Source organism: Sphaerisporangium perillae (assembly GCF_023276435.1).
In the GTDB taxonomy this organism is placed as follows: Bacteria; Actinomycetota; Actinomycetes; order Streptosporangiales; family Streptosporangiaceae; genus Sphaerisporangium; species Sphaerisporangium perillae.
In genome coordinates this window covers 56,154-113,824 of the sequence record NZ_JALLPO010000013.1, presented here as the reverse complement: position 1 = coordinate 113,824, position 57,671 = coordinate 56,154, and the positions used below count along the sequence as shown (strand labels likewise).

General features: G+C 66.1%; 40 protein-coding genes and 2 pseudogenes (2 of these 42 cut by a window edge). 23 read left to right on the top strand and 19 right to left on the bottom strand.

Annotation, left to right across the window (positions count from 1 at the left end; all coding sequences use genetic code 11):
* The 8 genes from MYF83_RS14890 to MYF83_RS14855 form a co-directional block, all read left to right on the top strand.
* Positions 1 to 1,925, top strand: the 3' portion of a protein-coding gene (locus MYF83_RS14890) for a DEAD/DEAH box helicase family protein (protein WP_248960909.1). It extends 136 nt beyond the left edge of the window; 1,925 of the gene's 2,061 nt are visible here — the last part of the coding sequence; the start codon falls outside the window, past its left edge; it ends in the stop codon at positions 1,923 to 1,925.
* Between the two features lie 234 nt (positions 1,926 to 2,159).
* On the top strand, positions 2,160 to 4,361 hold the full coding sequence (locus MYF83_RS14885; RefSeq protein WP_248960908.1) for an AAA family ATPase: 2,202 nt from the start codon (positions 2,160 to 2,162) through the stop codon (positions 4,359 to 4,361).
* 230 nt (positions 4,362 to 4,591) lie between these two features.
* A complete protein-coding gene (locus MYF83_RS14880) occupies positions 4,592 to 4,879 on the top strand; it encodes a hypothetical protein (RefSeq protein WP_248960907.1) in 288 nt (95 codons plus the stop codon).
* 1,302 nt (positions 4,880 to 6,181) lie between these two features.
* Positions 6,182 to 7,480: a DNA sulfur modification protein DndB gene (locus MYF83_RS14875; RefSeq protein WP_248960906.1), complete on the top strand. Its 1,299-nt coding sequence runs from the start codon at positions 6,182 to 6,184 to the stop codon at positions 7,478 to 7,480.
* A gap of 559 nt (positions 7,481 to 8,039) precedes the next feature.
* A complete protein-coding gene (locus MYF83_RS14870; protein WP_248960905.1) occupies positions 8,040 to 9,170 on the top strand; it encodes a hypothetical protein in 1,131 nt (376 codons plus the stop codon).
* Entirely contained in the window at positions 9,167 to 10,396 is a 1,230-nt protein-coding gene (locus MYF83_RS14865; protein WP_248960903.1) for a hypothetical protein, read from the top strand. The genes MYF83_RS14870 and MYF83_RS14865 overlap by 4 nt, the downstream gene beginning before the upstream one ends.
* Positions 10,393 to 12,165, top strand: a complete 1,773-nt coding sequence (locus tag MYF83_RS14860; RefSeq protein WP_248960902.1) for an Hsp70 family protein — start codon at positions 10,393 to 10,395, stop codon at positions 12,163 to 12,165. The genes MYF83_RS14865 and MYF83_RS14860 overlap by 4 nt, the downstream gene beginning before the upstream one ends.
* A 1-nt stretch (position 12,166) precedes the next feature.
* On the top strand, positions 12,167 to 13,504 hold the full coding sequence (locus tag MYF83_RS14855) for a hypothetical protein (protein WP_248960899.1): 1,338 nt from the start codon (positions 12,167 to 12,169) through the stop codon (positions 13,502 to 13,504).
* A gap of 1 nt (position 13,505) precedes the next feature.
* Here MYF83_RS14855 and MYF83_RS42700 read toward each other — a convergent pair whose 3' ends face one another.
* Both MYF83_RS42700 and MYF83_RS14850 read right to left on the bottom strand, forming a co-directional pair.
* A complete protein-coding gene (locus tag MYF83_RS42700; protein WP_308201454.1) occupies positions 13,506 to 13,811 on the bottom strand; it encodes a TraM recognition domain-containing protein in 306 nt (101 codons plus the stop codon).
* Positions 13,812 to 14,067: 256 nt separating this feature from the next.
* On the bottom strand, positions 14,068 to 15,129 hold the full coding sequence (locus MYF83_RS14850; RefSeq protein ID WP_248960897.1) for an EcsC family protein: 1,062 nt from the start codon (positions 15,127 to 15,129) through the stop codon (positions 14,068 to 14,070).
* Between the two features lie 701 nt (positions 15,130 to 15,830).
* On the opposite strand from MYF83_RS14850, the gene MYF83_RS14845 reads away from it, so the two are divergent.
* Together MYF83_RS14845 and MYF83_RS14840 are read left to right on the top strand one after the other, a co-directional pair.
* Entirely contained in the window at positions 15,831 to 18,167 is a 2,337-nt protein-coding gene (locus MYF83_RS14845; RefSeq protein ID WP_248960896.1) for a tetratricopeptide repeat protein, read from the top strand.
* 152 nt (positions 18,168 to 18,319) lie between these two features.
* Positions 18,320 to 18,940, top strand: a complete 621-nt coding sequence (locus MYF83_RS14840) for a hypothetical protein (RefSeq protein WP_248960895.1) — start codon at positions 18,320 to 18,322, stop codon at positions 18,938 to 18,940.
* Between the two features lie 1,249 nt (positions 18,941 to 20,189).
* Here MYF83_RS14840 and MYF83_RS43745 read toward each other — a convergent pair.
* A complete protein-coding gene (locus MYF83_RS43745; protein WP_248960894.1) occupies positions 20,190 to 22,733 on the bottom strand; it encodes a LuxR family transcriptional regulator in 2,544 nt (847 codons plus the stop codon).
* A gap of 65 nt (positions 22,734 to 22,798) precedes the next feature.
* Here MYF83_RS43745 and MYF83_RS14830 point away from each other — a divergent pair, with 65 nt between their 5' ends.
* Positions 22,799 to 23,908, top strand: a complete 1,110-nt coding sequence (locus MYF83_RS14830; protein ID WP_248960893.1) for a hypothetical protein — start codon at positions 22,799 to 22,801, stop codon at positions 23,906 to 23,908.
* 661 nt (positions 23,909 to 24,569) lie between these two features.
* Here the strand turns inward: MYF83_RS14830 and MYF83_RS14825 are convergent.
* The 8 genes from MYF83_RS14825 to MYF83_RS14785 all read right to left on the bottom strand — a co-directional run bounded on the left by MYF83_RS14825 (position 24,570) and on the right by MYF83_RS14785 (position 32,103).
* Positions 24,570 to 24,731 (bottom strand): hypothetical protein, encoded by a 162-nt coding sequence (locus tag MYF83_RS14825; protein ID WP_248960892.1) that lies wholly within the window; start codon positions 24,729 to 24,731, stop codon positions 24,570 to 24,572.
* 607 nt (positions 24,732 to 25,338) lie between these two features.
* Positions 25,339 to 26,331, bottom strand: coding sequence for an ABC transporter substrate-binding protein (locus MYF83_RS14820; protein ID WP_248960890.1), 993 nt, complete (start codon positions 26,329 to 26,331; stop codon positions 25,339 to 25,341).
* A gap of 218 nt (positions 26,332 to 26,549) precedes the next feature.
* Entirely contained in the window at positions 26,550 to 27,056 is a 507-nt protein-coding gene (locus MYF83_RS14810; protein ID WP_248960889.1) for a flavin reductase family protein, read from the bottom strand.
* A 184-nt stretch (positions 27,057 to 27,240) separates the two neighbouring features.
* Positions 27,241 to 28,215: an ABC transporter substrate-binding protein gene (locus MYF83_RS14805; RefSeq protein WP_248960888.1), complete on the bottom strand. Its 975-nt coding sequence runs from the start codon at positions 28,213 to 28,215 to the stop codon at positions 27,241 to 27,243.
* Positions 28,212 to 28,985 carry an ABC transporter ATP-binding protein gene (locus tag MYF83_RS14800; RefSeq protein WP_248960887.1) on the bottom strand — a complete coding sequence of 258 codons (774 nt, stop codon included), beginning with the start codon at positions 28,983 to 28,985 and terminating at the stop codon, positions 28,212 to 28,214. Before MYF83_RS14800 ends, MYF83_RS14805 begins: the two co-directional genes overlap by 4 nt.
* A gap of 1 nt (position 28,986) precedes the next feature.
* Entirely contained in the window at positions 28,987 to 29,826 is an 840-nt protein-coding gene (locus MYF83_RS14795) for an ABC transporter permease (RefSeq protein WP_248960886.1), read from the bottom strand.
* Positions 29,807 to 30,973 carry an acyl-CoA dehydrogenase family protein gene (locus MYF83_RS14790; protein WP_248960885.1) on the bottom strand — a complete coding sequence of 389 codons (1,167 nt, stop codon included), beginning with the start codon at positions 30,971 to 30,973 and terminating at the stop codon, positions 29,807 to 29,809. Before MYF83_RS14790 ends, MYF83_RS14795 begins: the two co-directional genes overlap by 20 nt.
* Before the next feature lie 101 nt (positions 30,974 to 31,074).
* The gene (locus MYF83_RS14785) at positions 31,075 to 32,103 is read right to left on the bottom strand and encodes an aldo/keto reductase (RefSeq protein ID WP_248960884.1); all 1,029 of its coding nucleotides are present in this window, start codon (positions 32,101 to 32,103) and stop codon (positions 31,075 to 31,077) included.
* Between the two features lie 777 nt (positions 32,104 to 32,880).
* Between MYF83_RS14785 and MYF83_RS14780 the strand changes: the two genes are divergently transcribed.
* The 4 genes from MYF83_RS14780 to MYF83_RS14765 all read left to right on the top strand — a co-directional run bounded on the left by MYF83_RS14780 (position 32,881) and on the right by MYF83_RS14765 (position 37,071).
* On the top strand, positions 32,881 to 33,936 hold the full coding sequence (locus MYF83_RS14780) for an LLM class flavin-dependent oxidoreductase (protein ID WP_248960882.1): 1,056 nt from the start codon (positions 32,881 to 32,883) through the stop codon (positions 33,934 to 33,936).
* Complete coding sequence (locus MYF83_RS14775) at positions 33,933 to 35,096, top strand: acyl-CoA dehydrogenase family protein (RefSeq protein ID WP_248960881.1); 1,164 nt, start codon at positions 33,933 to 33,935, stop codon at positions 35,094 to 35,096. The genes MYF83_RS14780 and MYF83_RS14775 overlap by 4 nt, the downstream gene beginning before the upstream one ends.
* A 27-nt stretch (positions 35,097 to 35,123) precedes the next feature.
* Positions 35,124 to 36,074, top strand: a complete 951-nt coding sequence (locus tag MYF83_RS14770) for an amidohydrolase family protein (RefSeq protein ID WP_248960880.1) — start codon at positions 35,124 to 35,126, stop codon at positions 36,072 to 36,074.
* A gap of 166 nt (positions 36,075 to 36,240) precedes the next feature.
* Positions 36,241 to 37,071: a trypsin-like serine protease gene (locus MYF83_RS14765; RefSeq protein WP_248960879.1), complete on the top strand. Its 831-nt coding sequence runs from the start codon at positions 36,241 to 36,243 to the stop codon at positions 37,069 to 37,071.
* Positions 37,072 to 37,305: 234 nt separating this feature from the next.
* Here MYF83_RS14765 and MYF83_RS14760 read toward each other — a convergent pair whose 3' ends face one another.
* From MYF83_RS14760 to MYF83_RS14750, 3 genes are all read right to left on the bottom strand, one after another.
* Complete coding sequence (locus tag MYF83_RS14760) at positions 37,306 to 38,910, bottom strand: rhodanese homology domain-containing protein (RefSeq protein WP_248960878.1); 1,605 nt, start codon at positions 38,908 to 38,910, stop codon at positions 37,306 to 37,308.
* A 129-nt stretch (positions 38,911 to 39,039) separates the two neighbouring features.
* Positions 39,040 to 39,552, bottom strand: a complete 513-nt coding sequence (locus MYF83_RS14755) for a cupin domain-containing protein (RefSeq protein ID WP_248960877.1) — start codon at positions 39,550 to 39,552, stop codon at positions 39,040 to 39,042.
* On the bottom strand, positions 39,552 to 40,451 hold the full coding sequence (locus MYF83_RS14750; RefSeq protein WP_248960876.1) for a LysR family transcriptional regulator: 900 nt from the start codon (positions 40,449 to 40,451) through the stop codon (positions 39,552 to 39,554). The genes MYF83_RS14755 and MYF83_RS14750 overlap by 1 nt, the downstream gene beginning before the upstream one ends.
* Positions 40,452 to 40,860: 409 nt before the next feature.
* Between MYF83_RS14750 and MYF83_RS14745 the strand changes: the two genes are divergently transcribed.
* The 7 genes from MYF83_RS14745 to MYF83_RS14715 are packed head-to-tail and all read left to right on the top strand — an operon-like array spanning position 40,861 to position 47,955.
* Entirely contained in the window at positions 40,861 to 41,982 is a 1,122-nt protein-coding gene (locus tag MYF83_RS14745; RefSeq protein WP_248960875.1) for an LLM class flavin-dependent oxidoreductase, read from the top strand.
* Positions 41,983 to 41,987: 5 nt separating this feature from the next.
* Positions 41,988 to 43,529, top strand: a complete 1,542-nt coding sequence (locus tag MYF83_RS14740; RefSeq protein ID WP_248960874.1) for an ABC transporter substrate-binding protein — start codon at positions 41,988 to 41,990, stop codon at positions 43,527 to 43,529.
* A gap of 10 nt (positions 43,530 to 43,539) precedes the next feature.
* The gene (locus MYF83_RS14735) at positions 43,540 to 44,589 is read left to right on the top strand and encodes an ABC transporter permease (protein WP_248960873.1); all 1,050 of its coding nucleotides are present in this window, start codon (positions 43,540 to 43,542) and stop codon (positions 44,587 to 44,589) included.
* Complete coding sequence (locus MYF83_RS14730) at positions 44,586 to 45,449, top strand: ABC transporter permease (RefSeq protein ID WP_248960872.1); 864 nt, start codon at positions 44,586 to 44,588, stop codon at positions 45,447 to 45,449. The genes MYF83_RS14735 and MYF83_RS14730 overlap by 4 nt, the downstream gene beginning before the upstream one ends.
* Complete coding sequence (locus MYF83_RS14725) at positions 45,433 to 46,311, top strand: ABC transporter ATP-binding protein (protein ID WP_248960871.1); 879 nt, start codon at positions 45,433 to 45,435, stop codon at positions 46,309 to 46,311. Before MYF83_RS14730 ends, MYF83_RS14725 begins: the two co-directional genes overlap by 17 nt.
* Positions 46,308 to 47,180: an ABC transporter ATP-binding protein gene (locus MYF83_RS14720; protein ID WP_248960870.1), complete on the top strand. Its 873-nt coding sequence runs from the start codon at positions 46,308 to 46,310 to the stop codon at positions 47,178 to 47,180. The genes MYF83_RS14725 and MYF83_RS14720 overlap by 4 nt, the downstream gene beginning before the upstream one ends.
* Before the next feature lies 1 nt (position 47,181).
* Positions 47,182 to 47,955: an alpha/beta hydrolase gene (locus MYF83_RS14715; protein ID WP_248960869.1), complete on the top strand. Its 774-nt coding sequence runs from the start codon at positions 47,182 to 47,184 to the stop codon at positions 47,953 to 47,955.
* A gap of 243 nt (positions 47,956 to 48,198) precedes the next feature.
* On the opposite strand, the gene MYF83_RS43740 is transcribed toward MYF83_RS14715, so the two are convergent.
* Positions 48,199 to 49,164, bottom strand: coding sequence for a D-isomer specific 2-hydroxyacid dehydrogenase family protein (locus tag MYF83_RS43740; protein ID WP_248960868.1), 966 nt, complete (start codon positions 49,162 to 49,164; stop codon positions 48,199 to 48,201).
* A 197-nt stretch (positions 49,165 to 49,361) separates the two neighbouring features.
* On the opposite strand from MYF83_RS43740, the pseudogene MYF83_RS44270 reads away from it, so the two are divergent.
* Positions 49,362 to 49,655 (top strand): annotated as a pseudogene (locus MYF83_RS44270) (oxidoreductase dimerization domain-containing protein); the annotation flags it as partial.
* Positions 49,656 to 49,841: 186 nt separating this feature from the next.
* Here the strand turns inward: MYF83_RS44270 and MYF83_RS14700 are convergent.
* From MYF83_RS14700 to MYF83_RS14685, 4 genes and pseudogenes are all read right to left on the bottom strand, one after another.
* The gene (locus MYF83_RS14700; RefSeq protein ID WP_248960867.1) at positions 49,842 to 51,059 is read right to left on the bottom strand and encodes a TIGR02679 family protein; all 1,218 of its coding nucleotides are present in this window, start codon (positions 51,057 to 51,059) and stop codon (positions 49,842 to 49,844) included.
* Positions 51,052 to 55,104 carry a TIGR02680 family protein gene (locus MYF83_RS14695; protein ID WP_248960866.1) on the bottom strand — a complete coding sequence of 1,351 codons (4,053 nt, stop codon included), beginning with the start codon at positions 55,102 to 55,104 and terminating at the stop codon, positions 51,052 to 51,054. The genes MYF83_RS14700 and MYF83_RS14695 overlap by 8 nt, the downstream gene beginning before the upstream one ends.
* Positions 55,101 to 56,468, bottom strand: coding sequence for a TIGR02678 family protein (locus MYF83_RS14690; RefSeq protein ID WP_248960865.1), 1,368 nt, complete (start codon positions 56,466 to 56,468; stop codon positions 55,101 to 55,103). The genes MYF83_RS14695 and MYF83_RS14690 overlap by 4 nt, the downstream gene beginning before the upstream one ends.
* Positions 56,465 to 57,671 (bottom strand): annotated as a pseudogene (locus MYF83_RS14685) (TIGR02677 family protein); it runs 241 nt beyond the window's last position. Before MYF83_RS14685 ends, MYF83_RS14690 begins: the two are co-directional and overlap by 4 nt.

Below are 57,671 nucleotides of genomic sequence, written 5' to 3'. Positions count from 1 at the left end.
CAATTGAGTTCACTATCGCTCCTGCACTCTTTCCTACCGAACGCCAAGCGATTGAGCGGGCGATTTATACACCTGCAGAGGTTGCCGCGCGGATCGAGACTGAAATTCTCAAGGCCGCTCATCCCGACGCAGGCGCCCTGGCAAATCACGCAGTCGAATGTCTAGCGTGGATGGTTGCTAAGAACCGCATGACGCTTTCGATTGCAATTCCGCTTCCTCAAGCGAATTATCATCCCAAGATGTGGCTCTTCACGGATGGTCGTGACTCGATTGCGGTCCGAGGGTCTGCCAATGCCACAGGACGAGCACACGAGTATGCGGTCGAACACATGGATGTGGACTGTTCGTGGATACGAACCAGCGCCGAACGTGTCAAAAGCGCTGAAGAGATGGTCACGGACTGGGCAGTCGGCTGTGATCCCGTCCTCGAAAGGACCGTTCCACTCCCCCTGGCGCTCAGGGAGCGCCTACTCAAACTTGCACCTACTCAGCCACCTACTCCATTGGATTACAGCCGCGCTGCCACTCATTCAAACAGCCCCAAGCCAGCAGCAGCGCGGAAGTCTAGTTCAATCTTCGCAATTCCAACCCAACTGGAGTGGCAAACCGGACCATATAGGCACCAGGGAGAAGCTGTTGCAGCATGGGAAGCTGCGGGCCGCCGCGGAATACTTGCCATGGCGACAGGAGCCGGAAAGACCATCAGTTCGCTTATATGTGCCTATCGAGCTCGCCAAGAACATGATGGCCCATTCTTGCTTATCGTTTCTGCACCAACAACAGCATTGACCCTTCAATGGAACACAGAGTGCGCCAAGTTTGGTCTAAAGCCACTGAACCCAAGCCCAGGGACAGCTACCGGGCGGAGCACGCTCGGTAACGCACTGCGCCGCCTAAAATCTGGAGGAGCGCGCGCGATCGAGTGCTTTGTCGTCACTAACAACACTCTCAATGACCCTTCCTTTCGAAAACTGCTGGAGCATGCGCAGCAAACAGTAGCCGGCTTAGCAGAAATGTTGATCGCTGATGAGGTTCACACACTTGGAACGCCATCCTTTCTGAATGACACGCCGGACTTTCTTAACCTTCGACTCGGCCTATCAGCGACACCTGTACGACAGTACGACGAAGACGGGACTCAAGAACTGCTCTCTTATTTCGGAGACACCGTCTACGAATTTGGCCTCGATAAAGCAATCGGGTTCTGCCTGACCCCGTATGACTATTACTTCGATGTCGTATATCTCGATGATGACGAGCTCGCCAGGTTTAGAGACCTCTCCGAGAAGATATCGCGCCGAGTTGGCGCTTCAGGAAAATTTGATCCTCGCGACGAGATACTGCGTACTTGGCTCATCCGAAGGAGAGAGATTACGGAGAATGCCCAAGGGAAGATACAAGTTCTCCGCCAGCTTCTTCAAGCGAATGAACGGCCCCGCCATCTCCTTGTCTACACCACATCCAAGAATCCGCTTCAAATAGATGCGGCGGCCGAGGTTTTGGACGAACGCCACATTGTCTATGCACGAGTTACACAAGTGGAGTCGAGAAATAAAGCCAAACTCGGTCGCATTCTTCAGTCTTTTTCCGACGGGGATATTGAAGTGCTTCTCGCCAAAAAGGTACTCGACGAAGGAGTCGATATCCCACAAGCGCGAGAGGCAATCCTGCTGGCATCGTCGACCGTCGAACGAGAGTGGATACAACGGCGCGGCCGCATCCTACGTCGAGCACCAGGCAAAATGTACGCCACAATCCACGACATGATTGCCTTGCCACCTCCCTTGCAGGTGCGATATGAAGACAGCGTCCTTAATACAATAAGCCGGGAACTTGATCGCGTGAGATCTTTTGGCCGCTATGCCCGAAATGCACATGAGGTCTTGGCAGCTATCAGGAAGGTGCATGGTGCGTACTTCGACTGATCGCCAAGAGGGTACGTCGAACGCTGAGCGCATCAGGACGGAGATGGAGCGAGCTACAGCGGGAGTAAGTGAGCGTTTCCCTGGCTACCGTAGCCAGCTGGTCCAGGCAGCCCTCGAGTGCTACAGACTAACCGCTGAGCACTCAGAAAAGCGTATTGACATCAACAAGAAATACGATGAAATCGTGAGCGCGTTAGCACAGGCCATTGAAAAGAGCCGGAGCGGAGACTACACGTGATTCGGTTTCACGATCTGGTCGTTCACAACTTCGCTTTGTATCCAGAAGCGCACCTCCATTTCTCCACCGATCCCCAACACCCCCTGACCGTAATACGCGGTGAGAACGAATGCGGCAAGACGACGTTGATGCGCGCCTTCCTCTGGGTGCTCTACGGCGAACAGGGTCTTCCCGAGATTAAGGGTGTCCTTCACCCCATTCGGCCTGTCTGGGCTGACGACGAACCAGTACGCACCTCTGTGGAGCTTCGTTTTGAAGCTCGTAGTAGCAAAGGTTCCTCGAACTACAAACTCATTCGAAAGGCTACCACCTCCGCTCGCAACGGGAGGGTATCGTATTCCGATGAGGAGGTTAAGCTCTACTACCGAAACGTGGGTGACGGAAGTTGGGATACGGCGGATAGCCAAATGCTCGATGTCCTGATGAGAAGGTTCTTCCGTCCAGAGCTACGGGACTTTTTCTTCATCGACGCTGATAAAGCCGTGCAATTTGTCGGTGGACCAGAGGGCGCACACGATGACACCGTGATGCGCACTATGACGACTCAAGCAATCAATAATCTTCTGGGCCTAGACTCATTGCAACGCTCAATTGAGCGTCTTGAGCAGCGACAGAGCGGTTTCATTAGGCAAGCCGGTCGCGACTCAGGAAATACAGACCAGGTGGAGCTCGCCGCAAAGCTCGAGAAGCTTCAGCAGCAGAAGGAGCAAGCGAATCTCCAGCTCAAGTCCTTGCAGGAGCAGCACGCAGCAATCGAAAAGGAGTTGAACGAATATGAAGCAAAGCGCCAGAAGGATATCCTGCATATAACTGAAGCTTCGGGAATCAATGAGCAGATCAGTAAGGCGCAAGACCGCTTGAGGCTCGAACAGGAACGTCGAGCCAGCCTTATTGGCAGCCTGAGTTCCTTCGTGGATTGCGATTCTCGGCTTAACGCTTTTCTTATGCTCCCAGCTATTGAGTCGGTCATCGCCACATTGGAGCCGATGCAGAAGCAGGGATTGATTCCACCTACTGAACTCACGCTTCTCCCGCGGTTGGTCCGGGATGGTAAGTGCGTATGCGGCATCTCGTTCGATGAGCATCCCGAGCGAAAGAATGCGGTACAGAAGCGGCTGCGTGACTCAGAAGGGTACTTGGAAAGCGCTCAGTTTCTGGACGAAGTCCTTAACTCTGCTCAACGGTTAGGTAATCAAGCCCTCGGCAGAGGTGGCCGGCCTTGGACTGAGGATGTTGACGAATGTCTCAGCCTTCTCGGCGAGATTGATCGTGATATGAGTGACATCATATCCGAGCTAGATATCCTCAAAGCGAGGGCGAGCGAGACATTCCAAGGGCTCGATGCCGCTGCATTCGCAGAACGAGAGCGTCATTCGGCGGAGCTCCGCCGTCTTCAGTCGACAAGTGCGGAAAAGATGCTCTTCGCAGAGAACGTCGTCAAAGCAACCGCTACCGAACTCCGAAGTGTGAGTGAGAAACTCCGAGTTCTTCAGGCCGGGCAGAAACGATCCAAGGACCTCCGGGATAAGGCTGAGGTAAGCGAAGACCTTCAGATCATTCTCACCACCGCGCTGCATGCAGTCGAATCTGAACAGGTGAATGAGCTTTCTGAAGCCATGAACCGTATCTTCCGTGACGTGATCGGGGCAACAGCGGAGAGCAACTTCAGCGAAGTCGGCGTACAGGCCATACCAAGCATCATGGGTTCGAAGATGACGTATGAGCTCTTCGCTAAGGACGGTAAGAAGAATAAGCCTCTCGCTCTGGCCAACGGCGCATCCCGTCGCGCACTAGCCGTGTCGTTTGTTCTTGCACTTGCGGAGACAACGGTTAGTAGCGTGCCTTTCGTGGCAGATTCGCTTCTGCATGCATTTTCGGGCGGAGTTCTTCGACGTATGGTGAGCTATCTCGTTGATGGAAAGCGGGTGGGACAGCCAATCATCTTTGGCCACACACACGATCTGCTAGACGATGACATCCGTAAGGTTCTCAGTAACGCCGCAGGTCGTACGTATACGGTTACGAGTCAATCACATGTGGGCGGCGATGTTGTTAGGGCTGCGCCTAATCGGCAGAACGCGCGTCAAACTGTGGTCTGTGATTGTGGTATCAACGAGTACTGCGACATATGCGAGCATGTCACATATGCAGGAGACTCGCGCTTCGTTCGCCGCTCTGAACGATCGCGTATCGATTAAGGGGGCGAGCGATGCCTAGACTAGTCTTTACTTCCAGCCAACATAAGCTGCTGTTGCCTGAAGATGTACGAGACCGAATTGCTCCTTGGATTAAACAGCAATCGACATCGGCACATCGCTCCCAAGATCAGGTCGCGTTCCGTCGCCTCCTGGACTTCTGGTTTACATCTGTCGTCTGGGCTGTTCACTGTGGTCTCCAACCCGTCCCGAAGACCTCAGGAAAGCATTTTGTGAATCTCGGGCCGACTAGCAGTGACATTAAGCAGTTCGAGGAGTGGCGGGGAGATCTGTTAACTATCTTGGCGGTGCATGAGTTTGGTCATGATTCGCCGCATGTCACTGATGTACGCAAGGTGGTAGACCTTGCGAACAGGTACGCAGAGGTTGGTGCTCCCTTACTTTTTGAGCGACTCTCCGAACAGGAAGATCTGGCTGTCCCCAAGCTGTACCTTGCCGCCGAGATCATGTCCGAGGTAATAGCAGAGAATATAGATGAGTACTCTGATCGGACATATTGAGACACTTGATCTTGGTGGTCGGCTGAAGCTTGCGGCTGAGAGGTGACGTCGTGCTCGGCCTGTCAGTAGCTTGTCGCGGTAGCGGCGGATGTTGAAGTCCAGGGAGTCGAACTCCCCAGCGAGCCGTTGTCCGCTTCGAGGCAAGTCCACGGGTGCCAGCCAGGGGGCAGACTGGTCCTTGACCCGCTCGGCCTGGGCGGTGGACAGACAGCAGACTGTCAGGTCGTCGGCATTCTGATCAGGGTTAGGCTGCGTCGTTAGTAGGGGGTCCACGCGCTGGCGCGCAAGGTCGTGATCGCGTGCTTGATGTTTGTTGGTGAGGGTCAATCCGATGGAGGAGCCGGCACCCGGCGCGACAGCCGGGCCACCGGGCTGACCACTACGGCGAAATCAACCCCCAGCGGAACCGCTCAGCCGACCAAAGGAAGATCGCGAAAGATCGAGGCTAGGGGCACCGGGCCAACTGCCCTCCAAAGCTCCCATGTGCCAGTAGTCCATCCCGGGCTGCTGAGCGTCTTATGTCGAGAGCTTCCTCTACCATCTTGGACAGGTCACAATGAAAGGGCAAACAACCCCGCACGACAGGCCAGGCTCGCCCCACCCTCAGCCACCCCCCCGGTCCGTAGCAGCTGCCGCTAATGTCCGCTCTTGTAGTGATTTGCGAGGTATCCCCACAAAATGGCCGATGATCCCTTTGCGCGACTTGTCCTCCGCTATCGAGATGAAGATAGTCCGGGATTGTTCGTTGAATGGGGACTTCTACGTCTGCTTGACCGGCAAGGATGTCGACTTCTCGAAGAGGATCTTGCAGATATGGCAGGCCCGTGGGAAGTCCATGTAGCTACGGAGCGCTTGTGGGAGACTTTGCCGGAGCAGCCTGGACTCTACATGTTTGTCTGGCGTCCAGAATTCAAACTGAAGGTCGCGGACCATGCCCGCCCAGATTCCGTATCTCAAATCCTGTATATAGGCCAAGCTGGCGCGAATGACCAGGAATCAGGAAATACACTGCGCGCAAGATATAAAAGCTACCAGAAATACTTGAAAGTTGACCCAGAAAGGCTCTGGAAAAACGAAAACAGTTCATCCAGGGAGCGCCTGCTATCCCGCTACTTAACCCTTCGCCCACTCGAGTACTGGTGCGCTCCGGTTAGCGATCGGAGCAATATTGCACGACTTGAAGACCGGCTCATCAAACTTTTGAACCCCCCCGTCAACTCGAATCGTGGCCCAAGACTTCTCCCGCGTCCTGGCGTCCCTGCTTTCTCGCGATCAGCATAGCAACCAACCGGAAGGACAATCATGCCATCAAAGACATTCGTTCCCGCCTTCAAGGCACATGTCGGCGAGTGGGAGTACTACCTCTGCCTGATGAGCTATGCGCAGGTCGCTCGCGAGATTAACTTCGCCTACGAATTGGGTGGCAACAAAGATCTGGGGACAATGATTCAACGCGGCGTAGGTACACGCACAGCGGAGATTACCGAGTATCTTCTAACAAATCCCTCACGCTTTCTCGGATCTCTCATCGTTGCCGCCTGGGGCGGCCACCCCGAATATATCGGCCTCAGAATGGACGATAGCGTTGAAGAGCAGGGGATGCTTGTTGGGGTTGATAGAGAATTCGGTGTGCTGACGTTCGACGGTACGCATCAATTTTTCGCCCTGGACGGACAGCACCGCCTGCGAGCAATTAAGGATGCTGTCAAAAAGGACCCTTCACTGGGAAGTGAGGATATTGGTGTCGTCGTAGTCCCTCACTTTGACGACGACGCCGGCCGACGTAAGACTCGCAGGCTATTCACTAACATCAACCGCAATGCGGTAAAGACAAACGTTCAGGAGAATATAGCCCTCGACGAAGATGACGGCTTCGCTATTCTCACACGCCGCTTCCTAGACGATCACTCATTTCTCTCAAAAGATGGGGTAGTCCAGGTATTCAGCAAGCAGGGAAACGACGGAGAGCTAAAGCTTGCTCAACGCCAGGTTTCTCCCGGACAGTCCGTTTGGACGACAATCAGCGTGCTCTACGATATCCTCCGCGAACTAGGCTTCGACCTTGACGGCAGTATGCACAAGGTGTCGCAACGTGCGACCGACGAGATACTCGACGAGAGCTACGAGATTCTCTCTCTGAGAATCGATGATGTCCTCGACTCCTGCGGTGAGCTGCGAAACCAGTATTCTTCGTCTCCTCTACCCAAAGAGCTACGAGCTCCCAAAGGTAGAGAAAGTGATGGCCACCCGCTCATGAGGCCGGCAGTCCAAGTAGCAGTGGTAAAGGCTATTCGCCAAGTGGTCGAGCAGCAGCTCTTGACTTGGGAGGAAGCACTACAGCGACTTTCTAAGCTGGACTGGCAGATGAGCGCAGCCCCATTCTCTGCGGTCTGGCAAGAAACTCCTGAGGCCAAAGCAAGGGGAAGGATGGCCACAGGTAAGGACTACACAGACTTACTGCTTGAGCTTCTTCTCGTTCATATAGCCCCGAAGACGAAGGTACAGATCGAGAGAGCGCTTAAATCTTACAAAATTGTAAAGAATGCGCGATATCCCGTGAGCCCCGAGACTCTCGCTACAGGCTTGGTCACTCAACAGTAAGCTGACTCAGACATATGCAAGATCGAGGACAGCGGATCGGCTGCTATCTACGCCGATCCGCTGCGCTCCCCCGGGGACTTAGGCGGCATGGGCGATGTGGATCGACGTACTCGCTCGTCACTGATCAATACGCCTGACGCGGTCGGGCGGCGAGGAAGAGAACGCAGATAGTCGTCGGTCGACACGGCCACACGGTAATGCCGGCTGAGGTTGGGCAGTGACTGTTCTGGACAATCGGCCCCGCTACCTGAACGCGCGGCCAGACGAAGCCGCGCCCACGGACGAGGACACAGCTTCTTCGCGTCAGCGCAAACTAGGTTTAAAACGACGCCGGGAGCACTCGCGCGGTCGCCCGTCGTGAAGTCCTCAATCCTCTCCACCAAGGCGCCTGCCTCACGGGATGGGCAGGAACCCGACAAAAGGGTGCCTGTCGCCGCGCTGCGCCCCAGTCCGGTGGTCGAGCACGATCTTGAGGGATTACGACCGGATTTGTCGGACGCCCCCACTAGCCTTGTTTGTGCACCAGTTCACGATTGTTCGTACGTGGAGAGGAGGCCTTGTGGGGTTCTGGCACACCGGATACATGGAGTTCCATGAGCCCAGCGATGAGGATCATGACTGGACGCCGCCGCCGCCCAAGCCTCCGGAGTTCCCCTGTCCCGAATGTGGTCTGATCTTCTCGACCGAGCGGGATCGGCGCGCGCACCGGTTCGACGGGCACGCGACCAAACGGCCGACTCTCGTATTCAAGGGACGAGAGTGCGGGCGAACCCGCCTCATGGTCACCGCGTTCAGTACGCCTTCCGACTGGCGTGCTTCGGACGTCGCGTCGATCAGCGTCAACGGACGGCCCTCGACACCGGACCAGGCGGCCCACTTCCTTGCCAGCACGAAGAGCGGCGTGCAGACGGTCACGGTCCTCAACGGTCCCCTGGAGCGGACGTTTGAGTTCGACTTCTGCCTTGCCGAGGAGGAGGACCTTTGGTTGGTCGACCAAGCGCTCGACAAGCTCATCTCGAACCGCGAACTGAGCCGCCAGACGATCGACGCTTTCATCATGCGGGCAGGTCGAGGCGAGACTGCACGGCGTTACCGAGAAGGACTCGCGAGCTATCTGTACGGCGTCCTTCACCGCGAGGCGAGCCAAGACCACGCGGGACCGGCGGATGCGACCGGAGCGCCGCTGTACGAGCAGCGTTACAACAGCGCCGTCTCGGTCCTCGGCGCATTCGACCGTCCACCTGCCGAGGCGATCTGCGGTCTCGTCGCCCTTCATTACAACCAGTTCGATCTGGCGATGCGCAAGACGAACAGCCATCGTGTCTCTGACGTCGCGGCACGGTTCCGCTCAATGATCGAGGGAGCCCCCTTTGCCACGGCCAGCCTGATCGATCGGACGCACGGCAGTTTCGACGAGGCTCTCAGTGACTCGGTGACGGAGGAGCTGCTCAACGTCAGCGCAATGGCAGTTGACGGGTCTGAGCTCGAACCGCTTCACCACCTGCTCCCGGCGTTGAACGAGTTGCGACCGGCGGATCAGTTCAAGGTCCGCCTAGTTGCATCTGAAGCCCTGCTCGCTGCGGGTGACGTCGAGCAAGCAAGCAAGCACAGCGAGGCGCTCCGGCACTCCAGAGACACTGACGCGTGGTACACCGGATTCCGCGCTCGAATGCAAGAGGTAGGACATTGAACGAGGAAAATCAGCATGCCGCTGTCGCGCCGGCAGCACCCGCGGCCGAAACCCCGCCGTCAGCCGTCGAGTCAACGGAGGTGGCTGTCGAGCAGACTCAGCCGCCCACCCCGTCGGCTGAGGAGGGCAAGGGCGTGCAGCCCAAGAAGCGTGCTCCTCGCAAGCCCAAGCCGCAGGTGGACTCCGTCGAGGACTTGCTGAAGCTTGCCTATAAGTCCAACGCTCGGCTGCTTGAGTTCTCCAAGGAGTCGCTCAAGAAGCTCCCGATTACCGATGAGAGCATCACGGCTCAGGGCGCTCTCATCGCTTCTCTTTCGCCGACAGACCCGACCTTGGCGACCTCGTTCAGGCTACTTCAGTACGTGGCACGCCAGGGTGTCGATCTCAAACGCGCCGAGGATGGTGACCTTGCACGCGTGTTGCGTCGGCTGGTCGACCTCTCAATCGTGGCAATGTCCAACAACCCGGTGTTCCGGGTCTGGACGGATCAGTTGCTCGACCCCCGGCGGGAACCGCAGCTCTCGCCTCAGCATGTGCGAGATGAGGCCGGCAAGGTCGACGCGGAGAAGCTGGGCCTTGCGGCCGACCAGTTCAAGGCAGCGGACAGCGATCGCCTCGTCAAGAACGCCGTCGCCTCCTACGGCCTTCTTCGTGCAGTTCAGCGTGATTGGAACTTGGACCGGTACATCGACGAGTCGAACGACTCGTCGTGGAAGCACGAGGTTCCTGAAGCGGCCAGCCTGGAACGTGCAGTCGGCACGATCGGCTCCAGCTGTGACCTCGATGTGCTCGGGCTTGTGGCAGCCAACTACATCGCCCGGATCGCTCGCCTCGATCGTCAAATCGCCCAACTGGAGCGGGCGGTCGACGCCGCGGCAAACCGGGAGTCCAGGCTCAACGAGGAACTTCAGGCCGCAAGGGCCAGTGAGCAGGCGGCGACAGCCCGAGCCGAGGCATTCACGGCCGACATCGTCCGCCTCCAGAAGGAGCTCGCCGCGGAACGCGACAACCGCGTCGTCGACAAGAGTCACATGGCAGACGACTACGAGACCCTCCGGACGAGGATTATTCGACGGTTGAGCGGCGAGATCGACCTACTGACCGATGGACTCCACGCATTGCGAAACGGCGCCCCGAGCGTTGCCGAAGAGTTCCTGGACCGATCTCTCCTGGCACTTGCGCGTGAAGTGGAACAACTGAAGGACGCTGCTGGAGGACTCGCATGATTGTCGGGTTCGACTTTGGCACGACCAACAGCCTCATCTCCGTCGTCGTCGGCGACCGCGTCATCGACGTCATGGATGTCGAGACCGGTCGACCGCATCCGTCGATCGTTCGATACGAGGGCGAGCAAGTCGTCGTCGGACACGAAGCAAAAGACGCACTCGGAGCTGCCGGCATCGGCGTCCACGGAAACACCGTCAAGTCACCTAAGTTCCTGCTCGGCGAAGAAGCAGTGGCGGTCGGTGGGGTTGATAGGAGCCCGGTCGACATCGTCGCCGACGTCGTCCGCCACGTCCGGTCCGAATCATTGCGGAGCCCCCAACGGAACGTGCTCGGCGCTCTCGACAACGCCGTCGTCACGATCCCCGTCACAATGAACGGCGTACGCCGTGCGGCACTTCGAGAGGCCTTCGCCGGCGCGGGAATGAGCGTCGCCCAGTTCGTACACGAACCTCTGGCAGCCCTATACGGATTCATCCGTGGGTCCCGAGACCCCGAGGAGATGGCTCGACGCCTCGCGAGACGGAATGTGCTCGTCGTGGATTGGGGCGGCGGAACCCTGGACCTCACGTTGTGTCGCGTCGACGACTCCCAGATCCGGCAGTTGCGCAACGGCGGATCGGACCAGGTCGGCGGCGACGAGTTCGACAAAGTCATCCGCGACGAGGTCGTGAAGCGCTTCCGTGCTCGAGAAGACATCGGGGACGACGACTTGGCAATCCCGGAAGCCAAACTCCGACTCCTTCAAGACGCTGAACGTAACAAGATCGAACTGTCCGCTGACCGGGTGGACGTCACTTTCTACCGACCCAGCTACTTCCAGTCCGGTGCGACGTTGCAGTACCAGCTCATCCGACAGGAACTGGAAGAGATCACGAGGCCCCTCGTGATCGCGGGAATCAACGAGATCGAGTCTCTGCTCGATAGCCTCTCGATGGCACCGGGCCAGGTCGCACTCTGTGTCGTCGTCGGCGGTATGGCGGCGATGCCCGCCATCCGAAGCAGGCTCTACGAGATGTTCGGCCCGGATCGGGTCGAGGTTCCCGCCAACAGCGCGACACTGATCTCACAAGGCGCTGCCTGGATTGCCCACGACCGTCAGAGGCTGCGTCTTGCCAAACCCATCGAGTTGGAGCTGGCACGAGGCTCGCGGATGCCGTTGTTGACAGCCGGCACCGAGATGCCGCTGGGTGGCGAGGCGAAGCATGACCGGGTGCATCTCTTCTGTGCCGACCCGACCGACGGCATCGCCAAGTTCCCGATCGCGACTCCGACGGCTCTCTCAGCGCACCCCCAAGCCAGCGAGCGGCGAACCTCGTTGGGGATCGTTGCGATCAAGGTCGATCACACGGCACCTCCATTGCACGAACGACTTGAACTTGAGGTCGTTCTCGACGATGACCTGATCTTGTCGATCGAAGCGTCATCAAGTCAGGCGAACGATCGCGCGAAGGCGTCCTACTACGACCTTGAGTTCGGGCTAGGACTTCCAGACGGCGTTGTCGCCGGTGGTGATGGTGACCCAAAAGGAGAAGATGAAACCGACGCTGTCCCGGCGTCCGGACTCGTCGTACGCGCAAACGTGAGCCAGAGTCAGGACCAGGCCGCGGTGCCAGGCGACGTGCTCTACCTCCACAGGTCATCAGCGTTCGCGCGCCACGCGCGAGACGGTGCCACCCAAGCCCAACTGCTTGAACATCTGTACTACCAGCCCTGTGCCGTCTGTAAGCGCCCGTGGGGTGACCCGGAGTGCCGTTGCGGGACGGCCTGACATGGCCAGCGCGAAGACGGCCGTCAGAGTCCTGGACCGGGGCATGGAGGTCGAGGCTGCCATCCGCAGGCCAGTTCGCCTCACGCCGGACGGCTATGCGGGTGTCGCCTATGCCGGCTCGGTATACGCCCTGCACGTCGACGATGTCATTGACCTCAGCGGACCGAGTTGGGAGATCGCAGACTGCGATCGCTTCCTCTTCGCCGGTGCCGACATCCCCTATGCACCGACATCCGACGACGTTGATGACGTCATCAAGGGCTTCGACATCGACTGGTATCTCGAATCGAACCAGTACGGCCACTACGTCGTCTTCAACGCCCCAGAACGGGTCGCGAGCCGACTCGTTGATGCACTGGAAGCGGCAGACCTCAGTGTTCAGCGCTGGGACGTCAGCCATCGCCAAGCCGGCAACGGGAACTTCTACGACTGGTTCACTCGCCTTCGGTTCAAGGGCGGCAGGGACGAAGCATTGGCCCTCGTCGGTGCCGTCATCTCGCCCCCAGCAGTTGCTGAACCGGTAACGGCGCCGGTCGATCCGACAGCGGCGCGCCTCGCAGACGCGGAGGCCCGTGTTGAGGAACTCCTGGATCAGCTCTACGCGCTGAGTCGACGGGCCGAGGCTGCAAAACGAGAAGTCGCACACCTGCGGGGTGCGGTTGCGTCGGCGGAGGCCAATGAGCGCGGTCACCGAGAAGCCTTGGCGCTGGCAGAGCGCCGACGATCTGATCTTCAAAGTCAGCTCGCGACCCTCCGTGAGAGCGTGGGCAGCGGCCCTGACACTGCCGAGCTCGTTAGGAGCCGGGCTGACGCCGAGGAACTGCGCGAACTGGCACTGGCCGAGAACGCCACGCTCCTCGACCGCGCGAGTTCGTCGGAACTTGAAGCCGAGGAGCAGCGCAGCCGCGCCGACGATCTTGCCGATCAGGTCGAAGCGCTGGTCGACCGCGTTGCCGAACTCGAAGCACTTGAGACGGAGCGCCTTCGGGCTGCCACCGCGAACCGTCCGCGGCGCGGCGGCGTGGCTGAGTTCCTGCCGATCGCGTTCTCCCGGTTGGACTTCATCCTGGACGCGGTCGACGTCCTCGCGAACTTGGAGTCGCCGTCATCGACCATGCGTGCTCTCGCCGAGATTGACGCCGGGCAACTTGTCGGGAAGGACTTGGAAGGAATGCCTGGCTGGTTCGAGGTCACCAAGTTGGCGACCGGTATTGCCGGAAGCCAGCGACTTGGCCGCATCTACTACAAGCCGAACGGTGGACGCGTGCTCGTCAGCGTGCACATCAAGCAGGACGAGAAGCAGCAGAAGCGACACATCGACCGCTTGCGGGCAGTCTGAGCTATCGCCGGCGGAGCGCGGCCTCGACGTCGGTGCGATCCGACCGGAGCTGCACTGCTTCCTTGCATGCCGTCCAAGGCCGCAGATCGGTGACCAGTGGCGGAGCGCTGCGGAGCAGGATGAGGGCGGTGCCGAAGGGCAGGGTGCGGATCGTCTCGGGCGGCATCACTGGTACGCGGCGCGTGGAACGCTGGAGGGAGCGGGAGCCGTAGTCGCCAACGGAGATCGTGTCGGTGCGTTCGTCTCGTTCCCCGATGAGGGCGGAGAGGTCTTGGAGGTCGCGCGCTGAGGAGGTGCCGCCGAGGATGACCTAACTATCGATCGCGTCCTGGATCAGGGAGCGAGAGCGGGCCACATCGGTCTCGCGTATCTCCATGAAAGCCAGTCCACTCTGGTCTTTGGATGGGACGTCCAAGAGATTGGCGATTCGCAGGAAGTTGCAGTTCACCATGGGAAGGACCGCTGTCAAATTCCTGAAGGAGATGGTCTCCGATGGTGGCCGAAGCGGCGGATTGAGCAAGACGGCACAAAGGGTGCCCATACAACCCGGTACGTCTCGCCACTCACTGCGCATCAGGTCTCTCGTCGGAATCGTCGGCATTACGCGTTTTCCCAAGTTCGCCTGCTTCTGGGCCTTGGGCGGTTCCCGAACTGAGGCCCTCGTCCAGGAAGTTGTCCACCTCAACTACAGCTTCGTCGGTGTGCCCTGAGTCGCGCATCCATGTCTTCGGATCGATGCCGTACTTCTCCGAGAGAAACCGAAGTCGATATACCGCTTTTGCTCGCCTGAACGTGCGATCGGTCATCTCAGCGCTGAGAACCGCATTGAAACCGACGCCCGCAAGAGGAACGACTTCGGCCAGTTTCTGCTTTGTGAGCTTGAACCCGAGAGCCTTGTATACGGCATCGATCACGGACACGAGCGTGTGCTCTTTGAGCTGTGCCCACGTGGCATGCCGCATCATTTTCTGTGTCAACCGCGACAGCGAGGCCATGGCTGTGGTCTTTCCGCCCAACGACGACGCTGTGCCTAGTGATAGGACACCGAGCGCAAAGAGTTCTTCCTCAGGAAGAGTCACGTCGTATCCGTATCTCGCCGCGACCACACCGATGCTCCGCCCCATCAATGCCAACGAGGCAATAACGTCCGTGGCAAGTGCCGCGACGGCAACCCCTGCCGTTACACCCCCGCTGACAGTTGAGGAAACCTCGGCCCCTGTAACCGCCAGCGCAGTTGATCCGCCCTGCACGGCAGCCACGACCGTATAGCCGAACCTGGGCGGGAGCATCTTGTCGCAGGCTTCAAGGTCGAGCTTGCGAACATCCTCAAGCCTCGTCACGCCAGGGTGACGACTCGCGAACTGCTGCACGACCCTGGATGCACGGACGCTGGCGAGGGCTGGTTGAAATGTGAGGGCCAACGCTCCGTCGAACGCCCGCTCAAGAAGAGCATCGAATCTATCGGTACCGGGAAGGGCCGTGTATCCGCGGCTGATCGCTGTTCCGGCTTTGCGTGCGGCGTCTCGAACCCAAGCCGGCAGCTTCCTGCCATCGGGTCGGTAGATCTCGTTAATACAGTGGTCCCACGCCGCACGGTCGTAAGGCGACATGCCCTCAATACCCATCTAGCCTCCTCGAAACTGGACCACGCAAGATCGGCTCGCCCCACGGATCATCCAACGACGTGCGCCAGCGGCCGGCGGCTGGGCGTCGCGCCGTCCGCGCGAAGGGCCGCGCGGGATCATGAAGATGTGTCGTCAACGTGGGCCCGCGCGGCCTTCTCCCATTCTGCCTTCATCGGGATCACCCGCAAACACCTGAGGCTTCCGTATTAGCCTCTGTGGATCACTTGTCAAATCCAGGCGGCTGGCATCAAGGCTGCCATGTCAAGGCTGCCAGGTTTGCCGAATTGCGCTCATAAGGATCAAGGCGACGGCGCTCCGCGCCGCCGCACGGCCCGCCGCCCGCCCGCCGTCCGGGCGTGCGGCGTGGGCGCCGGTCCCGAACGGCGGCGGGACTCAGGGCCGCCCGCCGTACAGAGTGCCCGCCGAACCAAGCCGTCCCGCCGACCAGGGGCGCCGTCGCCGTACCTTTGCAGCACGACGATCGCCATACTGTGGTCGGCCACCGACCGGGTTGGGGCGATCGAAGGTCCGGGACTGCATTCTCGGCCACGGCCCACCGGACATCCTGGCTGAGCGGGCCACTGGAGTGACGGTTGTATGGCAACGTGATCGTTCAGTTGTTCGTCCTATCTTCGGCGTGCGAATCTTCGGTCACTGAGAGAGGCGAGAGCATGAGCGGCGGCCGGTGGCAGGAACGCCGTGTGCTGATCATCGTTGTTGCTTTGGCCGCACTTGGGACGGCGACAGCGGTGCTCACGGCTTTCAAGGTGACCAATCCATGGGCTATCGGCGCAGCCGCGGTGGGTGTCCCCGTTGTGACGGTGCTCTCTGGGTTCGTCCAGGACCGGTACAAAAAGGTGGCTGCCCGCCGCGAGGAGAGTGTCCTGAAGCTCCAAGACGGCTGCTTGGTGTTGCCAAATGGACGCCTGCCCAAGGTGAGCGAGATCAATGATCCCATCCGACTGGGGGTGCACCCAGCTATCGTGCTCACCCCCGCCACGGACAAGCAGCAGCCCGTGTACGTGCCCCGTGACATCGACGTGCAGTTGCGTGAACACCTCACAGCCAGTGGGTTCGTACTGTTGGTTGGAGACTCAACTGCAGGTAAGTCCCGTACCGCCTTCGAGGCTATGCGAGCCGCCCTGCCACAGCATTTGCTGATAGCCCCACACGACCGCACCGCGCTCCCCGCGGCCATAGAGCAGGCCGCCCGCGCCCGTAGAGCCGTGCTGTGGTTGTCGGATCTGGAGCATTACCTCGGAACCGGTGGGTTGACCCGGGAGCACGTTGCACGTCTGACGAGCGGCAAGGGCCAAAGGGTCATCCTGGCCACCTTGCGCAGTGCCGAGCAGGCTCGCCTGACCAGCCAACTTGCGGACTCGGACCAAGCCGCGCGGTCAGCTGGACGCGAGGTGCAAGAGACGTTGGAGCAGGCTCATACGATTCGACTGGCCCGCAGGTTCAGCTCCGGCGAACTAGAACGGACCCAAGATCTCATCTCGGATGCCCGCATCGCTTTTGCCGTGCAGCAGGCAGGAGAGTACGGGATTGCTGAATATCTTGCCTCGGGCCCCGAACTGCAACGCGACTTCGATAACGCCTGGGACGTGGGTGTCAACCCGCGTGGGGCCGCTCTGGTCGCTGCCGCCATCGACTGCCGCCGCGCGGGATTTACTACGCCGGCCCCTCGCCGACTGATCGAGGAACTCCACACCACGTACCTCAACGCCAAAGGCGGCCACCGTTTGCGGCCGGAATCCATGGAGGAGGCGTGGGCCTGGGCGACGCGACCTCGGCGCGCTACCACCGCTTTGCTGTCACCCGTACAGGCCGGTGACAGTGATCTTGTTGTCGTCTTTGACTACCTCGTTGACCTTCTACAGCTGTCTGAAGGCCCCCTTGCCCACGTTGACGAAAGGGTGATCCTCGCCGCTCTCAATCACGTCCAGCTTGCCGAAGACGCTGATCAAATCGCATCCATCGTCGATCGGCAGGGCCGCTATCACCTCGCCGAATTGGCTTGGGGCGCCAGTACTACCCTTCGCCGGGAAACGCTGGGCGATGAACACGCCGACACGTTGGCGAGCAGAAATAATCTCGCGAGGGTGTTCAAGGAATTGGGCAGGTTGCAGGAGGCTGAGGCGGAGCATCGGGCGGTCTTAGAGGTCAGCCGCCGGCTTCTGGGCGACGAGCACTCGACGACGTTGGCCACCCGAGGCAGCTGGGCGAATGTGTTAAGGCAGCTAGGTAGATTGCAGGACGCTGAGGCGGAGCATCGGGCAGTGCTAGAGGTCAGCCGCCGGCTTCTGAGCGACGAGCATTTCAACACGTTGGCCACGAGAAACAACCTGGCGAATGTGTTAAGACAGTTGGGCAGGTTTAAGGAAGCTGAAGCCGAGCATCGGGCAGTGCTAGAGATCCGCCACCGGCTCCTTGGTGCGGAGCATCGCGACACGTTGTCCAGCATGAACAATCTCGGACTCTCGTTAGAGGAGTTGGGTAGGTTCGAGGAGGCCGAAGCCGTTCATGGGACCGCGCTGGAAATGCGGCGCAAGGTGCTGGGTGACAAGCATCCCGACACGTTGTCCAGCCTAAACAATCTGGTGAATGTGCTTTGGAGCCTTGGACGATTGGAGAACCCCGAAGCGGATTACGCCGCCCTGTGCGAACTCTTTCGCCAGGAGTTGGGCGAAGAACACCCCCACACGTTAACTACATGGGGCAACTTCGCGGGCGTGCTAGGCGAGTTGGGGAAGTTGCAGGAGGCTGAGGCTGAGTGTCGAGCCCTGCTCGAGGTCCGCAGCAGGGTGCTGGGTGAAGAGCACCCGCACACGTTGGGCACTAGGAGGAACTTGGCGCACGTGTTGAGGAAGTTGGGAAGGTTGCAGGAGGCTGAGGCTGAGCATCTAGAAGCGCTAAAGGTCTTTCGCCGAGTGCTTGGTGAGGAGCACCCCCACACGTTGAAAAGTAAGCAAGATCTGGCGGCCGTTAGCGAGGAACTAGATCGGTTACGTGAGGGACCTGGGCACGCATCCTAGGGCGCGGCCACTCCTTTCATGATCAGCATGTCTCCAGCAGTAGCCCGCTCCACCTGAAGCTCTGCACTGTATGACCTGGCTGCGGTCTCGCCGCCAGGTTCGATCAGGCTTATTCTCTCGAAGTTTGGCCGACACTAGGCCAGAGTATTGTCATGGATGATACCCCCCGTGACCTCTACGCGGCTATAGGTCGCGTAGCTGCCGAAAGCGTGAATATTGAGGCAACTCTTCGCTGGATATTTCGAGAGTACGTTCGCGCCGAGAATGATTACCCGGCAGGGGAAAACCTTAACGTCCTATTTGAAAGACAAAGTTGGGATTGGCTTATTGAGAACTTGCGTGCTGTCCTCAAAGCGAGGAGCGAGTATGATGCTCACGACTTCGGCGAATACGACGATCTGTTGCGGGTGCTCGGGTCTCTTTCCGACCTTTGGAGTAGGCGAAATCTAGTGATACACGGCGTGTGGCAAGTGTGCGACCCAGAGGAGGGGTGCCGTCTGTGGGCGTCGCCGCCCGCTCAGAATGACGAGTCTCCTGTTTACCACTTCTTTCGAAGTCGACTGCGACACTTCGATAACTCTGAAACCCACTTGACTATCAGCGATATTGAGCGGCTCGCCGATGAGTTGAAGCGAGCCGACTCACTGCTTGCGTCCACGTGGGAATCGTCACTAGAAGCTCATCTTCTTTTTCAACAACAGATGTCGGAGGCGATCATCGCGGCTCAGGCCAAGATGGCGACATCCGAGGGGGACTCTCGCACCCAAGAATGATCGGCGAGGTCGCTATGCCGTTGTGACAGTGCTCCGGTGATGAGTACGGGTGGGCTATCGCTGATCCGAGTTGCTTTCCCTAGCCGGCCACGAGGCTCCGAGGCACTATTGGTTCAGCACGTGCCCGATCTCCCAGGCCCCGACTCGAAGGCCCACGTCCCGTGAACGGGATGTGGCCCTGTTTGACGCCGTTCAGATACTGCCCTCACGATCGCCCTGCGGTGGTTGGGCGCCGTGCGGGGTTGGGGGCGATCGACGGGCGGGGCCTCGTTCCTCGGCCCGGCCCACCGGGTGACGGGGCTGGGCGCCGTTGCGGGATATGCGCGGGATGGCGCTGGCCGCCAGCCGGTTCCCGAAAGGTTGCGGTGCAGGTCGGAGGGGTGATGGGGGTGGTGGTCGCCGGTCGTCTTCTAATCCGACGGTCGCAGGTTCGAATCCTGCAGGGCCCGCGATCACAAGCTGCGGAAACCCCCGCCTGACCTGCACTAACGCGGTCACACGGGGGTTTCTCATGTCCGGCTGTCCACGGCTGCCACCGAGCGTTTGCGGTTAATCCTCCCAATGCCTTCCCACGGGATCGGGCTCGGTCATCACTCCCCCAGGGCGTCGGAGATCCGACGCTTGGCCGCTTCGTCCTGCCCAACGATGCACTTGGCGTAAATCCGTAGGAGGACTTCCGTGCTGTGGCCAGCCCACTCGGCGACCTGGGTAGCGGGCACCCCGGCATTGAGCCAGGTGGACACGCAGGCGTGCCGGAGGTCGTAGACCCGTCTGGCCAGTGGCGAGGCGTACTCCTGATCGGTGAAGGCCGTCTTGCGCGCCTTCTGCCAGGCGCGGCGGTAGGTGATGCTGGGCAGCTCCCCGCCCTGCTCTCCCTAGAACAGCCGTCCGTCTGGACCCTTGCCGTACTTGGCGGCGAGGTGAGCCCGGAGAATCCTGGTCAGCGGGGGCGGACAGGGCACGGTCCGTGTGTGCCCGTCCGGGCGGTGCTTGAGCGCGCGTTTGCGTCTTGATCCACACGAGTCCGTCCTCGTAGGTACTGAACTCTTGCAGGTGCTGTCCCTGTGCATCGAAGACGTGCCACCTGAAGGGGCGTTGCCTCCCGGCCCTGTAAGGTCGTACGCCTCGTCAGCCGAGCGATACCACGCTCTTCGGAGGACGGGAGGGAGAGGCATAGGCGTACTCGTGGGTGATCGACATGCCCGGATCGTAGGGGTCGGCTCGACAAGGGACAATGCCGCGTCTGGCCTCATACTGCTAGCCCTCCGACCCCGTTCAGGAGGGCGGAGAGGGCGGTGCGATCGTTGACGCCGGTCTTGTCGTAGACGGCGTACAGCGTGTTGGCCACGGTGCGGACGGAAACGACGAGCCGCTCGGCGATCTCGCGGTTCGTCAGCCCCTGGGCGGCCAGCACGGCGATCTCGCGCTGCCTCGGCGTCAGACGGGGGACGTCGAGGTCCATCAGCGCGAGCGTACGGGCACCCGGGCAGCGCTGGGAGAGCCGCCAGGCCCGCGTCTCCGCCGCCCGTGTGCCGCGCCACCGCCCGGACTCGCGATGGCGGGCGGCTGCCTGCGCCGCCGCCTCGGCCGCGTACAGCAGCAGGCCGAGCCGTTCGAAGCCTTCCGAGACCGCGTCGAGCTCCGCGCCGTCGCGGGCGGCGGCATGCCGCGCGAAAAGGGTGACCAACGGACTCTCCACGTCGAGTGCGGCGAGCCGTGCGGACACGAGGTCGGGACGGCCCAGCCGCACGACGTCGTGCAGCGCGAACGGCACGTCGCAAGGCAACGCGCTCTCGGCGGCCTCCAGGCAGATCTCGACGGCCCCGGCGATGTCGCCGCGCCCGGCCCGGGTCCATGCCTTGGCGAAGCGGAGGGGCAGGACGACGTACGGGCCGATCGGCATACCCGTGGCCTCCGCGCGCGCCAGGGCCTCCTCGGCCGCGGCGACGTCACCGAGCAGCGCGTACGCGTGCGCGAGCTCGCCCAGGCAGGCTCCGGCCAGCACGCTGCGGGTGGGCAGCCGCACGACGGTGTCGCGGGCCCAGTCGAGGGCGTCGGTGAGCCGGCCGCGCAGCCGCAGTACGCGGGCCTTCGCCGCGCCGAACTCCAGGATCGCCCGCGTCCAGCTGCCGAACTGGCCCCCCAGGCCGTATCCCTCATCGGCGAGTCGCTCGGCGGCGTCCAGATCGCCGAGCAGCAGCGCGGCGTTCGCGGCATGCCCGGTCAGAGCGGCGGACAGGCTGCGCATGGCGTCGGGCTCCTTCGCGAGCCGGGCGCCGGCCTCCTTCACGCGGGCCAGGCATTCGGCGGGCCGGCCCCGCGCCAGTAGGACGGCCGCCTCGGCCCCGGCGATCATGCGTTCGCCGTGTGGGCTGAGCGGGCCCATGTCCCGCGTCCGCGCCAGCAGGTCCTCGGCGGCGGCGATGTCGCCGGTGAGGGTGGCCAGGACGGCCCGCATGATGAAGGTGCCCTGCCGGCCGTCGACACCGCGGGCCAGCCGGGTGGTCTCTTCCAGGACGGCTCGTGCCCGCGGAACGTCTCCGAGCCCGACGGTCAGGTTCAGCGCGCGCTGCACGCCGAGGTCGATCCGGGCCGTCTCGCTCATCTCCACTGCCCAGGCGGTGGCGTACATCTCCTCTGCCTCGGCGTGCCGGTCGGTGTAGAACAGCACGGTGCCGAGCGCGGCCAGCGCGGGCGTTCCGCCGCCTGCGGCCACGGCCGCGCGTCCGAGCCGTACGGCCAGCTCCAGGTCGCGGATGACCCTGGCGCGCTCGCACCCGGCCAGCAGCAGCCCGGGATCGCCGGTCATGCCGCCGTCCAGCCGCCAGACCGCCACCCTGAGCACGTCCTCGCGCCGTCGTAACCCGGCCTCGGTGACCGCCTGAGCCAGCCGGCGCGTCATCGTGCGGGCGCGCAGCATGCCGCAACCGTCCCTGATGACCTCGCCGTACAGGGGGTGCGCGAGCCGTACCTGGAGCCGCTGGCCGTCCCGCTGCACGGTGACGAGCTGCCGGTCCTCCAGGTGCTGGACGGCGTCGAGGGACCCGAGGACGGCCAGCAGGTCGGCGCCGAGCGGCTCGCCGTAGGCCAGGAGCTCCAGCGTCTCCCGCTCACGCGCGGTCAGCTCGCCGATGCGGGCGGCGATGGTCTCGCGCAGCGTGGGCGTGATCGTCAGCGGTCCACGCCAGCGCCACACGTCCCCGTCCTCGGTGAGGATCCCGGACAGTACCAGCTCGTGCAGGTAGAGCGCGTTGCCCTGGCTGGCGCGCCACAGCCTGGCCACGGTCGCGGCCTCCACCCGGCCGCCCATGGCGGCCTCCAGGACGGCCGCGGTCTCCTCCAGGGAGAACGGCTCCAGCTCCAGTCGCGGCACCAGGTCGTCCTTCCACAGTGCGAGCACCGCGTCCGGCGCTGGTGTCCGGCTGCGGAGCGTCGCGATCACACGGGTGCCGCCCCGCGTCACGAGGTGGTGGACGAGCGCGGCCGAGACCGGGTCGAGCAGGTGGGCGTCGTCCACCACCAGCACCGGCGCGCGCAGCGCGGCGGCAGCCCAGCCCAGCGGGTTGCCGGTGGGCGGTATGGCAGGCAGCAGCGGGGCGAAGGCGCCGAGCGGGAGCTCCCCTGCGGACGCGGTGGCCCGCGCCCAGGCGACCCGGTCGAGATCGTGTACGGCCTGCGCCACCAGGCGGCTCTTGCCCGTCCCCGGCGGGCCGGCGACGACCACACCTCGGTTGGCGGACCTGATCGCCGCCAGCTGCGCTGTACGCCCAATGAACGGCCAGGAGGCTGCCACGGCGAAAGCGTATTTGAGTAGGCCGTGCTCATGCGAGGGCATATTCCGCGCGGCAGGCTGGGCCCATGACCATGACACCGGCCACCGGCCTGACGGACCTCGTCCGCGCGAGCCTCGGCGATCCGCTGGCCGAGATCGCCGAGCAGCACGTCGAGCCCCTCCACCACGGTTCCGGGGCGCTGTCGACGGCCTCACTCCACCGCGTGCGCGGCACGACGACCAGCGGCGTGAGCTGGTCGTTCTTCGTCAAGTCGATCCACGCGATCAAGCACTCGGCCTGGTTCGCGAAAATGCCCGAGGGGATGCGGGCCGACGCGCTGGCGCAGTTCCCCTGGCGGGCCGACGCGGACGCCTACCTGGCCCGCCGACCGCTTCCCGGCGGGCTGCGGCTGCCGCGCATGTACCGGCTGGACGACCTGGGAGACGACCGGCTCGTGATGTGGCTGGAGGACGTGCGGGTCGCGCCCACCACGTGGGATCTGGACCGCTACCGCGCCGCCGCCCGCCTGCTCGGCGACCTGGCCGTCGCATGGCCCGTGGCGGGCCGGTCGTCGGTGCCGCGCGAGCCGCTCAACCGTGGACTCCGCTGGTACTGCGCGGGTCCGGTCGCCAACCTGTTCCTGCCGATCCTGCGGAACCCGGCGACGTGGCGCCACCCTCTCGTCGCCCGGCACGCCGACCCCCTGCTCCACGCCGACCTGCTGGCCCTCACCGACCGGATCGGCCCGCTGCTCGAGGCGCTGGACCGCCTCCCGCACACCCTCGTCCACGGCGACGCCGGCCCCATGAACCTGCTGGTCCCGTCCGACGGCTCGGCGGAGTTCGTGGCCGTCGACTGGAGCTGGCCGCACCCGGCGGCCGTGGGCTTCGACCTCGGTCAGCTCGTGGTCGGCCGGGCGCACACCGGCGAGCTCGACCCCGCGGACCTGCCCGCCGTCCACGAGGTGATCGAGGCCGCGTACGTCGCCGCGACGGCCGGGATCGCGGACCCCTGCGAGGTCTCCTTCGGCTACGTCGCCGCGCTCGTGCTGCGCAGCGCGTGGACCGCGATCCCCTTGGAGCTCCTAGACCATGAACCCACCCCCGAGCTGAACGACCTGTTCCGCAAACGGGCCGGACTCGCCCGATTCATCGTTGACCTGGGGCGGTCGTTGCGCCTCTGCGACGGATGCTGACCACCGCGGCGGGCTCAGGCCCGAACGGGCCCCGGGGCCGCCAAGAACCCGAGACCCGGAAATCACTAGGCCCTACTCATGAGGAATCCGCTCCTCACACCCACTCTGGATCACATGAAAGGAAGATGATCATGTCCTTCGCATCAGTCCGCCGTGCCCTCGTCATCGCCTCGACCGCGATCGCCGGCCTCCCCCTCACCGGAATCGGGGCCGCCCACGCCGAAACCACCTACTACGAGATCGTCGCCGCGCACAGCACCAGATCTGGCGTCGCCGAACCTCGTAAGCGTCAGTCGTATGTGCCCGGACGTAGCCAATGTGGACCACGCCGACGGCGCCAGGGTGGTCCAGGACCGCCGCTGGGGCGGCGAGAACCACAGCCCGCACGTCACCAGCGCTGCCGACACACCTCCGGCCCCCGCTCCCCGCATCGCGTCGGCGCGGGGGCCGTCCGCCTGCTACGCCGAGCGGTGGACGTGCGGGGCCGGCGGCCTGCCGGGAGGAAGCGGGGAGCCTTGGTACTCCGCCGATCAGGCGCGCCGTGGGCAGGGCTTGGCGGCTCCTTCGCCTGCTCCTACGCCGATGAGATCGTCAGAGGCCGGGCGGGGACGCTCGCCAAAGGGGGGTGGCATCCTGCCTGGCATGAGTGACATGGTGAAGATCACGCTCGCCACCCGATCCGCGTCCACACGTGCGGAGCGATACCGGGAATCTCATCCAGCCGCTCCAGCGCCGGGCCGACCTTCTTCGCCTCGCTCGGCGCACCGCGCTTGAAGGGGACCACCTGGTTCGCGGTGGAAGAGTCGCCGCCGGTCGGTTGCACGGTGACCTGCGTGGCCGCGATGGTCGTTCCGTTGACCGTCCCAAGGACGAGGACGGGTTCGCCTGTCGTGACCTCACTCGCCGACGCCGAGCTCGTCCCCTTCTGGTACGTCGTGGGGGACGTCCGGTTGACAGTGATCTTCTGACCCCCTGATGTCGAAAATGTGAAGCTCGACGAGGACACGCTGCTGACCGTGCCGACTGATCCTCCTGCCGCCGGACCAGATCGAGCGTTGGATCCCCCGCCGCCACCGCCGGATCGCGGACCACCGGCGAAGCCACCGGGACGCCCCTGCCCTTCTGGTGCCGAGGAGGACGCGACTGCTGTCGAGGGGGACGTGGCTGTCACCGAGGAAGCCGTTGTGGCACAGCCGGAAAGTCCGCCCACCGCACACATCAGCACGGCCGCCATGATCCAGCCACTTCTTCTGCTCGAAAGTGATCGCCGTAGCCTCGACCGGCGTGCCTGCTTGGCCGTGGCCAGCGAGGCCGACCAGTCTGGCGAAGACACCGGCGAGAGAGGCGAAGCAGCGCCGCCGCCGCGTCGGCGAAATCCAGTGACTCCGGCCGCGCCGTGGCGTCCTCTCGAACCGGAGTGGACCAGGCGCTCAGCCGATGGCCGAAACGAGGTGGAGGTCGAGCGACCATGCGGCCACGTCGACCGGTGCCGGAATGAACCCGTGGCGGTGGAGGAAGTCGGCTTGATCCTGCAGCGCGGCGATCCTGTCCGGGCTCAGCGACGGCACCAGGCTGCTGGAGTGGACCTCGGCGTAAGCGATCTCGGCGTCCTCGGCGCTCTGGTACGTCTCACTGGCCAGCGCCCGCCAGAGGGCGGCACGATCTCCGCTGACGCGGGAGTAGGCGTCGCTGACGGTCCGCAGGTACGTCCGCACCAGCTCAGGACGCTCGTCGACGAGCTCCTGCCGGACGGTGAGGGTACGAGGGGTGCCGTTGTTGACCCGGCGCAGCGGATCGGCCAGCCGGTCGATCCGCAGGAGCTCCCGAAGACCGAGTTCGCGGACAGCCCGTACCCCCGCCGCGCCCTTGAGCCAGACCGCGTCGACTTTGCCGTCGGCCAGCAGCTCCAGTTCCGCGTCGAAGTGCTCGCCTCCCCCCCAAGACGCGCCCCGGGTGGTGTCGACGAGCTCGACGTCGTCCAGGCTCAGGCCCGCCGTACTCAGCGCCTGCTGCACTCCCCGGACGCTGGAGGCGCGGCCGACGTCGATGAGCGGCGTGGATCCCCTGACCACGGCGACCCGTCCGCCGGCGAGGTCGGAGATGGCGCGCGGAGCCGCGCTCTCGGAGGTGACCACGGCCTGATACTCATCGAGCCAGGTGATCCCGATCAGCCGGGTCGGCGCGCCAGTGCTGCGCGCCCATATCGCAGGGATGTTCCCCCCTTCTCGGATCAGGTTGGTGATTCCGTGGTCGAAATGCCGCTTGCGCAGCTCGGGATCGTCGACGTCCTGCAGCGCCGTAGTCGTGACGCCCCGCTCGCTAAGCGGTCCGGCGAGCAGGTCCAGCCCGGTCGCGAGCCCTGTGGCCGTGGGAGCGGGGCAGCGCGTGTAGTAAAGCTGGTCGTCGATGGCGGCTGTTGTCATGCCAGGGCTCCTTCGTGGGTTTGGTATGGGGAGGGACCGAGAGGCGAAAGCGGTAGCGCGAACCGTTCGCGCAAGGTGGACTCCTGGTACTGCCGGGGGAACCCACCCTCCTCGTGCAGCAGCGGCACGAGGTCGTCAACGAAGGTCTCAAGGTCGGCGGGCAGCACCGGTGCCTGGATGGTGAACCCGTCAACGACGCCGTCGCCGGGGGAAGATGATCAGGGATGAGGCAGGAAGCGTCCGAAGCGGCCCTGGTGGTACAGCAGCGGTTGGCCGGTGCCGTACACCGACACCTCAATGACCATGCCTACGACGAGCACGTGGTCACCGACCTCGATCGTCGTGTGTGGGCGGCAGATCATATGCATCGACGCGTCCTGCAACAGCGGCGCGCCGAACCGGCCCGGACGCCACCGCGTTGGCTCGGCGAACCGGTCGATGCCCTTACGGGCGAACCTGGCCGCAAGGTCCGCCTGCTCGCTGGTGAGCACGTTCACCGCGAAATGATCGGCCGCGCGCAGCCCTGGCCAGGTGGCCGAAGCCTGGCCCACATAAAAGGACACTAGCGGCGGTGTCAGGCTGACCGAGGAGAACGACGTCGCGGTCAGCCCGACGGGTACCTCCTCATTCTGCGCGGTGATCACCACCACCCCGGAGGCGTGCACCGCCAGCGCCTTGCGGAACTGCTCGCCGTCCACGCCAGGGTCGGGCAGGGTGTCGGTCAACGGGCCACCCCTTCCTCCAGCGGCCCGATCACCTGAAGGGCGATCCGGTCGTCCCAGCCGATCAGGATCACAATTACCTACCCAAATGCCGAGAATCTCCGTGCCGGAGCGGCCGAACCGGACGCTCGGTGGCGAATTGCCAGGCGGCGGCCTACAAGTCGAGACTGCTCTCGCGGCACGTGTTTCACCCGCTCAGAGCGTGCAGCGCCAAGTTGCGGTCGACGACGACGGACCAGTCCGGCTTCTTTTTAATCAGGCCCTGCTGAAGCTGGAAATCCGCCTCGTACTCCAGTTGGCCGAGATATTCATCGTTCGGCACGGCCAGCTTACGATCCCGGTTGCCGAGAATTCTCTTGGCCAGGTCCACATCGAGCTTGTTGTTCTTCGCGTAGAGCTGGGCCGTCTCGTCTGGATTCTGGCCGATCCAGGCGATCGACTTTTCCAGCGCGACCAGGTACCGCTCAACGGCGGCGGGATATTTGGCCAGGAAGTCCGCATTAGCCCAGACGGGAATGTAGGTGCGAATGGCGGCATCACCGAGGTCGAGCTCGACGGCTTTTTTGTCGGCGATGGCCTGGGTGAAGTAGGGGTCGAATGCCGAATAGACGTCTACGGCACTGCGGGTCAGCCCGGCAACCCCGACGTTCGCCTCCAACGGCAGGATCGTGATGTCATCAAGGGTCAGCCCGGCCTTGTCGAGCACCTTCTTCAACTGGACACTGGGCGCGGCCGTAGGCTGGCCGATCTTCTTGCCCTTGAGGTCCGCCAGGCTCTTTACAGAGCCGTCCGGGCGTACCAAGAAGCCCTGGCCATGGTTGTTCCTCTCGAAGGTGGCCACGATCCGGATCTTCTGGCCGGCGGCGATCGCGGAGACCGGCGTATTGCCGTGCCCGATGTCGATTGAGCCGCCGGCCACCGCGGTGGCCATCGGCACCATCGACAGCAGCGGCTGGTAGCTGGTGTTGACCCCCTGACCCAGCGCGTCTTCCAGAAAGTGTTGCTGTTGCATCACCGCCAGTTCGATATAGGGCGCCATCGTGCCCACCCGTACGGCGCTGGGGAGGCCCGTGGGCGAAGGCTTGTCGTTGTTACCGCAGGCGGCGAGGAACGCGGCCGCGCCGACCCCCATGCCGACCTGAAAAAAGGTACGTCGTCTCATTGAATCTCCTGTGTGGGGACCGCTGCCGAGCGGTCCAGGTGGAACGCCTTGAGCAGCATGCGCCGGTATTCGGTGACCTGCGGATCCGCGCGGTTCCGGGGATAGGACAGGTCAATGTCCAGGACCTGCTGGATCCGGCCCGGGCGGGGGGTCATCACGACGACCCGTTGGGCGAGCGTTACGGCTTCCTCGATGTCGTGGGTGACCAGGATGGCGGTGACGCCCTCGCGCAACCAGATGTCCTGTAGTGCGTCCTGCAACCGGGCCCGGGTGAACGCGTCCAGCGCGCCGAACGGTTCGTCGAGCAGGAGTACCCGGGGCCGTGGGGCGAGAGCACGGGCGATCGCCACCCGCTGGGCCATCCCGCCGGACAGCTGACTCGGCCGGGCCCGCTCGAAGCCGGTCAGTTCGACCATCTCTATAAGTTCGGCGATCCGCTGGTTCCGCTCCTTGGTCGGCAGCCGCAGACCAAAACCGATGTTCTGTTCGACCGACAGCCATGGGAAGAGCCGTGGCTCCTGGAACGCGATGCCACGATGGGAATCCACGCCGGTGACCGGCTCGCCATCGACGGTGAGCCTTCCGGTGTAGCCGGTGTCGAGGCCGGTGATCGCCCGCAGCAGGGTGGACTTGCCACAGCCGGACTGTCCGACCAGGGCGACGAAGCTGCCCGATTCGACGTCGAGGCTTATGTCCGCCAGCGCCCGCACCGGGCCACCGGAACTGCTGAACGTCCGGCTCACGTTCTCCATGCTGACCGCGACGCCCATGTCACACCCCCTGATAGGTGTCGCGGCTGTGCAGGAAGCGCCGTTCGGCAGTTCGAACGAGAACGTCGACGAGCTTGCCCGCGATTGCGAAAATGATCAGTCCGCCCACCACGATGTCCACTCGGGACAGAGCTTGGCCCTCGCTCAGCATGAACCCGAGTCCGCTCGTCGCTCCCATCAACTCCGCGACGATGAGGCCGACCCAGGCGCTGCCGAGGCCGTACCGTGCTCCGACGAGTATCGACGGGAGCGCTGCCGGTAGAACGACGCGTCGCAGCAGTTCGACAGTGCCGAGGCCGTGCACCCGTCCGACCTCCACCAGCTTGCGATCCACGTTCCGGATGCCGGCCATGGTGTTCAGGTACAGCGGAAAGAACGAGGCAAGGCCTACCATGACGAGTTTCGGCGACTCGCCGAGGCCCAGCCAGAGGATCAGCAGTGGCATGAGGCCCAGGTGCGGGACCGTGCGGAGCATCTGAAACGTCGTGTCCAGGATCTGCTCAGCGAGCCGGAAGAGACCGACCAGCGAGCCGAACATGATGCCGAGGCCGCCGCCGATCGCGAACCCGCTGCCCCAGCGCAGGAGACTTGCCTGTGCGTTCTCCCACAGCGAGCCGTCGCCGGCCGCCTCGACGAGCGTCTGCAACACCTGCTGCGGTGAGGGAATGAGAACCGTGTCGATCCACTGCAGCTGCGCCGCGACCTGCCAAGTGACGACTAAGAGGACTGGCAGCGTAATGGGCAGCAGCCGGCCGAACCAGGCTCGGCGTTCTTTCGAAGGGCCGGGGTGTTGGGCCGACGCCGCCGGCTCGACCCGGCTATCAGGTGCGGTGAGCATCATGGGATCCCCCGGAGAACGGACCAGCCGGCGACGGCTCGGCACTGGCGTGGCGATGCGGTTCGGCCAACTGACCGAGGTGGGCCGCGCGGATAGGCTCCGACAAACCACGTACCCGCAGGAACAATGCTGCGCGGGCCCACACTTGCGCCGGTTCGCCGGCCAGCAGAGCTGCTCCGCCGCGGGCGACGATCGCCGCGTTCGTGGCCCGGACAGCCAGGTCGATCGACCGGGCGCGCCAGTAGAACCTGTCACGCCCAAGGTCGGCCGCGTCGGCGGCGCTCGACGTGCCGACGCCGAGCGTGCGGATGAAGGCGACCTCGTCGGCGAGGGTGTGCAGCGCAGGACTATCAGGGCTGTGGGCCAACGCGTATTCCACGGCCGCACGAGCCAGGCCTGCCGCGCCAGGTGCGGTGACCGGCCCGTCCAGGGCATCGCCCGCCCGCCACTCGTCGACGTCCGCAACCCGCACGACGCGCTCGTCGGGCACGAACAGGTCGCCGACCCTGAGGGCGGCGGTGCGAGAGCCGCCGATCGCCGCCAGATCGAGGGGCACCGCGTCGATCCGGCTCGGCTGGGGTAGGTCAACGACCGCGAAGACGATCGAGTGCTCGGTCTCGGCGACGGCCGCCAGCAGCACGACGTCGACCAGGCCCGCGCCGGAGAACCACGGTGCCACGCCATCGAACCGCCAGCCGCCTGGAGTTCGCCGGGCGTTGAGCGTCCGGCGTGCGGGCCAGCTGCGCACGTGCCCGTACGCCGCGCCGCCAATGAGCTCGCCCCTGGCCAGCGCCGGCAGCAGGTCCAGTAGCGGTCCGCCGCCGTCGAGGATCCACCGGATCGGGGTGATGTGCTGGGAGGCGACCAGATACGTCGACGGGCAGGCCCCGGCCAGCAGTTCGCACGCCTCGGTGACCACTTCCGGCGGCGCCCCGAGCCCGCCGTATGCCTGTGGGACGGCCAGGCCGAACAGGCCGGTGGCGGCCAGCGCGGCGAGGTGGGAGGCGGGTACGCCGCGGGCGTCGGTAATGGTCGCCGCCGGGGCGATCGTCTCGTCAAGGACGACTCGCAGCCGATCTAGCGCCGGATGCGCGGGCACCGGGCCGAACCTGCTCGGTACGGTGCCCGCTGCGATCTGGTCAACGGTCATGACGAATCCGCCTGAGCGATCGCCTGGCGATTCAGCGGATCCTGCTGGTCCGGCTCGTAGTGGTAAGCCAGGATTTCGATGGCGGGCATTCGGACGTCCCCTCAGGATCGGCGGTAAGCAGGATTCAGCAGCGACGGCGGCTGGTATCCGGCGTCGGCTGGGTTGATCGTGACGCCGGGCGGCACGATCTCGTCGATCCGGTCTAGAACGTCGTCGGTGAGCGTGACCTTCACCGCGTCGAGCTGGCTGGCGAGATGGTCCAGGGTCCGCGGCCCGATGATCGCCGAGCTGACAGCCGGGTGGCGCAGGACGAAGGCGAGGGAGAGGTGAATCAGTGAGAGCCCGGACTCGTCGGCCAGCTCGGTCAGTGCCTCGACGGCAGCGCGCTTGAGCTTGTTCGCGGATAGCTCAGGGTCGTGCCGTCCGGGCTGGCGGCGCAGGCGAGGCGAGGGCGCGGGGTCCTGCTGGCCCTTGCGATACCGGCCGGAAAGCCAGCCGCCGGCCAGCGGGCTCCACGGCAGCACACCCAAGCCGTACTTCTCGGCGAGCGGCAGCACCGCCCGCTCGGCGCCGCGTGCCAGGATCGAGTACGGCGGTTGTTCGGTCACGGGCCGCTCCCGGCCGCGCCGCTCGGCCGTCCACTGTGCCTCGACGATCTCGTGTGGCTCGAACGTCGACGTGCCGAAGTACCGGATCTTGCCCTGGTGGACCAGGTCGGAGAGCGCCGCGAGGGTCTCGTCCAGGTCGGTCTCCGGCTCGGGACGGTGCACCTGGTAGAGGTCGATGTGATCGGTGCCGAGCCGGCGCAGGCTCGCCTCGACTGCCTTGTGGATCCACCGCCGCGAGTTGCCCCGGTGATTGACCTCGTCGCCAATGGCGCCATGGAACTTTGTGGCCAGTACGACGTCGTCGCGGCGGCCGTCGGCCAGCGCCTTTCCGACGATCACCTCGGACTCGCCCTGCGAGTACACGTCGGCCGTGTCGATGACGTTGATTCCAGCATCCAGCGCCGCGTGGATGATGCGGGTGCTGTCGGCATGGTCGGGGTTGCCGTTGGCGCCGAAGTTCATCGCCCCGAGAGTCAGCGGGCTGACGTGCACGCCGGTGCGGCCGAGTAGACGGTAGGTCATGTTGTCTCCGTGGAAAATGCGCAGAGCGGGGAATCTGGGTCACTGGGCGGTTCGCCCTGGCCGCAGCGCCCTTCCGTAGTGAGTTGCAAGGTGTGCGGCGAACGGGGCCATGCACGTTGTTGTGACGCCTCGCCGGTGAGCCGGCTCCGAGCCGTTCGCCGACAGTGCACATGGACGCGGGCAGGCAGCACTGCAGCGTAGGGCCGCGAGGAGTCACGACAACCGGGCGCTCTGCGGGACCTGTGCGGCCTCGGACAGGTGGCCTGCGAGGGATCAGCTATGCACAGAGGTCGTCGCTTAAGCGAAGGAGGGCGATCGCGCGCCGGTTGGTCAGCAGCTCATGGGGCATAACCCCATATTTCCTACGTGTTATGTAGTAAATCAAGTCGTGTCCACATTCCGAGATCCCTCAACGGGGGGTGGGCCAGGACCCAGCGGCAACCGGGGAGGGTTGGCCGGCCCTGCTCCCCCCGTCAGCGAGGGTCGGTTTGCCCTAATTCCTATAGGAATACTATAGTATGACCCAGTAGAAGACTCCCCCACGTCTCCTGGGTCGCCGCCGCGTTCGCGTCCGTGGCGATCACCACCTCGGTCGCCCGGCCGGGCCAGACGCCGGGAGACGAAGGGACAGGCCGGCAACCACCACCTGAACGACACCCCGCCGCCGTTCATGACATGGCTGTTTCAGTCGGCCGGCGACGCGCCGCCGCAGGCACCGCAACAGGAGGAAGACATGACCGAAATATCCAAGATCAGCGACGCGCGGCGGGGCACCGCATGACCAGGCCCAGCTTCCACTGGTTCCTTCCTATGTACCAGGACCAGCGCGCCTATGCCGACGACAGAGGGATCCGTGAGGCCACCCCCCGCTACATCAAGGATGTAGCCCGTGCGGCAGAGGCCGCCGGGTTGGAGTCGCTGCTGCTGGCGACGGGCCACGGCACCAAGGACACCTGGCTCACCGCAGCCTTGGCCGCGCAGGACACGCAGACGATCCGGTTCATCGTGGCGTTCCGTACCGGCTACACCCTGCCGACACTGACCGCCCAGATGATCGAGACCTTCCAGTATCTGTTCGACGACCGGCTCGACATCAACATCGTCACCGGCAGTGACCCGGACGAGCAGCAGGCATACGGCGACGAGATCTCCAAGGAGACGCGCTACCAGCGCACCAGAGAGTTCGTGCAGATCCTGGAGGCCGAGTTCGCCGGGCAGCGGTACGACTTCGCCGGCGACTACTACCAGGTGTCCGGCGGCGGCCGGCGCCAGCCGATCTCCCGGCGGCCGACCGTGTTCTTCGGTGGCCTGTCGGAGGAGGCGGCCCACGTGGGCGCCGCCCACGCCGACGTGCAGCTCATGTACGGCGAAACACCTCCGATGGCGGCCGAGCATGTCGAGCGCATCTCCAAGCTGGCCGAGACGTACGGCCGCCGCGTCGAGTTCGGCATCCGCATCCAGGTCATCTCTCGCGACCGCTCGGAGGACGCCTGGGCGGAGACGGACCGGATCCTGTCCAGGCTGACACCCGAGCAGGTCGCACGGCGACAGCGCGAACTGGCCGAGCGCCAGTCGATCGGGCAGCAGCGGGTGCAGTCCCTCAATCCGGGCGTCATCGACCGCGAACGGCTACGGCCCTACCCCACCATCTGGTCCGGTCTCGGCCTCGTCGGCGGGGGCGGCGGTAGCACCGCTCTGGTCGGCAGCCACGAGGAGGTCGCCGAGCGCATCCAGGAATACGTCGACGCCGGCATCCGGCACTTCATCGTCTCCGGCGCTCCGCTGCTGGAAGAGGCATACCGATTCGGCGAGGGAGTGCTCCCGCTGCTATGAGAGTCCAGGAACTGAAAGCGCGCGCCGCGGAGTACCTGCGGAAAGTACGGCTGGGCGCGGCCGAACGGGAGCGGGTCCGGGAGATGCCGCACGCGCTGGTGCGGGAGCTCGCGGCGCTCCAGCTGGGCACCTTCCGGGTGCCCCGGGAGCACGGCGGGCCGGGGGCCACGGTACAAGAGACGATCCAGTTCATCCTCGACCTGGCCGCCGCCGACTCCAACATCGCCCAGTCCGTACGCCCCCACTTCGGCTTCGTGGAGAGCTTGAACCGCACCTCCTCAGATGCCGAGCAGCGGCGCTGGTATCCGAGGGTGCTCGCCGGTGACCTGTTCGGGCTGGCGCACGGGGAGATCGGCGCGGCCAACGGGGTCATCCGCACCCGGGTCACCCGCGACGGCGACGCCTACCGCGCGAACGGCCGCAAGTTTTACAGCACCGGCACCCTCTACGCCCACTGGGTCTCGGTCTCAGCGGTGAACGACGAGGGGCAGACGGTCTCGTTCGTGGTGCCGACCGACCGGGAGGGGCTGACCCTCCTCGACGACTGGGACGGCATCGGACAACGCCTGACGGCGAGCGGGACCACCGAGCTCACCGACGTCATCGTGTCGGAAGAAGAGTTCGTGGACCGGCAGCCGCCCCCGGGCAGGCGCAATCACACGACCGCGTTCCAGCAGCTCTTCCTCGCCGCGGTGGAGGCGGGGATCGCCAGGAACGCTCTCGACGACGCGGTCGGGTACGCGCGGGAGCGCGCCCGCCCCATCAAGCACAGCTCGGCCACTCGCTCGGTCGACGATCCGTACGTCCAGCATGCCGTCGGCGAGATCGCCGCTCGCGCCTACGCAGCCGAGGCGGGGGTGCTGAGGGCCGCCGACACGATCGACCGAGCCCTGGCGGAGGGCGCGGCACCGGAGCTGCTGGTCCACGCGTCCGTCGAGGTCGCGCAAGCTCAGTTCCTTGCTGTCGAATCGGCCTTGAAGAGCGCCGAACTCCTCTTCGACGTCGGCGGCGGCTCCACGGCGCTTCGCGAGCACAACCTGGACCGGCACTGGCGCAACGCCCGGACGGTCGCCAACCACAACCCCCGCGCCTACAAGGCAGGCGTGGTCGGGGCCTTCCTGCTCACCGACATGGAACCACCGACCACCGGTCTCTTCTGATAAGACCAGCCTGAAAGGACCATGGACGTGCCCTCGATAGACATCCACGCCCACTATCGCCACCCGGACCAGCAGGTCCCCCCGCCAGCCTCCTGGGTCCCCGAGGAGCACCGCCGCCGGCAGCTCCGCAACAACGAGATCGTGAAGAGCTTCGACCGCATCGTCGAGGTGTCGGACGAGGCCAAAGTGGACGTCCGGGTGCTCAGCCTTCCCGCGGCGTCACGCTTCGACGACTACGACACCACGCCGCCGCGCCTGGCGGACATCTCGAAGCTGAACGAGTATCTCGCCGACGGCGTGCGCACACACGCCGGCCGCCTGCTCGGGCTGGCCACGATCGACGCGTTCGCTGGAGAGGAGGGCGCGGCGGAGGTGCGCCGCGCCATCGACGAGCTGGGCTTGTCCGGCGTCGTCGTAGACTCGGCCAAGGCCGACGTCTTCCTCGGCGCCCCCGAGACCGTGCCGGCCCTCCAGGAGGCCGCGCATCTCGGCATACCGGTGTTCGTCCACCCCACCGGCACCAGTCTGACGCCCACTCTCATCGAGCAGGCCGGTCAGCTCGGCTCCTCCTACGGGAGGGGCTTGGCCAACGGCGTCGCGCTGCTGTCCCTGATCCACCGCGGCCTGCTCGACAGCATCTCAGGGCTGCGGGTCGTGTTCACCACGCTCGGCATCGGCGCGCTCGGCATTGCGGGTACCTGGCGCGCTCGCGGCGGCCTCGCTGCCGACGACGGCCGCTGGCAGGTCTACTTCGACACAATGGGCTTCGACCCGCAGAACATCGCCTACTTGACTTCTGTCCTCGGTGCCCGTCGGGTGCTGCTCGGCAGCGACTTCCCTTATCAGGTCGACGCCGACGACCAGCGCGTCACTACCGCCCTGACGGATGCCGGCGTCTCACCGGAGGACCAGGAGCTCATCCGCGGCGGCAACGCCGAGAATCTGCTGATCCGCCGCCCCGCGGGCCAACCAGTATGACCGCCGGTAGCTGATGGCGGCCCCGATGGGGCGACCGGCCGCTTGAGGATCTTCCCTTTTTCTCCCCCATGTGGTCAGCTACTGGCACGAATCCCCCCAAACAGTGGAGAAAGTAGTGAGCCGTCCAGCTCTGTTTGCGTCACTTGCCGCCGTCACCGCAGCGGTCATGCTTGGCACCGCAACACCCGCTTCGGCGATCAATTCGTACAACGCGGAGCCGGCGCCCGAGCGTACCGAGGTCGGAGCGCTCGTCGTGCAGTCTGACCGCGACAACGACCCCGCCACGCCGGACGCCGTCCGGTGGAGCTGCACGGGCACGATGATCTCCACGGGCGTCTTCCTCACCGCCGCCCACTGCACCGTCGGCCGACCGGCCGGCACCAAGTTCTACGTCTCCCTCGCCCAGGATGTGCAGGGCGCGATCGACGCCTCCAACGCCCTCGGCGGGACGCCGGAGCAGATCGCCGCACGAGTCGGCGTCCAGGGCGTCGCCTACTCCGATCCGGGCTACCCCGGCAACCAAGCGGACAGCCACGACATCGCGGTCATCAAGTTCAATGCGGGCCAGGCCGCCGAACTCGCGCAGCGGTGGCCCTTCGTGCCCGCCACCCTGCCACACCACAACCAGCTGTCCGAACTCGGCTCGCGCGCGCTCGACGCCAAGGACTGGCAGGTCATGGGGTACGGCACCCAGGAGGCGGTGAACGGACCCGACGGCCAGACCCATCCGGGTGGCGGCGTGAGGATGAAGGCGCCGGTCGACTTCAACGCCCTCAACAAGACCTGGGTTCGTCTCGCGATGAACGAGAGCCGCGATCTCGGCGGCGCCTGCTACGGCGACTCCGGCGGCCCGAACTTCATCAACCTCGACGGCAAGCTCGTACTCGCCGCAACGACGATCACCGGTGACATTCCCTGCTACGCCACCAACGTGACGTACCGCACCGACAGCGACAGCGCCCGGAACTTCCTCCAGCAGTTCGTCGCCTTGCCATAGCCACCTGCGAGTAGACCGAGGTGTAGGTGTAGGCGGTGAAGGCGCTGGAGGGACGCCGTCCGCCCCGGCGCTGCTTTTCCTGCTGCCGGTGGGCGCGGAAGTCGGCTTGCCAGGCGTGGACCTTGTCGTCGGTCCACACCTGTGGCTTGGACCGGTTCTTGGCCGTCATCTCCAGGACGGCGGCGGAGTTGAAGTCGATGAGCCGGTCTTGCCGCATGGCCATGTGACGGCTCACTAGACCACCCTGAAGTGGTGGGTGCCGTCCCGCTTGAGTTGCTCGACCAGGCCGAACTCCCACGCGAGGTACGCCTCCATGGCCGTCTTGGCGTTGTCAGTGCCCTCGTACGGGCGCCGGTACCGGTCGGTCGGATCAACCGCGTATCGCGCCGGGTCCGATTCCAATGGTGCGGCGGTGCGCCAGGCCGCCGTGCCGCCGTCCAGGATGAACACCGGCGCGGGGGTGAGTTGGCGTAGGTATGCCGCGGCGAAGTGCGCCTGCACGCCGGTCGGTGAGGTGATCACGAACCGGGCCGCAGGGCCGATCGCGCCGAGCGCGGCGCGCAGTTGCGCTCGGATGGCGTACCAAGCGCCGGGGATGTGCCCGGCGGTGTAGTCCCGGCTGGGCGCGACGTCGATGACCACCGTGTGGGGCTGGTTCGCGCCCAGCCAGGTATGCAGGGTCGCCGGGTCGACGGTGTCGACCGGGGGCGGCTCTGGGAGGGGATTGGGCTCCTCGCCCTGTCGGGTGAGGTCCTCGGGGGCAGCGGGGCTGATCGCCCAGGTGTCCCAGCCCATCTGGGCGAGCCACGATCCGGTCATCGCGGCGCGGACCCCGTCGTCGTCGACGAGGACGATACGGGCGCCGCGTACCGGCGCGTAGTGGTCGGTCTCCTGGACGAGTTGCCCGCCGGGGGCGTGGCGGGAGCCGTCGAGGTGTCCGCTGGTGAATTCGGCCGCTGAGCGGACGTCGAAGACGTAGGTGGTGCGGTCAGGGCGGTGCAAACTGGGGAGGTCGGTCGTGCGGATGAATCTGACGCCGGCGCGTTGGCCGATGGTGCGGGCGCCGGCGAGGGCGAGCGAGTGGTGTGACTCCGCCACGGTGTGCGGCGCTGTTTTGGTCGCTCCGTGGTCCAGTTGCTGCCCGGCGAGGGTCCAGCCGATGGTGCCGTTGCGTAGCGCCGCCACAGGGTTGGGTAGGCCCGCGTTGATCAGGGACTGGGTGCCGATGATGCTGCGGGTGCGCCCGGCGCAGTTCACGACGATGGGTGTGGCGGGATCGGGGGCGAGTTCGCGTATGCGCAGCACCAGTTCCGCGCCGGGCATGCTGGTGGCGGTGGGGATGCTCATGGTGTGGAACTCGTCGAAGCGGCGCGCGTCGACGATGACGGGGGGCTTGTCGGAGTCGATGAGTGCCTGTACTCGCTGTGCGGTCAGGGAAGGTGTGTGGTTGATCGACTCGACCAGTTCGCCGAACGCTTTGCTGGGCACGTTGACGTCCTGGAAAATTTCGCCGCCGGAGGCGATCCAGCCGTCGAGTCCGCCCAGCAGTGCGTGTACCCGGAGGTAGCCGAGCTGTCGCAGAACGTCGATCGCCTGATGCGTGGGTGCGTTCGCGTCGCCGTAGACGACAATGGGGGTGTCTCGGCGGGGGATGCGCCGCCAGGCGTCCAACTCCAGCCGGGAGAGGGGGAAGTTGGCGGCCCATAGCGGGTGTCCCTGCGCGTACACGGCTTCTTCGCGGACGTCGGCGATGACGACCTCGTCTCGGCTCAGCAGCAGCGCGCGCACCTGCGCGGCGGGGATGTCGGTGGTGTTCGGTGGTATGGCGTTGCCGCTCATTGGCCGGTGGCTCCTTCGGGCGTTGGTGCGGCTGCGTCGGTGCCGGCGGCGGTCGCATAACCCACGTCGACCGTCACCGGCAAAGGTCCCGCCCGAGGTCCTTGGTTGGCTGCGCCCGCACCGGTCGGCTCAGCGGATCTCGACTTCGGACCAGTTGAGTCCGTCGAGGTTCACGACGATCGCTTCCTGAGTCGTGCGAGCGATGACGACGATGGCTTCGGTCTCCTGGTCGGGGTTCTCCTCGCGGTGCGGGACGAACGGCGGCACGAAGATGTAGTCGCCGGGGCTGGTCTGGATCCGTCGTTCTACCGGTTCGTCGCCCTCCACGTCCAGGAAGACGAAGACAGGGTGCCCGGACACGACGTAGATCGCGGTCTCGGATGCCCCGTGGTGGTGGTTGCCCGACGTCGTTGACGCGGCGACATGGGTCTGGCCCATCCAGAGGTTCTCAGCACCAACCGTCTTGCCGCTGATGGCCTCGAGTCGCTTCATCCCCGAGGTCTGAGAGGTCTGGCCGATCAGGCCGCTCGGGGCGACGTGGTGCAGGGTCCGGTGGAACGGGTCGATGTCGGCGGGCACAAGGACGCCGCTGGGCGTGCGAACAAGGCCTCCGCCGGCTGCGTCGGGCGGCTGAACAGGCATCAGGCTCCTTTGGCGAGTACGAAGTCGTGCGGTGGCGCCTCGGTCAGGACCGGGGTCGTCAGAAGGCGGCGGAGCGCATCCGACACTCGCTCGGAGACTGTTGGCGCGACACCCTGGCGAGTCCACAGCGCCAGCGGCAGAGGCTTTGGCCTCGGCAGATCGTCGCGGGCCACGAGGCCCTCCGGGGGCTGTCCGAGGGTCGCCAGCAGCGCCACGCCGACACCGGCGCTGACGGCGGCCTGCACGCCGGCCAACTGGTTGGCCTCCGCGGCGATGACGAACGGGATCGAGTGGTGCGACAGGGTCCCGAGGGCACGATCGCGAAGTGCGCAGGGATTGTCGAATGCGACGACCGGAAGCGGCTCGCCCTTCCTCGGTGGCGACCATGCAGGAGCGGAGTACCAGGCGAGGTCCAAGTCACCGACCTGCGTGGCGCGCGGGTCGTCGGCAGGGCCGATGAACAGGGCCAGATCGATGCGTCCGGTCGCGAAGCTCTCGCGAAGTTTGGTTCCGCGGTCGATCCTGAACTTGACCCGGTAGCGGGGCACCGACCCGTCAAAGGCGGTCGCCAGAGACGGCAGCAACTGGGCTGCCGCATGTTCGGTCGAGCCGATGACGATAGTCCCCCGGGCCTCGTTGTCAAAGCTCTGCAGCACCTCGTCGTGGAGCGCCAGGATGCCTCGCGCCAGGCTCAGCAGCTTCTCGCCGTCGGCGGTGAACCGGGAACCGCGGCCGCGACGCTCCACCAACGGGCGGCCGATCGCGGACTCCAGTCGGCGGACGTGCTGGCTCACTGCCCCCTGACTGAGGTGCAAGGCGTCGGCGGCGCGCTGGAAGCCGCCGGCGTCGGCGACAGCGACGAAGCTGCGCAACGGAGCGATGTCCAGCGTACGGCTCATGCCCCAAGTATACCTAGTATTCCTACCGGATGTAAGGGGATTTATCACCTGACGTGATCGACCATGATTAGAAAGCGTCGTTGGACAGTCCGGCGGGCAAGACCGCAGGCTGATGGGTGTGAACCAGTCAGCCACCGCGAATCAGACACGATGTCGATAGCGAAGTAGCGCCCACCGTCGCGCCGTACTCCATTGCTGATCTGACCGTCACCGTCGGTCGGCGCTGTACCCTCTGCGCCCCCTGATCCTGCGTGTTCAGCCATCCGCCTGCCAGGTGCGAGCGGCTGCGTCAGTACGCGCGCCGCCGGGGGGATCAACCGGGTCTGTTGGATGAACGCGACATCAGCCCACTACACATCGAGCTCGCCGTTCCAGACGGCTCAGTCCACACGTTTGAAAGGTTCGCACATTGTCGATCCAGATCCTGGGGATGGTTTCGACCAGCCACGGCTCGGAAAGCGCCGGCTGGCGGGGGCCGGTCGTCGACCCCGACTACCTTGCCGACTTCGCCCGCGCTCACGAGGAGGCCGGTTTCGACCGCGCGCTCGTCGCTCACAGCGCCAGTTCGCCCGAGGGCTTCGCCGCCGCCGCCCACGTGCTCTACAACACCGAGCGTCTGGGCGTTCTCATCGCCCAGCGGCCCGGATTCATCCAGCCCACCTTGACCGCGCGGAAGCTGGCGACGCTGGACAACCTCACCGGCGCGGGCCGCGTCGCGATCCACCACATCACCGGCGGGAGCGACACCGATCAGCGGCGCGACGGAGATTTCGAGAGCAAGGACGCGCGCTACCGGCGCACCGCGGAGTTCATCGACGTCCTGCGGCGCACCCTCACCTCGGACGAGCCCTTCGACTACGAGGGGGAGTTCTATCGCTTCGAGGGTGCGTTCAGCTCGGTCAAGCCTCACGGGCAGGTGCCGATCTTCTTCGGTGGGCAGTCCGACGACGCGATCCGGGTGGGCGGCCGTTGGGCCGATGTGTACGCCCTGTGGGGTGAGCCCTTGGCGCAGACGCGCGAACGCATCGAACTGATCCGCGCCGAGGCCGCACAGCACGGTCGCCAGATCGACTTCTCTCTCTCCGTACGCCCGATCGTGGGCGAAACGGAGGACGCGGCCTGGGAGAAGGCCGACGGAATCCGCCAAGCCTTCGAGAACGTCATCGCACAAGGCCGTGGTCGGACGTGGCCGATTGGGCGCGGCAAGAACACAGCAGTCGGTGCGAAGCGGCTGAAGGACAAGGCGAACGAGAAGCTCGTGCACGACGAGCGGCTCTGGTTCGGTGTCACTCAACTGACCGACGGCGGCGGCAACTCGACCGCCCTGGTCGGCACGCCCCAGCAGATCGTCGATGCACTGCTGAAGTACTACGACCTCGGCATCCGGAACTTCCTGATCCGCGGCTTCGACCCTCTGCAGGACGTGCGTGACTGGGGCAAGGAGCTTGTCCCGCTGCTGCGCACCGGCGCGGCCGCCCGCGAAGAAGTCCTCATCGCCGCAGGGGCAGGACAGGGTCAGGATCAAAGGTGATAAGAGTGGGTAAGGCCTTCAAGTCCGCCAGCATCGCTGGCGTTGCGGCGCTCGTGCTCTCAGGCTGCGCCTCCCAGGCATCCAGCAGCGACGTGTCCTCGTCCGGCGGCGCCGCGGTGTCGGCCGCCGACCAGCGCGGCGACACCCTGACCTGGGGGTGGTCGCTGCCGTCGACCTGGGACCCGGTGACCTCCGCGATCGGCAACGACGTCCACGCGCTGACTCTCGTCTACGAGGGAGTCACCGAGGTGAATGCGAAGGGCGAGGCCCAGCCCGGCCTCGCGCAGTCGTGGACGTACGCCAAGGACGGCCGCTCGGTCACCTTCCACCTACGGCCGGGCCTGACCTTCTCCGACGGCACGAAGCTCGACGCGGCCGCCGTCAAGGCGAGCCTGGAGCGCGGCAAGACCGCGAAGGACTCGACAATCGCACCGCAGCTGGCCACCGTCGAGAGCATCACCGCCGACAGCACCACCGACGTGACGCTGCATCTCACCCAGGTGGACTATCAGATCCCGTTGCTGCTGTCAGGTAAGACCGGGCAGATCGTCAGTCAGGCGGCGTCGAAGGATGCCACGAAGCTGGCCACTCAGCCGGTCGGCGCCGGTCCCTTCATCTTGAAGAGTTACGTGCCCGGGTCGCAGGCGACGCTGGTGAAGAACCCGAAGTTCTGGAACGCGGACAAGATTCTCGTCACGAACTTCATCCTCAAGCCGACGCCTGACCCGTCCGTTGCGGTCGCGGGCCTCCAGTCGGGTCAGTTCAACGTCGCGGACTTCACCGCATCACAGGTCAGCGGGGTTAAGGCTGCCGGATTTCCGGTCGAGACGACCGATGTGCTGCCGGTCCGCGTCATCGACGTGAACAACACGGTGAAGCCGTTCGACAACCCTAAGGTCATCCAGGCGATCAGCACGGCGATCGACCGGCAGGCACTGGTCAAAACGGCCAACTTCGGCTACGGCCAGCCGGTCTGGCAGCCGTTCCCCAAGGGCTACGTCGCCCACAACCCGGAGCTCGACAACCTCTACCCGCACAGTGTGACCAAGGCGAAGCAGCTGCTGGCCGAGGCGGGATACCCGAATGGCATCAATATCCAGCTCGCGCTGGGCAAGGCGGATGACCCTGTCGGTGAACTGATCCAGCAGCAGCTGAACGCCGCCGGCATCCAGACGACGCTCACGGTTCAGACGCCGGGCGCCAACAACTACATCACGCGCAGGTACCCGTTCGCGCTCGACCAGTTCAACGCCCGCCAGTCGCCGGTGCAAGCGCTGCAGGTGCTGTTCGGACCACAGGGTTTGATGAACCTCGGCAAGACCACCCCCGCGGCGCTGCCCGCGGCGGTCGCGAAGGCAAGCGGGTACGCCCTGACCGATCCCGCCTACCCGGCGGCGATCCAGGCCGCCACCAAGATCGCGGTGACGAACATGCCGAACGTGTTCCTGTTCACGGTGACGCGCTTCACGGCGCACAGCCCCAAGGTGCATGGCCTGCAGCACTGGGTGGACATCCAGCGCTTCGAGGGCGTTTGGGTAGAGAAGTGACGGAGCAGTCATGACTACGCTGAACGTGCGTGACGCAGCAGGCCGGGTGGCAGGCCCCACCGCGGCAGCGGACTCCGCCTCAACCGGACCCGTGCTGACAGCCATCGCACGGACCGTCGTCGCCCTTGGCCGCGCCCTGCTGATCGCGGTCCCGGTGCTGCTCGTCTCCACCTTCATCACCTTCATGCTCGGAGGGTTGACGGAACAGGACCCCGCTTCGCTTGTGCTCGGCGACTCCGCGACTCCTGCCGACGTGGCGAGGATGCGCGAGGTGTTCGGGCTCGACAAGCCGCTGCTGCTGCGCTACCTGCTGTGGCTGTGGAGCGCCCTGCACGGCGACCTCGGCTCCTCATGGTTCTCGAAGATCCCCGTAGCGCAAAGTATCGCCGAGCGGTTGCCGGTGAGCTTGTCCGTGGCCGTCGGGGCACTGCTCATCGCCGTCGTGCTCGGCTGCGTCTTCGGCATCCTCGCCGCCGTCAGACAGGGTGGCTGGCTGGACCGCACCGTCACGGTCGTCACCTCCGTGCTGGCGACCGTCCCCGGATTCATCGCCGCGATCGCCCTCATCACGGTGTTCTCGCTGCTAGTGCCGGTGCTGCCCTCGGGCGGCTGGGTGCCCCCATCCGCAGGGCTGTGGAAATGGGCGAGCTTCCTCCTGCTGCCGAGCGTGTCGCTGAGCCTGGACGCCGCAGCGGACGTCGCTCGCCAGTTGCGGACCGGGATGGCCGACACTCTTCACGAGAACTACATCGTGGGGGCGCAGGTGCGGGGGCTGCCTGGGTGGCGCATCGTTCTCGTCCACGCACTCCGCAACGGCGCCGGCCCCGCGGTCGCCGTGCTCGGCATGCATGTGCCACGGCTCATCGGCGGAGCTGTCATCGTCGAGACCGTGTTCGCGCTGCCGGGCATCGGCGACCTCACCAAGACCGCAGCGCTCGGGGGCGACGTGCCCGTCGTGCAAGGGGCCCTGCTCGTGACGATCGGCGTCGTGCTGATCTCGTCCGCGCTCGTCAACGTTCTGCTGGTCAAGCTGCGCCCCGCCGCCCGGAGAGAGATATGAAGACCATCACCGGCGCCCTGCGCACCCGCGCGGGCGTCATCGCGGCGACCGTGCTGGCAGTCGTGCTCCTACTCGCGGTGATCGGACCCCTTCTCGCGCCGTACGACCCGCTGAAGAACAGCACCGAGATTCTCCAACCGCCGAGCGCGGCGCACTGGTTCGGCACCGATTATCTCGGCCGCGATGTACTGAGCCGCGTCCTGGCCGGCGCACCGCGGTCGGTCTTCACCGCCTTCGAGGCCGTCGGCATCGGTCTCGTCATCGGCGTCGCGCCTGGGATCACCTCCGTGTACCTAGGGCGCGTCTACGAATGGATCACCCTGCGGGTCATGGACGGGCTCATCGCGCTGCCCTTCCTGATCTTCGCCATCGCGGTGGCCGCGCTGCTCGGCAACGCCGTCCATCAGGCGATGATCGCCGTCGGCATCCTGCTCGCGCCGTCGTTCTACCGCATCACTCGGGCCGCCGCCCTCAACCATGCGAACGCGCAGTACGTGACCGCTTCGCAGCTGTTCGGGGCCTCAATGTGGTGGGTGTTGCGTACGCACGTGTGGTCGAAGATTCTGCCGACGCTCGTCGTGGCCACCGCGAACGCCACCGCCGGCGGCCTCCTGATCGTCTCGTCGCTGACCTTCCTCGGCATCGGCGTCGTGCCGCCCGAGCCCACCTGGGGCGGCATTGTCGCGAGTGACTTGAGCTACCTGACGCAGGTGCCGTACGGCCCGGTGTTCCCCTCCCTGTTCATCATGGCAACCGTCGGCGCCCTCAACCTGCTCGCCGACGCGATCAGGGACACCAGCGGCGATTACGGGCGCGCGCGGATTCTGAGAAGAGGAGCGAGCCGTGTCCGTCTCACCTGACTCCGCAACGGCGGTTCGTGCGGCTGCGGATGCCGCAGGCGAGTCCGGACGTGAGACGCTGCTGTCCGTGCGTGGGCTGCGCGTAAGCGTCGCCGATGGCTCCGAGGTCGTGCACGGGGTGGATCTCGACATCCCCCGCGGCTCAGCCGTCGGGCTGGTCGGCGAGTCCGGCAGCGGCAAGACTCTGACATGCCGCGCTGTTCTGGGACTGCTGCCCGTCGGCGTCGAGGTCACCGGGGGCGAGATCAGCCTAAGGGGCACCGAGCTGACCGCGTTGCCGGCCGCCAAGAGAGCGCGCCTGCGCGGCACCGATCTTGCGGCCGTGTTCCAGGACCCCGCCTCATACCTGAACCCGTCGATCACCGTCGGGGCGCAGCTCGCCGAGGTGCTCCGCGTCAAGATCGGGCTGGCCCGCCGGGCAGCGCGATACCGGGCCGTCGAGCTGCTGCACGCCATGGGGCTGCGCCGCCCCACGCACGTCTACTCGCAGTATCCCTTCGAGCTGTCGGGTGGGATGCTGCAGCGGGTGCTGATCGCGATGTCGATCACAGCTGAGCCCGAACTGCTGATCGCTGACGAAGCGACTACGGCTCTCGACGTGACCGTGCAGGCCGAGGTGCTCGAACTCCTGACCGAACTGCGCCGCGACAGAGGGCTTACTCTCATGATCGTCTCCCACGACCTGGCCGTGATCTCGCAGATGTGCGACACGGTCCACGTGTTCCGCGACGGCAGCATCGTTGAGGCGGGGCCCACCCGGCGGGTCCTGCGCGTGCCGCGTCATCCGTACACGCGTGAGCTGATCGAGAACCACGAGCGCTTCGGAATCGACCGGGTGCGCAAACAGAGGAGCCAGCAATGACCGCGCTGCTCGACGTCTCCGAGCTGCACGTCGCACTCGGCCGCGGCCGTAAGCGCACTGAGATCCTGCACGGCGTCGACCTTACGGTGGCACCCGGTGAGATCGTCGGGCTGATCGGCGAGACCGGCTCGGGGAAGACCACGCTCGCCCGGGCCGTGCTCGGCCTGGTGCAGGCTCAGAGCGGCACTGTCGCGATCGACGGGCGCGAGGTCACCGGGCTGCGCGGCGGTGCGTTGCGCGCGTTCCGCCGCAGCGGCACCGTGCAATACATCTTCCAGGACCCGCTGCGCAGTCTCGACCCCGAACGCACTGTGTTCGACACGCTGGTCGAGGGTCTCGTCGTGCGCGGTCGCGCCGAGTTGCAGGACGCCGCGCTAGGTGTCGCGCAGCTCGTCTCTCTGCCGCTCGACCTGTTGCCCAAGTACCCTGGCGAGCTCTCCGGCGGCCAGCGGCAGCGAGTCGCGATCGCGCGCGCGATCGCGGTCGACCCGCGTCTGCTGATCTGCGACGAGCCGGTCAGCGCTCTCGATGCCTCGACGCGCATCACGATCCTCGAACTCCTGTTGCGCCTGCGCGAATCTCGCGATATCGGCGTACTGCTGATCACGCACGACCTCGGCTCGCTCGGCGGCGTGGCGGACCGCGTCGTCGTGCTCTACCACGGGCGGGTGGTGGAGACGGGTACCACGGAGGAGATCTTCCTGGCCCCGAGACACCCCTACACCCGCCTGCTCGTGACGTCCGTGCCGTCGATTCGGGACGAGGAGCCGCCGGACCCCGAGCTGCGGCGGGCCCTGCGCGATGAAGTGCGCGGCCTCGCCGCCACTTCCGCGGATTCCGCTGACATTCCTCAGATCACTGGAGCATGACATGACGCAGAGCACCGACTACCACGCCCCTGACGGGCTGCGGACCAGAGGCACGGTCATCGTCGTGCCGGGCCGCGGCGAGACACGCGCGACCTACGCGCGCTTCGGCTCGCGGCTTGCCTATGACGCGTACCGGGTGCGGGTTGTGGACCTGCCGACCGCTGATCCGACCGCCATTGCGCCCTTCCTGGACGCCCTCGCCCGGCGGTTGTCGGAAGCCATCGACGGCATCGCGGCCGAGGCACCGGACGGGCTGCCGCGTCCGTTGGTGCTGGTGGGCTCCGACCTGGGCGCCGCTGGGCTCGCCGCCCTGCTCGCCGGAGCCTCCTCGACCACGGCCTGGTGGCCGCAGGCGGCCGTGCTCGCCGGCCTGCCCGGCAATGGCTCGCGGGCCGGCGGCAGGTGGGAGGACGAGCTCGACATTCGGACCCACTGTCCTACGCACCGCGGCGTCCTGACCGGCGATGCGTCCGTGGAGCGCGGCGCACTGGCCGGTGCCGTGCCCCAGGACCTGCTGGACGCGGCGTACGAGAGCGCTGCCGGGATCCCGCAACTGCTGCTGGTCGGGGACGCCGATCCGCTGGCGGACCGTGACGTGATTGCGCGGGCAGCCAAGACGCTGCCGAAGGCGCGGCTCACCGTCGTGCGCGGCGCCCACCACGACGTGCTCAACGACCTGCAGCACCGCTCGGTCGCCGCCGAGGTCGTCACGTTCCTGGAAGCACTGCGCAACGAGCTGGCTCCGGCCATCACCGTGGAGACAAGCGCCTGGTGACCCTGTGACCAGTGAACACGAGGTTGAGCGGTGGGGCACAGATGTACCCAGTCCTCACCGAGATCGCCCAAAGGCACGAAGTCACTCCCGCCCAGGTCGTCCTCCGCTGGCATCTGCGCCTGCAGGACAAGCTGTAGAAGTACCGCGCCCAGAACACTGGACCAATGGCTGGGGCCGTCGCTCCCGGCCAGGGCATCGCCTTCCTCCCAGCCTCGGCGCCGTCGGTACCCGGCGGCCGTGTCCTCAGTATCCGGTGGCGGGGTCGACGACGCCCTCCAGTGGCAGGCCGTCGCGCAGCAGGCGGACGTTGTGCTCCACTCGCTTGCACAGCATGCGCATGACGTAGTCGGCCGAGTCGGCGCAGTGTGAGGTGATGAGGGCTCTCGAGTCGCCCCACAGCGGGTGGCCTTCGGGAAGCGGCTCGGGATCGGTCACGTCCAGGCCGACAGCGGAGATCTTTCCCGCGTCGAGGGCCTCGACGAGCGCCTCGGTGTGGATGTGCGCGCCGCGGGCGACGTTGACGATGACGGCGTGGGCGGGAAGCAGCGCCAACTCGGCCGCGCCGACGATGTGCGTCGTCTCGGCGGTCAGGGCCAGGGCCAGCACCAGGACGTCGGTGCCGGGAAGCGTGGCGGCCAGGGCCGAGGGCGGCAACGTCTCGTCGGCCCCCTCGACCTTGTCAGGCCGGCGACGGATGACCCGGATGTGGCAGTTGAAGGGCTGCAGCAGCCGGACGAGTTCCTCGGCGATGCCGCCGCCGCCAAGGATCGTCACGCTGCGGCCGTGCAGGGACCGGGGATCCACCGGCAACCAGTGGGGCGCGCGGGCCTGGCGCGCGACACTGCGCAGGCAGGTGAGGATCAGCATGAGGGCGTGCTCGCTCACCTGGGAGGCGAAGGACCTCTTTGCGCAGGTGAAGACGGCAGGGTGCCGGAAGACTCCGCTGGCCGCGAACTTCTCGACACCCGCCCAGGGGAACTGCACCCACGCGACGCCCGGGTGGCTGTCCAGAGCCTGCTGGAGCAGATCCGGACGGCCGGGGATGAGCCATACGAGCCCGTTGGCTTCGGCCAGCGGGACGACGGCACCGCCCCCGCGGGACACGGCTTCCTCGATGTTGGAGCGAAGGCGCTCGAGGTTGGGGTCGTTGGCACGCTCTCCGGTCGTTCCCGGTTCGGCGGTCGGGGCTATCGCGATACGGGCTTCCACGGCGTTCATTCTGTCGTGCCTCGCCGATTCGGCCGTACCCGCCCTAGGTGTGCGTCTGGGACGCCTCACCCACCGACATCAACCTCGATTGATGACCACCGCCTCGGTGGCGGTACGCCCCCGGTGACTGGCTCTACGCCGCAGGTGACGTCGACCACCGCGCCCTTCTCACCCACCAAGGGAAATACCAGGCCCGCATCACCGGCGCCGTCATCACCGCCCGAGCCCACGGCACACCACTGGACACTGGACGCTGGAGCCCCCACACCAGCACCGCTGACACCGAAGCCGTATCTCAAGTCGTCTTCACCGACCCCGAGGTCGCCGCCGTCGGCCTCACCACCACCGAAGCCCAGCGCACCGGCCGCCGCGTCGACGTCGTCGACTACGACATCGGCCACGTCGCGAGCGCCATCCAGCACAGCTCTGACTACCACGGCAGAGCGCGCGTCCTCATCGATCCTGATCGCCACACCATCATCGGGGCCACCTTCGCCGGACCAGGCGTCGCCGAACTTCTCCATTCCGCCACCGTGGCCATCACCAGCGAGACTCTTCGAGCGCCTCTGGCATGCCGTCCCGCCCTTTCCCACCATCAGCGAAGTGTGGCTTCGATTGCTCGAAACGTACCGCGATCAACAGGGCACCTCATCCAGGTAGTCGATGGCAGCCACCTGTTAGGCGTCAGCCGAGAGGTCGGTGTGGAGAGCGGGGATGAGGCGTTCCTCCATGACGGCCCGGCCCTCGGCGGCCATCGCCTCGGCGAGCGCTGGATCCCAGGGGCTGCCGGATCGACTGCCGGTCAGCGGAGTGGATTCACCTTCGACCAAGCCGGCCGCATAGTCAGCCGCCCCCATCCGCCAGGGCGACGCGCCATGCCGTACGGCTGCCGCCTCTACGATGCGCAGCCCCGTCCAGTCGAAGTCGGCTCGCCAGCGCAGTCGTGACCCGGCTGCCGTTGCCGTGGCGAGCAGCTTGTGGCAGGCGACCGACGGGATCCCCTCGGTGCAGACCAGGGCGGCTGACCGGGCCCCGAGTTCGGCCGCTGCCGCGCGGAGCACCGCCGGGTTCTCGCAGACGAAGATCTCCTCGGCGACCGGCACGACCGGGTGTTCCCTCTGCTGCTGGAGGGTGAGCCGGAATGGGATCCCGAACGCGGCGGCGTCGTCCAGCCACCTGGAGACCACATTGCCGCCGCGGGTCGTGACGTTGAGCACCAGCACCTGGCTGGCCAGGTCGTCGACGATCACACCTACGGACTCCCACAGCGCCCGCTGCCCCGCCCTGCCCGGAGGTGGAGCAGGAGAACCGGACCGGAGCGCCAGGGCGCGCAGCACGAGCGTCGCGAGCGGGCTGCCGGCGGCGAGCGCCTTGGTGTCGCCGGTGGCCGACTCGGCCAGGACGGGAAGCGGGATGAAGGTTGCGGGCAACTGGTCGAGTACGGCTGTCGCCTGCCCGATCAGGTGGGTGTCACCGCGCCGGACCAGGCGGGTGAGCGTGCCGTCCGCAGTCGTCGCCGACAGCCACTCGGCGAACCAGGGTTCCGAAGCACACGCCGCAGACTGAGCCTCGGCCAGCAACGCCTGCCTGCCGGAAACCTCCGCGGCTCGCTCCGCGGGCCGGTCCCGAACCGGTCCCCCCACCGATGCCAGCGCCTGGAGCAGGCTCATGCCGTGCATTTTCGTGAGGGCGTCGTCCAGGTCTGCCAGTGACACGGTGAGCCGTTTGACGGTCTCAGGCCGGTAGGTCCCGGTGATGCCGATGATCACCCGACGTTCGGCCTCGGACGGGTTGGCGAGCCCGACGGAACCGTCGATCACGCCCCCGGTCTGCTCCAGCCTGCGCCGGGCCGCGGCCAGAAGACGCTGCCATCCCACACCCCGCAGCTCATCCAACGATGCTCGCCTCTACACGCCGGGTGCCGGGCGAGCCCAGCGCGACGGTCAGTTCTCCCGCGTCGTCGGCGAGCAGATCGGCTCCGTCCCAGACGAGCAGTAGCGCGCTGACAGTGTGTTCCACGGGGGAATGGGCCAGATCGTAGTGAGCCGCAGCGGGCACCGCGGCATGCGTGGCCCACAGGTCGTATCCGGTCATGAACAGGTCCAGGTCGAACTGGGCGGCCAGGCCCATCAGCTCGCTGCGCCCGGTGTCGTCCACCCCGGCGAACGCCTCATCCAGGGCGAGCAGCCGTGGCGCGTCGGGCCGCGCCGAGTTGAGCATGGCGTGCGCGGCGGCGAACAGCGGCAGGTGCAGCGACACCGATTGCTCGCCGCCGGACAGCCGGCTGTGCTTGGCGCGGGTGAGGCGTTCCTCGGCACCGCCGGGCCGGACGAGCTGGAAGGTGAACTGCCGCCACCGGCGGTAGTCAAGCACCTTCGTGAGCAGCTCCCGGTAGGGCAGCTCCCGTTCGCGGGCGCGGGCGTTCTTGATCTGGGTGGCGAAGTGGCCGCGCATCCGGCTCAGCTCGTCCGGGCCGAGCCGGGCCGCGTCGGCGTCGAGCAGACCGCAGACAGCCCGCTGCTCGTCCTCCAGATTGTCGGCGAGCTGCCAGCTCACCCCGACCGTGGTCCCCGACGACATCCGGCGCGAGCGCATCTCGGTGTTCATCCGCCGGATCAGGTCGCGCGCGTCGACCGTACGGTCGTGGATCTGCTGGGCCAGCCGGGTGAGCAGCGCGTCCTCCAGGATCCGCTGCTCGGACTCACTGAGCAGCTGCTGCTGGTCCTTGCGGCTGGAGGTCATCTTCGCGGCGAACGCGCCGACAGGCAGTGGCCCGTCCTCGTCCGCCACGCGGACCACGATCACCCCGTCGGCGCCGTCCCACTCGGGCCGGTAGTCCTGCCCGGCGGCGGTGAGCTGGGCCTGGAGGTCGTCCAGCGCCTTGGTCAGCCGGGTGGTGGACTGCTTGAGCGAGATCTCGGTCGGGGTCAGGTCGCGCGTCACGGTGAGGATCGCGTCGTGGACCGCGGTCACCTCCGGCGGCAGCTCCCACTCGCCCGAAATGGAGCCCAGCCAGTCGGCCTCCTGAGCGGGCCAGGCCAGACCGGGCGGGCACTTCAGGACGTCGAGCAGTTCCCGCTGGGCGAAGGGGGCCAGGGCCTTGGCGGTCTCCCGTTCCTCGCCCGCCGCGACGCGAAGCGACTCCTGCGCGGCGGTCAGCTTGGCCTGCGCGGTGGCGACCTCGGTGAGCGCCGTCCGCTCGGCGGACCGCGCGGACTCCGCCGCCCGCGACGCGGCGATGATCCCGGTCTCGGCCAATTGGACCTCGGCCAGCACCTGGCCGGCTTCGGCGCCCATGGTCTGCTGGAGGGCGTCCAGCTTGGCGGCTTCCTCGGTGTGCTTGCGCCGCGCACCCTGCTCGGTCTGCGCTGCGGCCGCCTCGTCGTCGGCCGCCGACTCCAGCCGCTCCGTGCTGCCCTCGACCGCGTCGCGCTGACGCGCCTCCTCGCGACGGCGGCCGGTCAGCGTGCCGGCCACGGTCTCGAAGCGCTGTACGGCCTGCGCCACCTCTTCCACGACGGCGGGATCGAGGCTGTGTTCGGCCCCTGTCCGGCGCAGCGCCCGCTCGGCCGCGCCACAGGCGGCGACGGCCTCGTCATAACCGCTCTGCGCGCTGTCGGCGGTCTCGCGGGTGGCGCGGAGGCGTCCGGCGGCCCTCTCGTGCTCGCGGAGGGCCGACACGATCGGACCCGTCTTGGGTAGTTCGGCCCGGGCGCTGCTGATCCCTTCCAGCGCGGACTCGGCCCAGGCGCTGCGGCGGTCCAGTCCGGCGATGGTCTCGGTCAGCGTGGTGATCCGGGCGTCGCATTCGGCGAGCCGTACGGCCCGGCGGCGGGCCCGGGCGGTCGCCCCGATGTACTCGGCGTGCGCCTTGTGGTGCGCACCGACCTGGATGCCCTGAGCGAACCGGCCATCGTGGGAGATCATCGGCCGGTCGTCGCCGGCCTCCCCGCCGAGCGCGACGCTACGCAGGATCGCGGTGATCCGCTCGGCCGGAACCGGGGTCTCCTCCTCGGGGACCAGCAGGTCCGCCAGGCTCGGCGTCACCGGGGTACCCGGCACCAGGTATCCCTCGGAATCCCCGGCGGCCACACTCTCCGGAGCGGGAGTGACCCAGGCGTCCAGCAGGTTGGCCGCCTCCAGCGCCGCTTCGACGGCGGCGGCGTGCTCCTCGGTCACATGGTCGGCGAATCGGACCAGGCGCCAGAACGGGGCTCCGGCCTTCCCGTCGCGTTCCGCCGTACGGGCCGCGAAAGCGGGTGGCGCGTCGTCGTGCTCGGCGGCGATCTCCGCCCGCTCGTCCTTGACCTGGGCGCGCTCCCGCTCGGTGGCGGCCCGCTCGGACTTGAGCTGGGCCTGGGCATCCCGCAGGTCCTGCACGGCTTGCGCGGTCGCGGCCCCGAAAACCGCGTCAAGATTCGGCGCGTCCGGTTCGCCGGTCTCCTCCAGCGCCTCGGCGAGCGGCCGCATGTCGGCCGGCACGTCGCGGTGCCGTTCCCCCCAGGCGGCGAGCTCGGTTCTCGCGTCCTCGCGGGTGGCCTCCACGCCCTTGGCGGCCTCCGCCTCGGCCAGCTCGGCCCGGGCGGCGGTGGCGAGGGCCTGGTCGAGGGCGATCCTGGCCAGGTCGCGGGTCTGCTCGGCCTTCTGCTGGGTGGCGATCGCGGCCCGGACCGCGCGCAGGTCGCCGGTCCGGGAAGCCACCCGGCCGCCAACCCGGTCGGCGAAGCCCGCCGGGTCGGCGTCGGCGGGGCTCCAGGCGATCCCCGCGGCGGCGGCCTCGCCGGCCAGGTCGGTGGCCGTGCGGGAAACCGCACCCTCAAGCTCGGCCAGCAGCCGCTGTGCGGTTGCGAGCTCGACGCGGGCCTTCTGGGTGGCCGCGACGCGCCGATCCAGTTCGGTCCTGGCTGCCGCGGCGGTCTCCGCACACGTCCGCACCAGGCGCTCCAGATCGGCGAGTTGTTCGAGTGCCTGGTAGGCGGCGCTGCTCTTGAGCTGCTCCAGCCGGGCCCGCAGCCCGGCCAGTGCGTCCTCGCTCACCGACAGCGTATCCTCGGCCTCCGCCTGGGTCTGTTTCGCGGTGGCCAAGGTGGCGGCGGCCGTACTCAACGCGATGCGATGAGCGGCGACGTCCTCACGGCGGCGGGTCAGCGCGTCGGCCGCCCATCGCGCATGCGTCCGCAGATAAGTGGTGTAACTGGACAGGAACGACTGCGTCGCCTCGTCGGCGGCGACCAGCCCCTCCAAGGTCCGCTGCACCGTCTCCATGTCGTCGAAGGAGCGGGACGCCTCGGCGATCAGGTCGTCGTCGATCGGGCGAAGACCGTCGGTGAGGGTGTCCGACAGCTTGCCGGGGTCCAGGTTCTTGGCGAGTTGCGGGCGGCGCAGCGTCAGGATGAGGGTGATCAGCTGCTCGTACCGCTCCCGGCCGAGCCCGAACAGCCGCTGGTCGATCGCGTGCCGATAGTCCGTAGGAGTGGCGGTGAGCGCGTGCTCGCCCAGTTCTTCGGTGAGCTGCTTCTTGGTCATCGGCCGGTCGTCGGCGGTGAGCAACGAGAAATCGGCACCCACCCGGCCCTCGGCGACGAAGTGCCAGCGGACCGGCGTGTCGCGGTGCCGCTGGGCGTGCAGGCCGATCCCCACCGTCACGGCTTCGCCGGTGTCGCGGTGCCGCAGCTCCAGCCAGACATAGCCGAGTGCGCTGTCCTGCCCGCGGAAGAGCAGGTTGGACTTCATCGTCCGGTCCTCGGAGGCGAACGGGTTGAGCCGCTTGGGGTCGATCCGGCCGTCCAGCGCGAAGGGGAACAGCACTTCCAGAGCCTTCGTCTTGCCCGAGCCGTTCGGCCCGCGCAGGATCAGCCAGCCGTTCGCGAAGGTGAACTCCTCGTCCCGGTAGTCCCACAGGTTGATGATCCCGGCCCGGGTGGGGACGTAACGCGTCACTGCGCTTCCTTGACGTTGAAGAGGGTGTCGGTCTGTGGCTCCGCCCTGCGTGCCCGGGGTTTCACCTCGGCGGTGGTGCCCCGGTAGCGGGCGAGCAGCGGGAGCGCCAGCACACCGCCCTCGACCCTGACGACCAAGCGGAGCGAGGCGAGCAGGTTCAGCGCCTCGCGCAGCAGCCGGTCCGGATCGCCCCGCCAGGCTACGGCGAAGGCCATGCCGTAGGTGTTCATGAGTTGCTTCATCGCGGTCCGTAGCCAGGCGTCGGTGACGAACGGATAGGCAACCGTCTCCGCCGCGGCCTCCCGCTCAGCGGGTCCAGCCTCGGTCAGCTGGTCCATGACGCCCTTGACGGGCAGGCCCGCGTCGATCCTGGCCGCCAAGGCCATGTCACGCTCGGCCGCCGTCGGAGCGGGCAGCGCTGGTGGCTTCGAATTCGTCACGTACGCCGCGATCCGCGCCGACAGCAGCAGCGCCGCCTGGGAGGGGGTGCCGCCGCTCGGGAAGCGCAGGTCCGACAGGCGCCCCGAGGCGTCGATGAGTGCCACCCCCTCGGCGCGGCGTTCCACGGTCTGCCCGGTCAGCCGCTCCAGGTCCTCGATGAGACCAGGGTGGCGGAGCTGGCCGCGCAGCGATTCGCTCGCGTCCGCGTAGTAGACGACGGGGCGTTCCAGCACCAGCCGCCGCGCTCGCCGGGACGCGGCCTCGCGGACCCGGTGCCGGCCTTGGGCGAAACCGTAATCGAAGTCGAGCAGCCCGGTCACCGAGCGCATGTGCTGAAGCACCCGGCTCGGCCGGTAGATCGCGAAGACAACCTCGCGGTCGATGTCGTAGAGCGCCTCGGCCCGGTCGGGGTTGTTCACCCAGTCGGCGGCCGAACCGTCGGCCAGGGCCAGCGCGCCGCGCTCAGCCAGCCAGGCCACCGCGTCGACGAACGCGTCCCGGTCCGGCTTGCGCTCGGTGTCCAGGCCGAGCCCGTCGATCCGGGCAGCGTCCGCGCCGACCGCCTCGGCCAGCTCGCTGAGCGCGATCTGGGTCCCGGACCGGCCGAGAGCGGCCAGAGTGAGCACCAGATAGGCATACCGGCGCCGGTCGAACGGCCGGTCCGTCTTGGTCCGTGCCGGACGGGTCACGTCGAGCTCGTCTTGCACGCGGAGCAGCCGCGCGGTGTTCGCCGTGGTCACCAGGCGGTAGCCGAGCACCTCGTGCAGGTCGGCCCGGAGCTGATCGGCCCACCGGCGGATCAGCGGCAGCGCGGCCCGGTTCGGGTAGGCGTCGGTGATCAGCGGATTGCTCAGCAGCATCCGCACCGCCCTCTGGTAGTCGGCCAGCTCCAGCGAACTCACGTTCTCCGCGACCTTGCTCATGAGGACACCTCCAGTGTGACGCCGGAGAGGTGGAGCCGGCCGTACACGGTCTTGACGGTGGTGGAGCCTTCGAAGGGGCGCAGCGTCAGCCGTACGCCATGGGCCGAACCGCTCGCGGTGACCTTCCTGCTGGTCGGCACCCGGGCGCCCAGCGCCAGGTCTAGCAGGCCCAGCAGGGCCTGGGTCTCCGGCTCGTCCAGCACGCGGTCGTAGAGGCCGTCGGCGGCGAGGGAGGCCGCCGCGTCGCGTCGCTCCCGGGTCACCTTGAGCTGCTCGGCTCGGAGTCGCTGCCGCTGAGCGTCGTTGCGCTCGATCCTCGCGGTGGCCCCGGTCATCCGGGGCTCCCGGCCCGACTCCACCAGGCCCCGGGCCAGTCGCACCGGCTCGGCATCCCACCACGACAACCTCGGGGGGATGAGCTCCGGGTCCTCGTGGGTGACCGAGATGTGCCGAGGGCCGCCCAGGTCGAAGACCGCCTGGAAAAGCCCGTGGGCCGCGTTCTCGTCGGGCACCACTGGGCCAGGTGCCGGAGCTGGCTCTCCCGGCTCACACCCCCGCGCCGTGCCTCGGTCACCCTCCTGAGCAGAGCCAGCACGTTCGCGATCGCGGTGACGGTCGCGGTCTGCAGCCGCTCCGCCTCACTCTGGGAGTCGCGGCCCGCGCCGGCGCCGAACCAATGGGTCAGGCCGGACCAGCGCTGCCGCCAGTCCTCCTCCCGATCCTCGGGCGCGCGGAAGAGCCGGTCGTCGGCCGCCGCGGCGTGCGCGATCAGGGTGTCCACTCCAGTGTCCGCCACGGCCTGTACGGCTTCCGCCAGCCGGGGCGTGAACCGGGCCAGCTCCGCGGTGAACTCCCGCATGTGAGTGAGGAGCGCGTCCTTGTGGGTGAGGAACACCTCGGGCCGGGTGTCGTTGGTGCGAGCCAGGTCGCCCAGCATCAGATAGAAACGGGCGGCCCGCTGTGCCATGTCGCTCAGCACCTGGTCCAGGCGACTGAGCTTCCGGTAGACCTCATCGCCGTCGCCCGTCCGGTTGGCCTCGGCCAGCGCCTGGAGGTCAGCCAGGATGTCGGGAAATATCAGCCTTGAGAGCTGAGCGTCCTCCAAAGTCGACCCGAGGACGTCCTCGACCGCCCGGTACGCGCGGTAGCCGGCCTGGGTGAACTGATAGACGTAGTGCCGGTTGCGGTATTCGGCCAGGTTGG

Bases quoted from the DNA above. Each gene is read 5' to 3' on its own strand.
- MYF83_RS14875 (WP_248960906.1), top strand. From the start codon at position 6,182: ATGCCATCAAAGACATTCGTTCCCGCCTTCAAGGCACATGTCGGCGAG.
- MYF83_RS14860 (WP_248960902.1), top strand. From the start codon at position 10,393: ATGATTGTCGGGTTCGACTTTGGCACGACCAACAGCCTCATCTCCGTC.
- MYF83_RS14855 (WP_248960899.1), top strand. From the start codon at position 12,167: ATGGCCAGCGCGAAGACGGCCGTCAGAGTCCTGGACCGGGGCATGGAG.
- MYF83_RS14850 (WP_248960897.1), bottom strand. From the start codon at position 15,129: ATGGGTATTGAGGGCATGTCGCCTTACGACCGTGCGGCGTGGGACCAC.
- MYF83_RS14840 (WP_248960895.1), top strand. From the start codon at position 18,320: ATGGATGATACCCCCCGTGACCTCTACGCGGCTATAGGTCGCGTAGCT.
- MYF83_RS14830 (WP_248960893.1), top strand. From the start codon at position 22,799: ATGACCATGACACCGGCCACCGGCCTGACGGACCTCGTCCGCGCGAGC.
- MYF83_RS14820 (WP_248960890.1), bottom strand. From the start codon at position 26,331: ATGACAACAGCCGCCATCGACGACCAGCTTTACTACACGCGCTGCCCC.
- MYF83_RS14805 (WP_248960888.1), bottom strand. From the start codon at position 28,215: ATGAGACGACGTACCTTTTTTCAGGTCGGCATGGGGGTCGGCGCGGCC.
- MYF83_RS14800 (WP_248960887.1), bottom strand. From the start codon at position 28,985: ATGGGCGTCGCGGTCAGCATGGAGAACGTGAGCCGGACGTTCAGCAGT.
- MYF83_RS14795 (WP_248960886.1), bottom strand. From the start codon at position 29,826: ATGATGCTCACCGCACCTGATAGCCGGGTCGAGCCGGCGGCGTCGGCC.
- MYF83_RS14790 (WP_248960885.1), bottom strand. From the start codon at position 30,973: ATGACCGTTGACCAGATCGCAGCGGGCACCGTACCGAGCAGGTTCGGC.
- MYF83_RS14785 (WP_248960884.1), bottom strand. From the start codon at position 32,103: ATGACCTACCGTCTACTCGGCCGCACCGGCGTGCACGTCAGCCCGCTG.
- MYF83_RS14780 (WP_248960882.1), top strand. From the start codon at position 32,881: ATGACCAGGCCCAGCTTCCACTGGTTCCTTCCTATGTACCAGGACCAG.
- MYF83_RS14775 (WP_248960881.1), top strand. From the start codon at position 33,933: ATGAGAGTCCAGGAACTGAAAGCGCGCGCCGCGGAGTACCTGCGGAAA.
- MYF83_RS14765 (WP_248960879.1), top strand. From the start codon at position 36,241: ATGCTTGGCACCGCAACACCCGCTTCGGCGATCAATTCGTACAACGCG.
- MYF83_RS14760 (WP_248960878.1), bottom strand. From the start codon at position 38,910: ATGAGCGGCAACGCCATACCACCGAACACCACCGACATCCCCGCCGCG.
- MYF83_RS14755 (WP_248960877.1), bottom strand. From the start codon at position 39,552: ATGCCTGTTCAGCCGCCCGACGCAGCCGGCGGAGGCCTTGTTCGCACG.
- MYF83_RS14750 (WP_248960876.1), bottom strand. From the start codon at position 40,451: ATGAGCCGTACGCTGGACATCGCTCCGTTGCGCAGCTTCGTCGCTGTC.
- MYF83_RS14735 (WP_248960873.1), top strand. From the start codon at position 43,540: ATGACTACGCTGAACGTGCGTGACGCAGCAGGCCGGGTGGCAGGCCCC.
- MYF83_RS14730 (WP_248960872.1), top strand. From the start codon at position 44,586: ATGAAGACCATCACCGGCGCCCTGCGCACCCGCGCGGGCGTCATCGCG.
- MYF83_RS14720 (WP_248960870.1), top strand. From the start codon at position 46,308: ATGACCGCGCTGCTCGACGTCTCCGAGCTGCACGTCGCACTCGGCCGC.
- MYF83_RS14715 (WP_248960869.1), top strand. From the start codon at position 47,182: ATGACGCAGAGCACCGACTACCACGCCCCTGACGGGCTGCGGACCAGA.
- MYF83_RS14690 (WP_248960865.1), bottom strand. From the start codon at position 56,468: ATGAGCAAGGTCGCGGAGAACGTGAGTTCGCTGGAGCTGGCCGACTAC.